The organism is Simplicispira sp. 125, assembly GCF_003096555.1.
GTDB lineage: Bacteria > Pseudomonadota > Gammaproteobacteria > Burkholderiales > Burkholderiaceae_C > Simplicispira.
This window is the reverse complement of the sequence record NZ_QEKM01000001.1, coordinates 3,865,283-3,921,950: the sequence shown is the minus strand read 5'-3', so window position 1 is coordinate 3,921,950 and position 56,668 is coordinate 3,865,283. Positions and strand designations below refer to the sequence as shown.

Annotated in this window: 50 protein-coding genes, 1 tRNA gene and 2 pseudogenes (2 of these 53 cut by a window edge); 28 read left to right on the top strand and 25 right to left on the bottom strand. The window is 64.3% G+C overall.

The features are described from left to right. The 5 genes from C8D04_RS18310 to miaB all read left to right on the top strand — a co-directional run. Positions 1-1,462, top strand: the 3' portion of a protein-coding gene (locus C8D04_RS18310) for a M61 family metallopeptidase (protein WP_116002987.1). The gene continues 356 nt to the left of window position 1, outside the view; 1,462 of the gene's 1,818 nt are visible here — the last part of the coding sequence; its start codon lies beyond the left edge, outside the window; the stop codon is at positions 1,460-1,462. Between the two features lie 62 nt (positions 1,463-1,524). Next, complete coding sequence (locus C8D04_RS18305) at positions 1,525-2,304, top strand: enoyl-CoA hydratase (RefSeq protein WP_116002986.1); 780 nt, start codon at positions 1,525-1,527, stop codon at positions 2,302-2,304. 59 nt (positions 2,305-2,363) lie between these two features. Next, a tRNA-Met gene (locus tag C8D04_RS18300) sits at positions 2,364-2,440 on the top strand. A gap of 97 nt (positions 2,441-2,537) precedes the next feature. Beyond that, positions 2,538-2,984, top strand: coding sequence for a hypothetical protein (locus tag C8D04_RS18295; RefSeq protein ID WP_116005911.1), 447 nt, complete (start codon positions 2,538-2,540; stop codon positions 2,982-2,984). 92 nt (positions 2,985-3,076) lie between these two features. Next, positions 3,077-4,414 (top strand): tRNA (N6-isopentenyl adenosine(37)-C2)-methylthiotransferase MiaB, encoded by a 1,338-nt coding sequence (miaB, locus tag C8D04_RS18290; protein ID WP_116002985.1) that lies wholly within the window; start codon positions 3,077-3,079, stop codon positions 4,412-4,414. Positions 4,415-4,621: 207 nt separating this feature from the next. Here the strand turns inward: miaB and ffh are convergent, their stop codons facing one another. Beyond that, entirely contained in the window at positions 4,622-6,004 is a 1,383-nt protein-coding gene (gene ffh / locus C8D04_RS18285; protein WP_116002984.1) for a signal recognition particle protein, read from the bottom strand. 91 nt (positions 6,005-6,095) lie between these two features. On the opposite strand from ffh, the gene ccsA reads away from it, so the two are divergent. The 8 genes from ccsA to C8D04_RS18245 all read left to right on the top strand — a co-directional run bounded on the left by ccsA (position 6,096) and on the right by C8D04_RS18245 (position 16,371). Further along, a complete protein-coding gene (gene ccsA / locus C8D04_RS18280; RefSeq protein ID WP_116002983.1) occupies positions 6,096-6,893 on the top strand; it encodes a cytochrome c biogenesis protein CcsA in 798 nt (265 codons plus the stop codon). Beyond that, positions 6,890-7,114, top strand: coding sequence for a PP0621 family protein (locus C8D04_RS18275; protein WP_116002982.1), 225 nt, complete (start codon positions 6,890-6,892; stop codon positions 7,112-7,114). Before ccsA ends, C8D04_RS18275 begins: the two co-directional genes overlap by 4 nt. Then, complete coding sequence (locus C8D04_RS18270; protein ID WP_116002981.1) at positions 7,104-8,831, top strand: PAS domain-containing sensor histidine kinase; 1,728 nt, start codon at positions 7,104-7,106, stop codon at positions 8,829-8,831. The genes C8D04_RS18275 and C8D04_RS18270 overlap by 11 nt, the downstream gene beginning before the upstream one ends. A 1-nt stretch (position 8,832) precedes the next feature. After that, positions 8,833-10,317, top strand: coding sequence for a sigma-54 dependent transcriptional regulator (locus C8D04_RS18265; protein ID WP_116002980.1), 1,485 nt, complete (start codon positions 8,833-8,835; stop codon positions 10,315-10,317). After that, the gene (gene ampD, locus C8D04_RS18260; RefSeq protein ID WP_116002979.1) at positions 10,286-10,909 is read left to right on the top strand and encodes a 1,6-anhydro-N-acetylmuramyl-L-alanine amidase AmpD; all 624 of its coding nucleotides are present in this window, start codon (positions 10,286-10,288) and stop codon (positions 10,907-10,909) included. The genes C8D04_RS18265 and ampD overlap by 32 nt, the downstream gene beginning before the upstream one ends. Positions 10,910-11,181: 272 nt before the next feature. Beyond that, a complete protein-coding gene (locus C8D04_RS18255; protein ID WP_116002978.1) occupies positions 11,182-14,082 on the top strand; it encodes a ribonucleoside-diphosphate reductase subunit alpha in 2,901 nt (966 codons plus the stop codon). A gap of 130 nt (positions 14,083-14,212) precedes the next feature. Further along, on the top strand, positions 14,213-15,412 hold the full coding sequence (locus C8D04_RS18250; RefSeq protein ID WP_116002977.1) for a ribonucleotide-diphosphate reductase subunit beta: 1,200 nt from the start codon (positions 14,213-14,215) through the stop codon (positions 15,410-15,412). Positions 15,413-15,747: 335 nt separating this feature from the next. Next, the gene (locus C8D04_RS18245; RefSeq protein WP_116005910.1) at positions 15,748-16,371 is read left to right on the top strand and encodes a histone; all 624 of its coding nucleotides are present in this window, start codon (positions 15,748-15,750) and stop codon (positions 16,369-16,371) included. Positions 16,372-16,421: 50 nt separating this feature from the next. Here the strand turns inward: C8D04_RS18245 and C8D04_RS18240 are convergent, their stop codons facing one another. From C8D04_RS18240 to C8D04_RS18210, 7 genes are all read right to left on the bottom strand, one after another. Continuing rightward, positions 16,422-17,339 carry a carbohydrate kinase family protein gene (locus C8D04_RS18240; protein ID WP_116005909.1) on the bottom strand — a complete coding sequence of 306 codons (918 nt, stop codon included), beginning with the start codon at positions 17,337-17,339 and terminating at the stop codon, positions 16,422-16,424. Between the two features lie 29 nt (positions 17,340-17,368). Continuing rightward, positions 17,369-18,370, bottom strand: coding sequence for a DUF3426 domain-containing protein (locus C8D04_RS18235; RefSeq protein WP_165829112.1), 1,002 nt, complete (start codon positions 18,368-18,370; stop codon positions 17,369-17,371). Between the two features lie 569 nt (positions 18,371-18,939). Further along, complete coding sequence (prmA, locus tag C8D04_RS18230) at positions 18,940-19,827, bottom strand: 50S ribosomal protein L11 methyltransferase (protein ID WP_116002976.1); 888 nt, start codon at positions 19,825-19,827, stop codon at positions 18,940-18,942. A 71-nt stretch (positions 19,828-19,898) separates the two neighbouring features. Further along, a complete protein-coding gene (gene accC / locus C8D04_RS18225) occupies positions 19,899-21,248 on the bottom strand; it encodes an acetyl-CoA carboxylase biotin carboxylase subunit (protein WP_116002975.1) in 1,350 nt (449 codons plus the stop codon). Positions 21,249-21,422: 174 nt separating this feature from the next. Next, the gene (gene accB / locus C8D04_RS18220; RefSeq protein WP_116002974.1) at positions 21,423-21,869 is read right to left on the bottom strand and encodes an acetyl-CoA carboxylase biotin carboxyl carrier protein; all 447 of its coding nucleotides are present in this window, start codon (positions 21,867-21,869) and stop codon (positions 21,423-21,425) included. A gap of 136 nt (positions 21,870-22,005) precedes the next feature. Further along, entirely contained in the window at positions 22,006-22,557 is a 552-nt protein-coding gene (locus C8D04_RS18215; protein WP_116002973.1) for a TlpA disulfide reductase family protein, read from the bottom strand. Between the two features lie 41 nt (positions 22,558-22,598). Beyond that, complete coding sequence (locus C8D04_RS18210; RefSeq protein ID WP_116002972.1) at positions 22,599-23,192, bottom strand: hypothetical protein; 594 nt, start codon at positions 23,190-23,192, stop codon at positions 22,599-22,601. Positions 23,193-23,390: 198 nt separating this feature from the next. Here C8D04_RS18210 and mpl point away from each other — a divergent pair, with 198 nt between their 5' ends. After that, positions 23,391-24,827 carry a UDP-N-acetylmuramate:L-alanyl-gamma-D-glutamyl-meso-diaminopimelate ligase gene (gene mpl / locus C8D04_RS18205; protein ID WP_116002971.1) on the top strand — a complete coding sequence of 479 codons (1,437 nt, stop codon included), beginning with the start codon at positions 23,391-23,393 and terminating at the stop codon, positions 24,825-24,827. A 94-nt stretch (positions 24,828-24,921) separates the two neighbouring features. On the opposite strand, the gene C8D04_RS18200 is transcribed toward mpl, so the two are convergent. The 6 genes from C8D04_RS18200 to C8D04_RS18175 form a co-directional block, all read right to left on the bottom strand. Then, the gene (locus C8D04_RS18200) at positions 24,922-25,233 is read right to left on the bottom strand and encodes a hypothetical protein (RefSeq protein ID WP_116002970.1); all 312 of its coding nucleotides are present in this window, start codon (positions 25,231-25,233) and stop codon (positions 24,922-24,924) included. 116 nt (positions 25,234-25,349) lie between these two features. Beyond that, positions 25,350-26,483 (bottom strand): 3-deoxy-7-phosphoheptulonate synthase, encoded by a 1,134-nt coding sequence (locus tag C8D04_RS18195; protein WP_116002969.1) that lies wholly within the window; start codon positions 26,481-26,483, stop codon positions 25,350-25,352. A gap of 199 nt (positions 26,484-26,682) precedes the next feature. Then, on the bottom strand, positions 26,683-27,219 hold the full coding sequence (locus C8D04_RS18190) for a hypothetical protein (RefSeq protein WP_116002968.1): 537 nt from the start codon (positions 27,217-27,219) through the stop codon (positions 26,683-26,685). Between the two features lie 91 nt (positions 27,220-27,310). Then, positions 27,311-28,795 carry a metalloprotease TldD gene (tldD, locus tag C8D04_RS18185; protein ID WP_116002967.1) on the bottom strand — a complete coding sequence of 495 codons (1,485 nt, stop codon included), beginning with the start codon at positions 28,793-28,795 and terminating at the stop codon, positions 27,311-27,313. 51 nt (positions 28,796-28,846) lie between these two features. Further along, on the bottom strand, positions 28,847-30,019 hold the full coding sequence (rodA, locus tag C8D04_RS18180) for a rod shape-determining protein RodA (protein WP_116002966.1): 1,173 nt from the start codon (positions 30,017-30,019) through the stop codon (positions 28,847-28,849). A gap of 57 nt (positions 30,020-30,076) precedes the next feature. After that, on the bottom strand, positions 30,077-32,521 hold the full coding sequence (locus C8D04_RS18175) for a serine/threonine protein kinase (RefSeq protein WP_116002965.1): 2,445 nt from the start codon (positions 32,519-32,521) through the stop codon (positions 30,077-30,079). Between the two features lie 117 nt (positions 32,522-32,638). Between C8D04_RS18175 and C8D04_RS18170 the strand changes: the two genes are divergently transcribed. Next, on the top strand, positions 32,639-33,238 hold the full coding sequence (locus C8D04_RS18170; RefSeq protein ID WP_116002964.1) for a YqiA/YcfP family alpha/beta fold hydrolase: 600 nt from the start codon (positions 32,639-32,641) through the stop codon (positions 33,236-33,238). 126 nt (positions 33,239-33,364) lie between these two features. Here the strand turns inward: C8D04_RS18170 and C8D04_RS18165 are convergent, their stop codons facing one another. The 3 genes from C8D04_RS18165 to C8D04_RS18155 form a co-directional block, all read right to left on the bottom strand. Next, the gene (locus C8D04_RS18165; RefSeq protein WP_116002963.1) at positions 33,365-33,775 is read right to left on the bottom strand and encodes a c-type cytochrome; all 411 of its coding nucleotides are present in this window, start codon (positions 33,773-33,775) and stop codon (positions 33,365-33,367) included. Continuing rightward, positions 33,772-34,365: a ferritin-like domain-containing protein gene (locus C8D04_RS18160; protein ID WP_116002962.1), complete on the bottom strand. Its 594-nt coding sequence runs from the start codon at positions 34,363-34,365 to the stop codon at positions 33,772-33,774. The genes C8D04_RS18165 and C8D04_RS18160 overlap by 4 nt, the downstream gene beginning before the upstream one ends. A 150-nt stretch (positions 34,366-34,515) precedes the next feature. After that, positions 34,516-35,235, bottom strand: coding sequence for an RNA polymerase sigma factor (locus C8D04_RS18155; protein WP_116002961.1), 720 nt, complete (start codon positions 35,233-35,235; stop codon positions 34,516-34,518). 153 nt (positions 35,236-35,388) lie between these two features. On the opposite strand from C8D04_RS18155, the gene C8D04_RS18150 reads away from it, so the two are divergent. From C8D04_RS18150 to mtgA, 5 genes are all read left to right on the top strand, one after another. After that, on the top strand, positions 35,389-36,150 hold the full coding sequence (locus tag C8D04_RS18150) for a metallophosphoesterase (RefSeq protein ID WP_116002960.1): 762 nt from the start codon (positions 35,389-35,391) through the stop codon (positions 36,148-36,150). A 38-nt stretch (positions 36,151-36,188) separates the two neighbouring features. Then, complete coding sequence (locus tag C8D04_RS18145; protein ID WP_116002959.1) at positions 36,189-38,276, top strand: RNB domain-containing ribonuclease; 2,088 nt, start codon at positions 36,189-36,191, stop codon at positions 38,274-38,276. Beyond that, complete coding sequence (locus C8D04_RS18140) at positions 38,273-39,133, top strand: TonB family protein (protein WP_116002958.1); 861 nt, start codon at positions 38,273-38,275, stop codon at positions 39,131-39,133. Before C8D04_RS18145 ends, C8D04_RS18140 begins: the two co-directional genes overlap by 4 nt. Positions 39,134-39,263: 130 nt before the next feature. Further along, the gene (gene aroE, locus C8D04_RS18135) at positions 39,264-40,133 is read left to right on the top strand and encodes a shikimate dehydrogenase (protein ID WP_116002957.1); all 870 of its coding nucleotides are present in this window, start codon (positions 39,264-39,266) and stop codon (positions 40,131-40,133) included. Between the two features lie 15 nt (positions 40,134-40,148). Further along, a complete protein-coding gene (gene mtgA / locus C8D04_RS18130; RefSeq protein WP_116002956.1) occupies positions 40,149-40,883 on the top strand; it encodes a monofunctional biosynthetic peptidoglycan transglycosylase in 735 nt (244 codons plus the stop codon). A gap of 33 nt (positions 40,884-40,916) precedes the next feature. On the opposite strand, the gene wrbA is transcribed toward mtgA, so the two are convergent. Further along, positions 40,917-41,516, bottom strand: a complete 600-nt coding sequence (gene wrbA, locus C8D04_RS18125; protein WP_116002955.1) for an NAD(P)H:quinone oxidoreductase — start codon at positions 41,514-41,516, stop codon at positions 40,917-40,919. A 399-nt stretch (positions 41,517-41,915) separates the two neighbouring features. Between wrbA and C8D04_RS19075 the strand changes: the two are divergent. Then, positions 41,916-42,143, top strand: a pseudogene (locus C8D04_RS19075) (pirin family protein); the annotation flags it as partial. A gap of 61 nt (positions 42,144-42,204) precedes the next feature. Then, positions 42,205-43,086, top strand: coding sequence for a pirin family protein (locus tag C8D04_RS18115; protein WP_116002953.1), 882 nt, complete (start codon positions 42,205-42,207; stop codon positions 43,084-43,086). A gap of 36 nt (positions 43,087-43,122) precedes the next feature. Here the strand turns inward: C8D04_RS18115 and C8D04_RS18110 are convergent, their stop codons facing one another. Continuing rightward, a complete protein-coding gene (locus C8D04_RS18110; RefSeq protein WP_116002952.1) occupies positions 43,123-43,344 on the bottom strand; it encodes a hypothetical protein in 222 nt (73 codons plus the stop codon). A gap of 475 nt (positions 43,345-43,819) precedes the next feature. Here C8D04_RS18110 and kdpF point away from each other — a divergent pair, with 475 nt between their 5' ends. From kdpF to C8D04_RS18080, 6 genes are read left to right on the top strand one after another with little or no spacing between them, the layout of a single operon-like run. Beyond that, positions 43,820-43,912: a K(+)-transporting ATPase subunit F gene (kdpF, locus tag C8D04_RS18105; protein WP_116002951.1), complete on the top strand. Its 93-nt coding sequence runs from the start codon at positions 43,820-43,822 to the stop codon at positions 43,910-43,912. Continuing rightward, entirely contained in the window at positions 43,909-45,621 is a 1,713-nt protein-coding gene (kdpA, locus tag C8D04_RS18100; protein ID WP_116002950.1) for a potassium-transporting ATPase subunit KdpA, read from the top strand. Before kdpF ends, kdpA begins: the two co-directional genes overlap by 4 nt. After that, positions 45,618-47,687, top strand: a complete 2,070-nt coding sequence (kdpB, locus tag C8D04_RS18095) for a potassium-transporting ATPase subunit KdpB (RefSeq protein ID WP_116002949.1) — start codon at positions 45,618-45,620, stop codon at positions 47,685-47,687. Before kdpA ends, kdpB begins: the two co-directional genes overlap by 4 nt. Positions 47,688-47,706: 19 nt before the next feature. Beyond that, positions 47,707-48,285 carry a potassium-transporting ATPase subunit KdpC gene (gene kdpC / locus C8D04_RS18090; RefSeq protein ID WP_116002948.1) on the top strand — a complete coding sequence of 193 codons (579 nt, stop codon included), beginning with the start codon at positions 47,707-47,709 and terminating at the stop codon, positions 48,283-48,285. Between the two features lie 58 nt (positions 48,286-48,343). After that, positions 48,344-51,046, top strand: coding sequence for a DUF4118 domain-containing protein (locus C8D04_RS18085; RefSeq protein WP_116002947.1), 2,703 nt, complete (start codon positions 48,344-48,346; stop codon positions 51,044-51,046). Continuing rightward, on the top strand, positions 51,043-51,747 hold the full coding sequence (locus C8D04_RS18080) for a response regulator (RefSeq protein WP_116002946.1): 705 nt from the start codon (positions 51,043-51,045) through the stop codon (positions 51,745-51,747). Before C8D04_RS18085 ends, C8D04_RS18080 begins: the two co-directional genes overlap by 4 nt. A gap of 63 nt (positions 51,748-51,810) precedes the next feature. On the opposite strand, the gene C8D04_RS18840 is transcribed toward C8D04_RS18080, so the two are convergent. From C8D04_RS18840 to C8D04_RS18055, 6 genes and pseudogenes are all read right to left on the bottom strand, one after another. Next, complete coding sequence (locus C8D04_RS18840) at positions 51,811-52,077, bottom strand: transposase (RefSeq protein ID WP_347708432.1); 267 nt, start codon at positions 52,075-52,077, stop codon at positions 51,811-51,813. A gap of 48 nt (positions 52,078-52,125) precedes the next feature. Beyond that, entirely contained in the window at positions 52,126-52,539 is a 414-nt protein-coding gene (locus C8D04_RS18835) for a transposase (RefSeq protein ID WP_199562951.1), read from the bottom strand. Between the two features lie 199 nt (positions 52,540-52,738). Further along, positions 52,739-52,864, bottom strand: a pseudogene (locus C8D04_RS18070) (phosphatidylglycerophosphatase A); the annotation flags it as partial. 27 nt (positions 52,865-52,891) lie between these two features. Beyond that, positions 52,892-54,103, bottom strand: a complete 1,212-nt coding sequence (locus C8D04_RS18065) for a hypothetical protein (RefSeq protein ID WP_133243656.1) — start codon at positions 54,101-54,103, stop codon at positions 52,892-52,894. 390 nt (positions 54,104-54,493) lie between these two features. After that, positions 54,494-56,350: an ATP-binding protein gene (locus C8D04_RS18060; RefSeq protein WP_116002944.1), complete on the bottom strand. Its 1,857-nt coding sequence runs from the start codon at positions 56,348-56,350 to the stop codon at positions 54,494-54,496. Continuing rightward, positions 56,350-56,668 carry the 3' portion of a response regulator transcription factor gene (locus tag C8D04_RS18055; RefSeq protein ID WP_116005907.1) on the bottom strand. The gene runs 365 nt beyond the window's last position, so only the last 319 of its 684 coding nucleotides appear in the window; the start codon falls outside the window, past its right edge — the gene reads right to left on this strand; its stop codon occupies positions 56,350-56,352. Before C8D04_RS18055 ends, C8D04_RS18060 begins: the two co-directional genes overlap by 1 nt.

Below are 56,668 nucleotides of genomic sequence, written 5' to 3'. Positions count from 1 at the left end.
CACCAGCCTGTGCCTGCGCGCCGAGGGACACACCGAACAGCCCTGCACCATTGACATTTTAACTCCTGAAAATATAGCTACCAGCGCACAGTGGTCGTGCGCTACAGCCCTTTTTCCTTTAAAAGTGGATGCCTGGGGGTTTGGCCGCTACCGTGCCGACGACTACGACACACTGGCCGACTGCCCGGTGGAAATGGGCGCCTTCTGGAGCGCGCGTTTCACTGCCGGTGGCGTGCCGCACCGCTTTGTGGTGGCAGGCGCCGCAGCGTCTTTTGACGGCAAGCGGCTGCTGGCCGACACGCGCAAAATCTGCGAGGCCGCCATCCGCCTCTGGCACGGCGAGGGCAAGCCGCCGTTCAAAAATTACCTGTTCATGCTCAACGTGGTCGATGACGGCTATGGCGGGCTGGAGCACCGCAACTCCACGGCCCTGATCTGCGCCCGGCGCGACCTGCCGCGCAGCACCGCGCCTGCGGTGGGCGAGGGCTACACCACCCTGCTCGGCCTCATCAGCCACGAGTACTTCCACGCCTGGAACGTCAAGCGCCTGCGCCCCGCAGAGTTCACCCGCTATGACTACGCGCAGGAGAACTACACACAGCTGCTCTGGTTTTTTGAAGGCTTCACCAGCTATTACGACGATCTGCTGCTGCGCCGGGCCGGGCTCATCGACCCTGCCAGCTACCTCAAGCTGCTGACCAAAACCATCCAGCAGGTGCTGCAAACGCCGGGCCGCACGCTGCAGACCGTGGCCCAGGCCAGCTTTGACGCCTGGGTCAAGTTCTACCGCCAGGACGAGAACACCCCCAACGCCACCGTCAGTTACTACACCAAGGGCGCACTCGTCGCCCTGTGCCTGGACCTTGCGCTGCGCGCCGAGGGCCATTGCACGCTGGACGATGTGATGCGCGCCTTGTGGCAGCGCTGCGCGGGCGGCCCCATGGACGAAGCCACCCTGCGCGCCGTGCTACACGAACTGGGCGGCCGCCCCTTTGACACGGAGATCGACGCCTGGGTGCACGGCACCGGCGAACTGCCGCTGGAGGCGCTGCTGGCGGCCCAGGGCATCACGCTCAAACCCGAAGCCGCCCAGCCCGCCCAGCGCCTGGGCCTGCGCGTGACAGAAAACGCGGCAGTGCAGATCAAAACCGTGCTGCGCGGCAGCCTAGCCGAGCGCGCCGGCATGGCCGCCGGCGATGAATGGATCGGCATCGAAGTGCAGGGCCAAGGCTGGCGCATTGCCAAGCTCGACGACATCGCGCTGTATGCCGGGGCAGAGACGGCCGTCACGGCCCTGGTCGCCCGCGACCGGCGCCTGCTGCGACTGCCCCTGACGCTGGCCCATCCGCCCGCCAAGAGCAGCAAAGGCCGCAAGAGCGCCGCACAGCCCGCCATGGCCGACACCGTGTCGCTCAGCATCACCGACGCAGCCCGCGCCACGCGCTGGCTCGATGGTCTTTGATCGGCCCCGCACTGCCGGGGCCTTGGTTATCGTTTTATTTTTAATTGCAACAGGAGAACGCCATGGCCTACGAAGTCATTGAAGTCCGCACCGAAGCTGAAAAGGTCGGCATCATCACCCTCAACCGTCCCAAGCAGCTCAATGCGCTGAACGACCAGCTCATGGACGAGCTGGGCCAGGCCCTCAAGGCCTTTGATGCGAACGACAAGATAGGCTGCATCATCATCACCGGCAGCGAACGCGCCTTTGCCGCCGGGGCCGACATCGGTGCCATGGCCAAATACAGCTTTGCCGATGCCTACAAAGGCGACTACATCACGCGCAACTGGGAAACCATCCGCAGCATCCGCAAACCCGTCATCGCCGCCGTGAGCGGTTTTGCGCTGGGCGGCGGCTGCGAGCTGGCCATGATGTGCGACTTCATCATCGCTGCCGACACAGCCAAGTTCGGCCAGCCCGAGATCAAGCTGGGCGTGATTCCGGGCGCCGGTGGCACCCAGCGCCTGCCGCGCGCCGTGGGCAAGGCCAAGGCCATGGACATGGCCCTGACTGGCCGCATGATGGACGCCCCGGAGGCCGAACGCGCAGGCCTGGTCAGCCGCGTCGTGCCTTTCGAGAAAATGATGGAAGAAGCCCTGGGCGCCGCCCTGGTCATTGCCGATTTTTCGCAGATCGCCGTGATGGCGGCCAAGGAGTCGGTGAACCGCGCGTTCGAAAGCGGCCTGTCCGACGGCGTGATGTTCGAGCGCCGCCTGTTCCACGCCCTGTTCGCCACCAGCGACCAGAAAGAAGGCATGGATGCTTTCGTGAACAAGCGCAAGGCGCAGTTCCAGCATCTTTAAAAATCCTGGCAGCCGAGCTTTGGTTGCCCGTTTTTTTTGTTCTATAATTCCATTTTTTCGGTGGTATAGCTCAGTTGGTTAGAGCGCAGCATTCATAATGCTGATGTCCCAGGTTCAAGTCCCGGTACCACCACCATATTGAACCCACAGTGGCAACACTGTGGGTTTTTCTTTGGGTGCACGCAACGCAGGCGCCCGTAAAATCGCGCTTTCACAGCCCCTGGATGAACACCATGAACCGCTGCCCGACCGCACTTTCCCCTTCTCGCCCCCGTCTGGGGGCCCTCCTGCTGGCCGTGCTCTGCGCCGCAGCCCCTCTGGCCAGCGCGCCTGCTGCCGCACAAGGTACGGTGCAGGGCTCGATGAGTGGCATGCGCAACTTCCCCGATGCGGCGCTGCGCGGTTCGCTGGTGATTACCGGGGCCTCCGATGCCGAGATCAATGGCAACGCCATCCGCATGGCACCCGGCATGCGCCTGTTCAGCCCGCAGAACACCCTGGTGATGATGCACACGGTCAAGGGCCAGCAGTTCACCGTGAACTACCTCATCGAGAACAGCACGGGCATGCTGATTTCTGCCTGGATCCTGAGCAACAGCGAAGCCGCACAGCCGCGCAAGGGCAGCGACGCCGTGCAGCACAACTACCGCTTCGAATCCGACGCCACCCCCGTGCGCTGACCCCGCGCACCCGGCGGCTGCCGCGCGCCTGCCTCCCGCCCTGCGGCGGGCGCAGCGCATGCAGCCTACCCCCTGTTTTCTGAGAGCTTGCCATGGCCAAAAAAGTCTTTATCAAAACCTTCGGCTGCCAGATGAACGAGTACGACTCGGACAAAATGGTGGACGTCATGCGTGCCGCCGAGGGCTACGAACCCACGCAAAACGTCGATGAGGCGGACCTCATCCTGTTCAACACCTGTTCGGTGCGCGAGAAAGCGCAAGAGAAGGTATTTTCCGACCTGGGCCGCGTCAAGCACCTCAAGGAGCGCGGCGTGAAGATCGGCGTGGGCGGATGCGTGGCCAGCCAGGAAGGAGCCGAAATCATCAAGCGCGCGCCCTATGTGGACATCGTCTTCGGCCCCCAGACCCTGCACCGCCTGCCCGATCTGCTGCAGGCACGGGTGCAGCAAGACCGTCCGCAGGTGGACATCAGCTTTCCAGAGATCGAAAAGTTTGACCACCTGCCGCCTGCGCGGGTCGAAGGCGCCAGCGCCTTCGTCTCCATCATGGAAGGCTGCAGCAAGTACTGCAGCTACTGCGTGGTGCCCTACACGCGCGGCGAAGAGATCAACCGCCCTTTCGACGATGTACTGGTCGAGGTGGCGGGCCTGGCCGACCAGGGCGTGAAAGAAATCACCCTGCTGGGCCAGAACGTGAACGCATACCGCGGCGCCATGGGCAACACCAGCGAGGTGGCCGACTTTGCGCTCCTGCTGGAATACGTGGCTGAAATCCCTGGTATTGAACGCCTGCGCTTTACCACCAGCCACCCCAACGAATTCACGCCGCGGCTGATCGAGGCCTATGCGCGCATTCCAAAACTGGCCAACCACCTGCACCTGCCGGTGCAGCACGGCTCGGACCGCATCCTCATGGCCATGAAGCGCGGCTACACCGCCATGGAATACAAGAGCACGGTGAAAAAGCTGCGCGCCATCCGCCCGGATCTGGCCATGAGCAGCGACTTCATCGTGGGCTTTCCGGGCGAGACCGAGGAAGACTTCGCCAAGATGATGAAGCTGATCGACGACATCCACTTCGACAACTCGTTCAGCTTCATCTTCAGCCCGCGCCCGGGCACGCCCGCCGCCAACCTGCACGACGACACGCCGCACGAGGTCAAGCTGCGCCGCCTGCACGAGCTGCAGGCCGTCATCAACGGCAACATCAAGCACATCAGCGAGGGCCTGGTGGGCAAGGTGCAGCGCATCCTGGTCGAGGGCAGTTCCAAGCGCGACGGCAACGAACTCATGGGCCGCACCGAGTGCAACCGCGTGGTCAACTTCGCGGGAGACCCTCGCCTGGTGGGCCAGATGGCCGACGTCACCATCACCGAAGCCAAGACCTACACCCTGCGCGGCGAGGTGCTGGTGCGTGAAACCACGGGATAATCCATCAAAAATGAGAGCTGCTTGCGCTTGATACACAAGGTTTTAAAGTACTTTTCTATTGAAAAATATTGACCATCAAGCGCTAGCAGCTCCTGATTCAGGAGCATTCATCCTATAAAAAAACCGGCACTCTGCCGGTTTTTTGCTTTGTTTTTGATAGCTTTTAGCGCTTATTGCATAAGCGCTACAGCCAAAAAATACCAAAACTCAGAAAGGCATGCCAGGCATACCGCCGCCACCCCCCATGCCTTTCATTCCGCCCATCTTTTTCATCATTTTCATCAGGCCGCCACCCTTCATCTTTTTCATCATGCCCTGCATCTGCTCAAACTCCTTGAGCAGGCGGTTGACTTCCTGCACCTGCACACCCGCTCCGCCAGCGATGCGTTTCTTGCGGGTGGCCTTGATGAGTTCGGGCCGACGGCGCTCCAGCGGCGTCATGCTTTGGATGATGCCTTCCTTGCGCTTGATGTCTTTCTCGGCCTTGTCCATGTCCACCTGACCGGCCTTGGCGGTGAGCTGAGAGGGCAGCTTGTCCATGAGGCTGGCGAGCCCGCCCATCTGCTTCATTTGCTGCAACTGGCCCAGAAAATCGCTCAGATCAAAGCCGTCGCCACTCTTGACCTTGGCAGCGAGCTTTTGCGCGGCTTCCATGTCCACACCGGCCGCCACTTGCTCCACCAGCGCAACGATGTCGCCCATGCCCAGAATGCGGCCCGCGTGGCGCTCGGCGTCGAACACCTCCAGGCCGTCGAGCTTCTCGGACACGCCGGCAAACTTGATCGGTGCGCCGGTGATCTGGCGCACAGACAGCGCAGCGCCGCCGCGTGAATCACCGTCGAGCTTGGTCAAAACGATGCCGGTCAGCGGCAGTGCTTCCTTGAAGGCACGTGCGGTGTTGATGGCATCCTGGCCCTGCATGGCGTCCACCACGAACAGGGTTTCGATCGGATTGAGCACCGCGTGCAGGTCCTTGATTTCCTGCATCAGCACTTCGTCGATGGCCAGGCGACCGGCAGTGTCGACCAGCAGCACATCAAAGTAGTGTTTCTTGGCGTAGTCCAGCGCGGCCAGGGCAATGTCGCGCGGCTTCTGGTCGGGCGTGCTCGGGAACCACTCTGCACCGGCCTGGGCCGTGACGGTCTTGAGCTGCTCGATGGCGGCGGGACGGTACACGTCGCCGGAGACGGTCAGCACCTTTTTCTTGCGCTTGGTGATCAGGTGCTTGGCCAGCTTGGCCGTGGTCGTGGTCTTGCCCGCGCCCTGCAAACCCGCCATCAGGATCACGGCCGGGGGCTGGGCCGCCAGATTGATGTCGGACACGCCCTCGCCCATGGTGGCGGCCAGTTCGCGGTTGACGATGCTGACCAGCATCTGCCCAGGTTTGAGGGAGCCCAGCACCTCTTCGCCCAGCGCCTTTTCCTTGACGCGGGCGATGAAGTCGCGCACCACGGGCAGGGCCACGTCGGCTTCGAGCAGGGCCATGCGCACCTCGCGCAGCATGTCCTGTACGTTGGATTCGGTGATGCGGGCCTGGCCACGCATCTCCTTGACGAGGCGCGAGAGTTTGTCGGTAAGGGCGGAGGCCATGTCAGGTATTCCGGGGTAGACCCGCGAACGGGGCTGCGGGAGGGGGGTTGCGCCCAAGGGCGGGCCGTGGGCGAAAGGTAAACTGTGCAGCATGATTTTAGCTAGTAGCTCCCCCGTCAGTCTGGTGCTCGGGCTCGCCACTGCTCTGGCCTATGCCGTTCCGGCTGTGGCAGCAGCCCGCCTGCAGGCCCGGGGTGCCCGCGCAGCCCTGTGGGTCGCCTGGGTATTGCACGCCGCCACCCTGGCCTGGAGCATGGTGGAGACGACGCCGCGCTTCGGTTTTGCCCCGGCCCTGTCGGTCACTGCGTGGCTGGTTCTCACGGTCTATGCCATCGAACACCAGTTGTTCCCACAGCTGCGGGCCCGCTGGGCGCTGGCTGCTCTGGGCAGCCTGGCTGTGTTGCTGGCAATGGCGTTCCCGGGCCAGGCCCTGCATGGCACGGCCTCGGCCTGGCTGCCGCTGCACCTGGCGCTGGGCATCTCGGCCTATGGCCTGCTGGCCGCCGCCGTGGTGCATGCCGCCTTGATGACGCGCGCCGAACGGCGCATCCGCCTGGCGGTCGATCCCCACAGCGGCATGCCCTTGCTGACGCTCGAGCGCCTGACCTTCCGATTCGTGACCGCGGGCTTCGTGCTGCTGACCGCCACACTGGCGGCCGGCATGCTGTTCAGCGAATCGCTCTATGGCCGTGCCTGGCGCTGGGACCACAAGGCCGTGTTCTCGGTGCTGTCGTGGCTGACCTTTGCCGCACTGCTGCTCGGACGCAAGCGCTTTGGCTGGCGTGGCCGCAGCGCCGTGCGCATGCTCTACACGGGCGCTGCGCTGCTGCTGCTGGCTTATGTGGGTTCGCGTTTTGCACTGGAAGTGGTGCTGGGACGCAGCGCATGAAATACTTGCTGGTCCTTGCCGTCATCGCCATAGGCTACGCTTTTTGGCGCAGCCAGCGCACGGACGCCCCGCCATCGCAGGGCAAACGCCCGCCGCTGCCCGCACCGCAGGACATGGTGGCCTGCGACCGCTGCGGCGTGCATCTGCCGCGCTCCGAAGCGTTGACACACGGCGCCCGCACATACTGCTGCGCCGAGCACCAGCAGCAAGATGCACGCTGACACCATACCTCCCGGCAACAGCACGGCCGCGCGGCCCCTGGCGGTGGATGAGACCCCTTTTCTGCGCCTGTGGCACGGTTTCCTGACGGGCCGCACCATGATCGCGCTGGCCCTGCTGCTGCTGCAAGGGGTGGGCCAGGTCATCAACCAGAACGCCCATCCGTTGGTGCTCATGGTGTGCGTGGCGTACCTGGCCGCAACGCTGGCCCTGCGCGTGCTGGCGCGGCGGGCGCCGCCTTCTCCGCAGGCCGGTCTGCAATGGCTGCCGTCCATTGGCGTGGACCTGGTGGCGGTAAGTGCGCTGCAACTGCTGCACATCGGCTCCATGAACTTCACGCCCCTGCTGGGCCTGCCCATCCTCATGGCCTCGGTGCTGGGAACGCTCACCCTGGCGCTGGGCACCACGGCAGCCGCCACTTTGCTGCTGCTGGCCTGGGCATGGTGGCAGGGTTACCACGGGCCCGACACGGATACTGCGCAACTCTATCTGCAGGCAGCGCTGACCGGGACCGGCTATTTCATCGCCTCCTTCCTGATACACCAGCTCTCGACCCGGCTGGTGCGCGAGCAGCAAACAGCGCAGCGCAGCAAGGTAGCGGCCCTGGTGCAAAGCCAGGTCAGCACGCTGATCATCCAGAACCTGACGGACGGCGTGCTGGTGGTTGACGAAGAAGTCACCGTGCGCATGGCCAACCCGGCGGGGCTTTCGCTGCTGGGCTGCCCGTCCGGCTCGGACCCTCCATTCACATTGCACCAGGCTGCAGCATGGCAGGCACTGGTGGCTCTGGCGCGCCGCTCCTTTCGCCTGGACCAGCCCCAGACCGCCGACCTGAACCTGCTGAATGAAGGACGAAGCCCCGTCGGCCTGCATGTGCGCACCTGGCTGACCTCGCCAAAACAAAGCGCTGCCGGTGTGCCGGGCGCCCGTTTGTGTGTGATGTTCCTGCACGATCTGCGTGAGATGGAAGCGCGTCTGCGCACCGAAAAACTGGCGGCCATGGGCCGCATGTCGGCCGCCGTGGCGCACGAGATCCGCAATCCACTGGCGGCCATCATGCAGGCCAATGCCCTGTTGGAAGAAGACCTGGAGCAACCCGCACAAAAACGCTTGAGCCAGATGGTGCAGCAAAACGCCGACCGTCTGGCCCGCATTGCCGAGGAAATCCTTGACATCGCGCGCGTGCAGCACCAGATCAGCCACGCCCCGGCATCCACCTTGACGCTCGATTCCACCGTGGCACAGATCTGGCAGGACTGGAGCGGCCACGATCCGGCCAAGCGCCAGGGCCGTGTGACGCTCATGGCTGGCGAGGTGCACGTGGAGTTCGATACCGAACACCTGCGCCGTGTGCTGGTCAACCTGCTCGACAATGCCTTGCGCTACAAGAGTAGCGAGCCCGATGCGTTACAGCTGAGTACCCGCATCAGCGCCCCTGGCCAGGCCTGCGTACAGGTCTGGAGCGATGGAGCGCCCATGGACCAATCGGTGGAGCGCCATCTGTTCGAGCCCTTCTTTTCATCCGAAAGCCGATCCAGCGGCCTGGGCCTGTACATTTGCCGCGAACTGTGTGAGCGGCATGGCGCCGCCATCAGCTACCAGCGCACCAGCCGCCCCACCTCCCGGGGCGACATCGAGGGCAATGCCTTCACAGTGAGCTTCCGCCAGGTCGGGCGGCTGCAAGAGTCGGCCTCCCTGTTTGACACCATTGTGGTTTGATATGTCCCTAAATGCCCCTGCGGCCTCCATCCTGGTGGTCGACGACGAACCCGACCTGCGCACCCTGTACGAGTTGACCCTGTTGCGCGAGGGCTACCGCGTCGACACCGCCGCGACTTTGCTCGAGGCGCGCCAGCAACTGCAGGCCAAACGCTTTGACGTGGTCATCAGCGATATGCGCCTGCCCGACGGTTTTGGCATGGAACTGCTGCAAGATCTGCGCGACCAGCAGCGGCGCGAGCGCTGCGTGGTGATGACGGCCTACGGCTCTGCAGAAAATGCCGTGGAAGCCCTGCGTTCAGGCGCCTTCGACTACCTCACCAAACCGGTCGATCTCAAGCAGTTCCGCTCTGTCGTGGCCTCTGCGGTGCAAGGGGGCGATGCGGTTCCCCCGCCGCGCAGCACCCGCAGCAGCCCCGCCCGCGACGGCGCCACCGACTCCGGAGTCCCTTGCAGCCTGTCGATGGCCCGCCTGGTGGGAGAGTCCGAGGCCATGCGCAACGTCAAACAGCGTGTGGCCAAGGTGGCGCGTGGCATGGCGCCCGTGCTCATCCGGGGCGAGTCGGGTACGGGCAAGGAGCTGATCGCCCGCGCCCTGCATGCCAGCAGCCAGCGCGCCAGCGGCCCCCTGGTGGCCGTCAACTGCGGCGCCATCCCTGAAAATTTGCTGGAAGCCGAATTTTTCGGCGCCCGCAAGGGCTCCTATACAGGCGCGACGCAAGACCGCCAGGGGTACTTTCAGGCCGCGCAGGGCGGCACTCTGTTTCTGGACGAAATCGGGGACCTGCCACTGGCCATGCAGTCCAAGCTGTTGCGCGCCATCCAGGAGCGCAGCGTGCGCCCGCTGGGCTCCACCCAGGAAGAAACCGTGGATGTACGCATCGTCAGCGCCACGCACCACGACCTGGCCTCGGCCGTGCAGACGGGACGATTCCGGCAGGATTTGTACTATCGGCTCAACGTCATCGAAATTTTCATCCCCCCGCTGCGCGAGCGACGCGAAGACCTACCCGCTCTGTGCGAGGCTTTGCTGGCGCGCATTGCGCTGGAGTCGGGAGGCCCCGTGCCCCAGCTCACCCCGCAAGCGCTGGCCGCCATCACCACCCACGCCCTGCCCGGCAATGTGCGCGAGCTGGAGAACCTGCTGCACCGCGCCGTGGCGCTGAGCGAAGGCGATGTGCTCACGGTGGAAGCCGCAGGCCCGTCGGCTGCCGACCGCGCCTTCGATGCAACCCCTGCAGCACCCCCCATCACCCCCGGCAACCCGGCCCCCACGTCCACCACCGCCGAGCTTCCCCATGACCTGCAGGCCTGGCTCGACCAGCAGGAGCGTGACATTCTGGTGCGCGCACTGCAAGCAGCCCATTTCAACCGCACCGCCACAGCGGCCCGACTGGGCATCAGCCTGCGCCAGATCCGCTACCGCATCGCGCGCCTGAACATTACCGCGCCCAATGACGACAACAACGCCGACGCAGAATCCTGAAACCCCGACACCTTCCGTCTGGGTGCAGGGCTGGCACGGCAGCGCCCGGCACTTGGCTTCGCCCAACTACGGCCCCCGACCTGCACAGGCGCAGATTGATCTGATCGTGGTGCATTCCATCAGCCTGCCGCCCGGCCAGTACGGCGGGCAGGCCGTGCAAGACCTTTTCCTGAACCGCCTGGACTGGGACGCCCACCCTTACTACCAGAGCATCCGGGGCCTGCAGGTTTCAGCCCATTTCTTTATCGAGCGCGATGGCACGCTCTGGCAGTTTGTCGATTGCGACCAGCGCGCCTGGCATGCAGGGGCATCCCAATACCGCGGACGCAGCCAATGCAACGACGATTCGATCGGCATCGAGCTCGAAGGGCTGGAGGGTGCAACGTTCGAACCTGCCCAGTACAACGCCCTGGCACGGCTGTGTACCGACCTGGCACAGCGCTATCCCATTGCCCACATCGCAGGCCACGAGCACATCGCACCCGGCCGCAAGGCCGACCCAGGGCCAGGGTTTCAGTGGCCGCAACTGCAGCGCCTGCTGGCGTGGGATGCACGCCGCTTCCCAGCCCACACCCTGCAGCCACTGCGCTGATACGCCCCGGCCTACAAAAAAATAGCAGCAGGACGCCTGAATCAAGGCGTCCGCGCCGTCCCCGCACCTCGCAGGGGCGGTTTTCCTGCGCCCCTGCGGCAACCCAGCCAGTACGATCTCCAGCCCAAAAATACACTACATATAGTGTATTAATTTGAATTTCACATCACCTATAGCGTGAAATTGATTATCATCAATCAATTCACCGCCCGTCTTTCGGCGGCCTGTTCGGGCGCCAGAGACCTCTATCACCCCTTCGACGAGAGGACGCCATGCAAGCTGCCACCCCCATCTCCACCACGCCCATTGCGCCCCTTGTTGCAGGGGCGCACACACCAGCCCGCCTGTCTGCGGCGGCCTCCGACTTATCGCACTACCAGATCCTCCGGCGCAACGGCGCCGTGGTGCCGTTTGTCCCGCAGAAGATTGCCGTCGCCATGATGAAAGCCTTTCTGGCGGTGCACGGCACCCAAGGTGCAGCCTCGGCCAGCGTGCGCGAGGTGGTGGATCAGCTCACGCAGGCCGTGGTACGCGCGCTCATGCGTTCGCGTCCGGGCGGCGGCACCTTCCACATTGAAGATGTGCAAGACCAGGTGGAGCTGTGCCTGATGCGCGGCGAACACCACGAGGTCGCTCGCGCCTACGTGCTGTACCGCGAACGCCGCACCCAGGAGCGCGCACGCCAGGCCGAAACCCAGGCGCCCAGCACCCCGGCGCTGCATGTCATCGATGGCGACCAACGTGTCGCACTCGACATGAACCGTTTGCGCGGCCTGATCGAGTCCGCGTGCGCGGGGCTGGGCACTGATGTCCAGGCTGAACCCATCGTGCAGGAAACCCTGCGCAATCTCTACGATGGTGTGCCGCTGGAAGAAGTACACAAAGCCGCCATCCTGGCCGCACGCACGCTGATCGAGAAAGACCCCGACTACAGCTTTGCCACGGCCCGATTGCTGCTGCACACCATTTCCCGCGAAGTGCTGGGCCGCGAAGTGGCACAAGGGGATATGGCGCAGGCCTATGCAGACTACTTTCCACAATGCATCCGCAAAGGCGTCGAGAACCAGCTGCTTGACGAACGCCTGCTGCAGTTCGACCTGACCCGCCTCGGTGCGGCCCTTGAGGCCGGGCGCGACCTGCAGTTCGATTACCTGGGCCTGCAAACGCTCTATGACCGCTACTTCCTCCACGTGCGCAAGACGCGCATTGAACTGCCCCAGGTCTTTTTCATGCGTGTGGCCATGGGGCTGGCGCTGGGCGAGATTGACCGCGAAGCCCGCGCCATCGAATTTTATGAAGTGCTCTCGCGCTTCGACTTCATGTCGAGCACGCCCACCTTGTTCAACAGTGGCACGCTGCGCTCCCAGTTGTCGAGCTGCTACCTGACAACGGTGCCTGACGATCTTGATGGCATCTACGAATCCATCAAGGAAAACGCCTTGCTGTCCAAGTACGCCGGCGGTCTGGGCAACGACTGGACGCGCGTGCGCGCCTTGGGCAGCCACATCAAGGGTACGAACGGCGAATCGCAAGGCGTGGTGCCTTTCCTCAAGGTGGTGAATGACACGGCCGTCGCGGTGAACCAGGGCGGCAAGCGCAAAGGCGCTGTGTGCGCCTACCTGGAGACCTGGCACCTGGACATCGAGGAGTTTCTGGAGCTGCGCAAGAACACCGGCGACGACCGCAGGCGCACGCACGACATGAACACGGCCAACTGGATTCCCGACCTGTTCATGCGCCGTGTGCTGGAAAAAGGCCAGTGGACGCTGTTCTCCCCCTCCGATGTCCCCGACCTGCACGATCTGTTCGGCAGCGCATTCGAAACAGCCTACGTGGCCTATGAAGCGAAGGCCGCCCGTGGCGAGATCAAGCCCAGCAAAACCATCCAGGCGACCGACCTGTGGCGCAAGATGCTGACCATGCTGTTCGAGACTGGGCACCCCTGGATCACCTTCAAGGATGCCTGCAATGTGCGCTCGCCACAGCAGCATGTGGGCGTGGTGCATTCGAGCAACCTGTGCACCGAGATCACGCTCAACACCAGCGACAGCGAAACGGCCGTCTGCAACCTCGGTTCGGTCAACCTGCTCAACCATCTGATCCGCAACGCGGATGGCCAACTGGCGCTCGATCACGCCAAGCTGCGCCGCACCGTGGGCATTGCCATGCGCATGCTCGACAACGTCATCGACATCAACTACTACGCGGTGAAAAAGGCGCGTGATGCCAATCTGCGCCACCGTCCGGTAGGCCTGGGCCTCATGGCGTTCCAGGACGCGCTGTACGAGCTACGCATTCCCTACGCCAGTGAGGAAGCCGTGGAGTTTGCCGACCGCTCCATGGAAGCCATCTGCTACTACGCCTACTGGGCCTCGACCGATCTCGCAGCCGAGCGGGGTTGCTATTCCAGCTACCGCGGCTCACTGTGGGAACGGGGCATTCTGCCGCTCGACTCGCTGGATCTGCTGGCCCAGGCACGCGGAGGGCATGTGGAAGTCGATCGCTCGGTCACCCTCGACTGGGACGCGCTACGCCACAAGATTACAAAGGACGGCATGCGCAATTCCAACTGCGTAGCCATCGCACCGACGGCCACGATCTCCAACATCGTGGGTGTGGACGCTTCCATCGAGCCCTGCTTTGGCAACCTCTCCGTGAAGTCCAACCTCTCAGGCGAATTTACGGTGATCAACCACAAGCTGGTGAGCGATCTCAAACGCCTGGGAATATGGGATGACGTGATGGTCATGGACCTCAAGCATTTCAAAGGCTCACTGCACGCCATCGACCGTGTGCCACAAGAGATCAAATCCCTGTACTCCACCGCTTTCGAGGTGGAACCACGCTGGCTTGTCGAGGCCGCATCGCGTCGCCAGAAATGGATCGACCAGGCGCAGAGCCTGAACATCTACATGGCGGGCGCGTCTGGCAAGAAGCTCGACGAGACCTACAAGCTCGCATGGCTGCGTGGCCTCAAAACCACCTACTACCTGCGCACACAAAGCGCGACCCATGTCGAGATGAGCACGGTCAACACGCGCCAGCTCAACGCGGTTGCATCGGGCCGCGACGATAGCGCCATGGCATCACCGGGCACGCCACAAGAGACGTTGCCCGCCAGCGATGTGCGCTTCTGCGCCATCGACGATCCCTCGTGCGAAGCCTGTCAGTAGCACTGCGTACACAGGTCGCTATACAACGGCGACCTCACATGTGTTTTCAAGCAACAAAACAGCGCAGCGCAGCACATAGGCGCTTTTCATTTTGCAGCGCTGCTTCCATAATCCGAACACTGGAAAAACCATGCTGAACTGGGACGAAAAAGTCACATCCTCATCGCAAAGATTTTTCGACGGCGGTCTGCAAGAACACCGCTTGGCGGCATCGGCGCCGCTCTCTGCATCGCTCGCCGATTCATCTATCAGCGCTCACGCAGCAGCTGCGCCTGCAGCCTCCACCGCTTCTGAATCAGGAGCAGTGCGTGCGCAGCGCGTGAACGCAGCCGACAAACGCATCATCAACGGCAAGACCGACGTCAATCAACTGGTGCCGTTCAAATACAAGTGGGCCTGGGAGAAATACCTTGCCACCTGCGCCAACCACTGGATGCCGCAGGAAGTCAACATGACGCGCGACATCGCGCTCTGGAAAGACCCGAATGGTCTGACCGAAGATGAACGCCGCATCATCAAGCGCAATTTGGGTTTCTTCGTCACCGCAGACTCGCTGGCCGCCAACAACATCGTGCTCGGCACCTACCGCCACATCACGGCGCCCGAATGCCGTCAGTTCCTGCTGCGTCAGGCTTTTGAAGAAGCGATCCACACGCACGCGTACCAGTACATTGTCGAATCGCTGGGTCTGGACGAAGGCGAGATCTTCAACGCCTACAACGAGGTGCAGTCGATCCGTGACAAGGACGAATTCCTGATCCCGTTCATCGAGGCCATCAGCGACCCGCACTTCCACACCGGCACACACGAAAACGACCAGACACTGCTCAAATCGTTGATCGTTTTCGCCTGCCTGATGGAAGGTCTTTTCTTCTACGTTGGCTTCACGCAAATCCTGGCGCTGGGTCGGCAAAACAAGATGACCGGCGCCGCCGAGCAGTACCAGTACATCCTGCGCGACGAGTCCATGCACTGCAACTTCGGCATCGACCTGATCAACCAGCTCAAGCTGGAGAATCCCAGTCTCTGGACTTCCGCATTCAAGGAAGAAATCAAGACCTTGTTCATCAAGGCCGTAGAACTTGAATACAGATACGCCGAAGACACCATGCCACGTGGCGTGTTGGGTATGAACGCTTCCATGTTCAAGGGCTACCTGCGCTACATCGCCAACCGCCGCGCCACCCAGATCGGACTGGAAACCCTCTTCCCCAACGAAGAAAACCCCTTCCCCTGGATGAGTGAAATGATTGACCTGAAGAAGGAACGCAACTTCTTCGAAACCCGCGTGATCGAGTACCAGTCGGGCGGCGCGCTCTCTTGGGACTAGCGCCCGGCCTTCCCATACTTCCATATGAAGCTCGCCATCGACTCCACAGACAGCCCAGCCATTTCACGTGGTATCCACGGGCACGGCTGCGACGGCCGTCGCGCACGAAAAGCCCATGCGCTGACGGGATGGCACGCTATTGCCTCCTGGCCACAGTAGCAGCACACCCGCGCAATGCAACACCACACCACGCTCCGCCCACTTGGCACCTGTCCGTGCCTTGGGGCACAGCGTCCCCGTATTCATGGAAATGGGCACAAGCCCATCTCCATGGATCGCTCCTTGCCCAATGTAGGCGTGGAGTGCTCTTTGCTCACTGACCCAAGGAGAAAATGATGGCAACTGCGAAGAAACCCGCCGCCAAGAAGGCGGCTCCCGTGAAGAAGGCTGCACCCGCCAAGAAGGCAGCAGCACCGGCAAAGAAAGTGGCTCCAGCCAAAGCCGCTGCGCCCGCCAAGAAAGCGGTAGTGGCAAAGAAGGCTGCGCCCGCTAAAAAGGCCGCAGCACCGGCAGCGAAGGCCACCGCTCCCAAGGCCGCTCCCGCCAAGAAGGCCGCGGCACCTGCCAAAAAAGCCGTAGCGGCAAAGAAGGCAGCTCCAGCGAAAAAGGCGGCGCCCGCCAAGAAAGCAGCTCCAGCCAAGAAGGTCGTAGCGGCAAAGAAAGCGGCACCTGCAAAGAAGGCGGCTCCTGCCAAGAAAGCCGTAGTGGCCAAGAAGGCCGCGCCCGCGAAAAAGGCTGCGCCCACCAAAAAGGCAGCAGTTCCTGCAAAGAAGGTAGCACCCGCCAAAACCGCGGCACCTGCAAAAAAAGCAGCAGAACCTGTAGCCAAAAAGGCGGCATCGGCTCCCAAGAAAGCGGCACCGGCCAAGAAGCCTGCAGCAGCCAAAGCAGCTCCTGCGGCACAGACGACGCTCAACCCCCAGGCTGCGTGGCCTTTCCCTACGGGCTCAAAGCCCTGATACGCAGCCCCGGCTGCGCATCACAACCCGGTGCCCTGCACCGGGTTTTTTTATGCCTGGGCCATCAGCGATGCGGGATCGAAATCCAGCGTGTAGTTCTGTGGTCCACGCGCCGCAATTTTGAGAGCCCCCAGGCGGTTACCCAGCGCAGCACAGCGCGCCAGGGGCCAGCCCCGCTCCAGGCCGAAGAGCAGAGCGCCACGCCATGCGTCACCGCAGCCTGTGGGGTCGACAATCTGGGTGGGCACAACCGGTGCCACTTCGGTCCGAACTCCCTCGATCCAGACCTCGCAACCCTGCGCCCCGAGGGTCACCACCAAGCCTTCCACCTTGCGCGAAAGCGCGGCCAGATCGAGGCCTGTGCGATCGCACAGCATCTTGCCCTCGTAATCATTGACCGTGACCCAAGACGCCTGCTCCACAAAGCGGGTGAGCTCCTCGCCCGAGAACATGGGCAGACCTTGCCCCGGATCGAAAACAAAGGGAATGCCCGCCGCCTGGAACTGCGCAGCGTGTTCGATCATGGCGTCGCGCCCATCAGGAGCGATGATGCCAATGCGCACTTCTGGCATGCTGGCGTCGATACGGTTCGCATGGGCTTGCATCATCGCGCCAGGATGAAACGCCGTGATCTGGTTGTTATCGCGGTCGGTCATGATCATGGCCTGGGCGGTGTAGGTGTCATTGACCTGGCCTACGCAACGGGTACTGATACCCAGATGGGACAGGCGCTGCAGATATTCGGCCCCATCACTGCCCAGCATGGCCATGGGTACAGGTTGCCCCCCCAACAACTGGAGACTGTAAGCAATGTTGCCGGCACAGCCGCCAAAGTCCCGGCGCAGCGCGGGCACCAGAAACGAGACATTCAGAATATGCAACTGATCGGGCAGGATCTGCTCCGAAAATCGCCCTTCGAAGGTCATGATGGTGTCAAACGCCAGGGAACCGCAAATCAGTGCTGCCATATCAATCAATCGTTTGGGCGCAAGGCCGTTCAGGGATAAAAAGCCAGCACCCGGTAACCCGTGATGCGGACACCGCCCGATGCCAGAAGAATCGCCGTGGTCGCACTCCACTCTCCTTGCGCCGCCAGTTCAGCGGGCGCGGAAAGCTCTGAGGGCGGCAAGACACGACGCACAATCGGCTGATTCTGCGTATCAGTCAGCGTCAGTTCGATGGCTGGCGTTTCTACCGGCATACGTGCGCGGCTCTTCAAGGTCAGGGAAAACTGGTATTCATCGCCGCGCACTTTGTGGAAGGACGATCCATCCACGTCCACCGCTGCAATCTGGCGGTAATGCCCCACAGAGCATTGCAGCGGGCGGCACAAGGCATCCAGCGAAGCCTTGGCCTGCGGCCAGGATGCCGCGATGAAATGGCGCTCGTGCACGGCGACCTGGAGCAGCAGCGCGCAAAGCAGACACACACTCAGCAAGGCCAACCCCATACGCACCAGCGGTTTACGCCAGAACGCCTTGCGCCGGGCCGCCCGCATAAAAGAAAGCTCTCCAGCAGATGCGTTGTCTCCCGGCTCCGCTATATCCTGCATGTCCGCAGGCATGGCCTGGCGCAGTGGATCCTCCTCCACCGGCAGATCAAGGTGGTCTGCTTCTTCGACTGCCGCACCCCCCTCCTCTGATGCCAGACTCCTCGGGATATCAGGCAGCAAGGGTGCCGGCTCCTTGGAAATCGAGGTCACCGCCGCAGCAGGCGACACCGGCCCATCCACCGATGCCTTTGCCGCCTGCAGTGCCTCGCGCTGCAGGAGCACATCATGAAGAGCATCGCGCAATGCCCGCTCAATCGGTGGTGGCTCTGGCTCTGGTGTCTGCGCCAACGACGCCACTGCAGGCTCGGGAGGCAACGCTTTCGGCCAATCCGCATCGGGCTCCATCCCAAATTCGGTCTCTTGCCACTCAGGCGTGGGCAGTTCATAGCCCGGTGGTTCTTCCTCAGACGACGCCGCAGGCTCAAAATCAATGGCGGGCCAATCCATCGCAGCAGACTTGGTTTCAGCCAATGCCGGGGACGCCGATGGCGATGGTGCAACACGTTCTGGCGGCAGAGTGAACGGCTCAGGTACAACGGTTGTGCGCGCCCGGCCAAAAATATCGGTCCCAGCCTGCCCTGGCAAAGGCTCCAAGGCAAGAAACGGCGGCACACCGGGCTCCGGCACCTTTAAAACAGCAGACGTATCAACCTGCGCCTGCGTCCGTTCGGACGCCAGAGGCGCAGAAAACTGGGCAGGTAAGGCCTGCGCCCGGCTGCTTCTTTCAGGCGGCGCCGCAGTGGGGCCCCATGTTTTTGCAGCGCTCTCGGCGCGTCGCACCGGTTGTGGCGGTGCGCGCAGCTTGTCCAGCGCGAGATCCGGCATAAGTGCCGCGGGGGGCTGTGCTTGCAGATACGCAGCGGCGTCAAAAACCTGCTTGCAATGCCCGCAACGCACCCACCCGTCAGAGATGCGCAACTGATCGGCAACGACCTTGAACATCGTCGCGCAAGACGGGCAGCGGGTGATCTGGCTCATGCGCTGTGGATTGTAGAGTGGACCACGCCGCGCTCGCGCTAGCGCGACGCGGTCATAAGAATCCAGCCATCTTCACAGTCTGCCACCGCGAGGGACAGCCAGGGCGCATAGGCCTCCTGCAGCTCTTGCGCCTGGCGCTCCAGAATTCCAGCCAGCACCAAATGCCCTCCTTGCGCCACATGGCTGCACAAGAGAGGAGCCAGCACACGCAGGGGTGTCGCCAGAATGTTGGCCAGCACGGTCTGGTAGTGACCCTGCGCTTTGTCTGGAAGTCCGGCGCGCATCTGCACACCATTGGCCTGGGCATTGAGTGCGGCAGATTCCACTGCGGCCGGATCAATATCCACCGCATCAATGTCGGTGGCGCCAAACTTGGCCGCCCCGATGGCCAGGATGCCCGAGCCACAGCCATAGTCCAGCACGCGCCCCAGCGCACCTGCGGCTCCGTGGTGGGCGATCCAGCGCAGGCACATGCGCGTGGTGGGATGCGTGCCCGTGCCAAAAGCCAACCCAGGATCGAGGCGGATGATGCGACGTGCCTGCTCTGGCGGCTCATGCCAAGTCGGCACGATCCAGAAATCTGCAGTGATCTCGACGGGCGTGAATTGCGATTGGGTCAACCGCACCCAATCCTGGTCGGCCAAAGCCGTCACCTGGCAGGCTTCGCAACCAGCAAAAAAATCCTGCGCCTCCAGCAAACGCTGCGCGTCCTGCGCACCGGCTTCGGTCGCAAACAGCGCGACCACACGGCTGCGCTGCCAGCCTTCGCTCGGTGGAGGCATGCCAGGCTCGCCGAACAAGGCCTGCTCGGCATCGGTCTGCGCATCGGCATCTTCGACCGAAACACTGAGCGCATCCAGCGCATCCAGCGCTTCGCTCAGGACTTCGACCCGGTCTTGCGGACACATCAGGCTGAGTTCAAACATGGCTTCGCGCCTCCCATACGGACAAAGGGCGCGGTATGCGCGCCCTTCAGGTTGTTCAGAAACTGACGGCCTCAGCGCTGGCGCTGGGACAGCCACTCTTCAAGATAGTGAATATTGGTGCCGCCGTCCATGAACTTGGCGTCCACCATGAGTTCACGGTGCAACGGCACATTGGTATTGATGCCTTCGATCACTGTTTCGGACAAAGCCGTGCGCATGCGCGCCAAGGCCTGCTCGCGCGTGTCGCCATGGACAATGATCTTGCCAATCATCGAATCGTAGTTGGGCGGCACAAAGTAATTCGTGTAAATGTGCGAGTCCACCCGCACCCCAGGCCCACCGGGCGCGTGCCATTTCGTAATGCGCCCTGGCGAAGGAATGAACTTGTAGGGGTCTTCGGCATTGATGCGGCACTCAATGGCGTGACCGCGGATCTGGATCTGGCGCTGCGTGAAAGGCAGTTTCTCGCCCGCCGCCACCATGATCTGCGTGCGCACGATATCCACACCCGTAATCCATTCGGTAACCGGGTGCTCCACTTGTACGCGCGTGTTCATTTCAATGAAATAGAACTCGCCGTTTTCGTACAAAAACTCGAACGTACCCGCGCCCCGATAGCCGATTTTTTTGCAAGCTGCCACGCAGCGGTCACCGATACGGTCAATGAGCCGACGCGGAATACCCGGCGCCGGCGCTTCCTCAATCACCTTCTGGTGACGGCGCTGCATGGAGCAGTCGCGCTCGCCCAGATACACCGCGTTGCGGTGTTTGTCGGCCAGGATCTGAATCTCGATGTGGCGCGGGTTTTGCAGGAATTTTTCCATGTACACCGCAGGATTGCCAAACGCGGCACCCGCTTCGGCTTTGGTCATCTGCACCGCATTGACCAGCGCGGCCTCGGTATGCACCACGCGCATGCCGCGCCCACCACCACCGCCCGCGGCCTTGATGATGACCGGGTAGCCCACTGCTTTGGCAATACGGCGGATCTGCACCGGATCGTCCGGCAGTTCACCGTCAGAACCGGGCACGCAGGGCACGCCCGCCTTGATCATGGCCTGCTTGGCAGACACCTTGTCGCCCATGGTGCGGATGTTTTCGGGCGTAGGGCCAATAAACTGGAAACCACTCTTTTCCACGCGCTCGGCAAAATCGGCGTTTTCACTGAGAAAACCGTAGCCCGGGTGGATCGCCTCGGCATCCGTCACCTCGGCCGCCGAGATGATGGCCGGCATGTTCAGATAACTCAGCGGGGACGGCGCAGGGCCGATGCACACAGCCTCTTCGGCCAGCTTGACGTATTTGGCGTCGCGGTCGGCCTCGGAATACACCATCACGGCCTTGATGCCAAGTTCATGGCAGGCGCGCTGGATTCGAAGGGCGATTTCGCCGCGATTGGCGACCAGGATCTTTTTAAACATGTTGTTTGCCCACAATGAGACACGATGCGTGCAGCGCTTGAAACTGACGCGGCCAGCGCCAGCATCCGCCGCGCAAGGGCCGCCCCGCCGCGCTGGCGGTGTCCACCTTCCCGCAGTGCGCAGCCCTGCGAGGGAAGGGGGAAGCGGCGAAGCCGCTCAAGGGGTTGTTCTCTCTCACTCGATCACGAACAAGGGCTGGCCGTATTCCACGGCCTGGCCGTTTTCACCCAGGATGCGTGTGACGGTGCCGGACTTGTCGGCCTCAATCTCGTTGAGAATCTTCATGGCCTCGATAATGCAGATGGTCTCGCCTTCCTTGACTTGGCTGCCCACATCGACAAAGGCCTTGGCGCCAGGACTGGAGGCGCGGTAGAAAGTCCCCACCATGGGCGACTTCACCACATGGCCCGCGGGCTCAACGGGCGCCGGCAGCTCGGCAACCGGGGCTACGCCCGCAGGCTGGGCCGGCGCGGGAGCCATGGGCGCTGGTGCATACTGCTGCACCACGGTTCCGCCGCTCTTGACAATGCGGACCTTGCCCTCGGCTTCGGTGATTTCGAGTTCAGACACATTCGACTCGGACACCAGGTCGATGAGGGTCTTGAGTTTTCGCAAATCCATGAGAGCTCCAACAGCTAAAAACTGAACAGGGCGCGAATTTACTCCAATTTCACCCTTTTTTATCCTTTCCCCAGCAATTTCCATCAATTGACCGCAACGGTCCGGGTCAAAAATCTATGGTTCCGACTGAAACGCCTCATATCAGCCGGGACCACTGGCGCAAATTCTCCGGTGTTACCTGTCCGATCTTACGGTGAAGAATACGCCCATCGGCCGCGAACAACACAGTGAAAGGCAAGCCGCCCCCCAGATTTCCCAGCGACCGCGACAAATCGGTTCCGCCCAGGCCCGCCATGGCAATCGGAAAATCCAGTGGCGTGCGCTCCAGAAAACCCCGCACCGCCGATGGTTGATCGACGGCAACACCCATCACTTGCCAGCCTTTGGCCGCATTTTCGCGGTAAAACCCGTTCAACAGAGGCAACTCGGCGATACAAGGAGGACACCAGGTGGCCCAAAAATTGAGCAGCAAAGGCTTACCCTTGAATGCCGCCGCAGCCAGAGGTTGACCCGCCGGCGTCTCAAAAGACAAGTCCCAGAAAGCCTGACTGGCATCCGAAGCTTCTGCAAAGGACTGGTTTCGCCACCACGACCACCCCCCGCCTGCGGCCGCCGCTGCGGCAGCGACCCCGGCATACAGCCACAGATGGCGGCGCCTGGAAACAGCGCCCGCAGGGGCTTTCGACATTTCAGGCGCATCAGCGCCCGGCGGCACGGGAAGAGGATTCGTCACTGATCAAGCTCCAAAAGCAGGCGCACGGCAGCCGTATCCCCACGGGGCGAGCGCCCCCGGGCATCGGGCCGCAAGGCACCGCGCAAATCATCCAGGTCGTAGATCAAAAGGTGTACACCCACCACAATCTCCAGCTCGCGGGACAAACTTCCCACACTCAGGGCTTCAACAGGTTTGCCATGCAGGCCCGGCACGGTGCTGGGTTCATAGTTCACACCATGGTCAATCAACGCTATTTCTGCTGATTTTGAATCATCGCAAAACAATTGCAGGTAAATATCGGACATTTGCGTCGCCGTACCATGCCACACAGCCCCCCCCAGATGCGGGCGAAAAGCCGCCATACGCTCCATCCATAACAATGCCAGGCGCCGCAGAGCGCGCAATTCGGCTGGCTGCGACTCCGCACAAAACAGCGCGATATGCTCCCGCACAGCGTCTTCGACCTGCTCGTTAGTGGGCAGCGGTGTGCGCGAAGGCAGCGCGAGCTGCTTGACGGCGCTGCGCTTGGCGGGGCCGTATTCCAGTCCTTCTTCCACCACCAGGCGGGCAGCAGCTTGGGAAATTTCAATGGAAAGGGTTGATAACATGGAGCGGATCTCTGATCGCATTGTGACCGGAACCCACCCCGCGCCCTTCGCAAACACCCAGCACCCCTGTGCATTGCAGGCCCTTGGCCTTGCCCCATCAGGCTACTACCCAACGGAAAGCTCTGCTTTTAATAGCTGGCTACGCTTGCTGAATAAGCCCTACAGCCCGTTTTTGCCATCGCTTTAGAATCGGCACCCATGCATATACACATTCTGGGCATCTGCGGCACCTTCATGGGCGGCTTGGCCGCGCTTGCACGCGCGGCAGGCCACAAGGTGACCGGCTGCGACGCCGGCGTCTATCCCCCCATGAGCGACCAGTTGCGTGCGCTCGGCATCGAACTGATCGAGGGCTATGGCGCCGACCAGATGGCACTGCAGCCTGATATGTTCGTCGTGGGCAACGTGGTCAGCCGCGTCCGCCTGACCGATGGCAGTCCCAAGTTTCCCCTGATGGAAGCCATCCTGGACACGGGCAGCCCCTACACCAGCGGGCCACAGTGGCTGGCCGAACATGTCTTGCAGGGGCGCCATGTGTTGGCCGTGGCAGGCACGCATGGCAAGACCACTACCACCTCAATGCTGGCCTGGATTCTGGAATGCGCTGGGCTGGAGCCTGGTTTTCTGGTGGGCGGCGTACCGCTGGATTTTGGTGTTTCCGCGCGCCTGGGTGCCGCCACACGCCCCGTGCCTGGCACCGGCCCGATGGGCTCCGCGCCGCTGTTCGTCATCGAGGCCGATGAATACGATACGGCCTTTTTCGACAAGCGCAGCAAGTTCGTGCATTACCGTCCACGCACGGCCGTACTGAACAACCTGGAGTTTGATCACGCCGACATCTTTGATGATCTGGCTGCCATCGAGCGCCAATTCCACCATTTGGTCCGCACCGTGCCGCCGTCGGGCTGCGTTGTCGTCAATGGCCTGGAGGAAAGCCTGGTGCGCGTGCTGCACCAGGGCTGCTGGAGCGACGTGCGCAGCTTTGGCGCTGCCGTGAGCGATTTTGCCGCCCAGGGCGAACCTGGTGCTTTTGATGTCATGCACCATGGGACATGCGTCGCCCGTGTGGAATGGAACCTCACGGGAACCCACAACCAGCTCAACGCCTTGGCGGCCATCGCAGCGGCGCACCACGTAGGCGTTGCGCCCGCCGTGGCCGCGGCGGCCCTGGCCCGGTTCCAGAATGTGCGGCGGCGCATGGAACTGCGCGGCACGGTGCGCGGCATTGCGGTGTACGACGACTTTGCCCACCACCCTACCGCCCTGCGCACCACGCTCGATGGCCTGCGCCGCAGCGTGGGCACGAACGCACGCATCCTGGCGGTCTTCGAGCCGCGCAGTAACACCATGAAGCTGGGCACCATGAAGTCCCAGCTGCCCTGGGCACTAGAAAGCGCCAACCTGGCGTTTTGCCACACCGCTGGGCTGGACTGGGACGCCGCCGCCGCACTGGCGCCCATGGGCACCGGACCGCAAGGACGGGCACGCACCGCGGCCACGCTGGACGAACTGGTGCAGCAGATCGCGCAGGCGGCACGGCCTGGCGATCACATCGTCTGCATGAGCAACGGCGCCTTTGGCGGCGTGCACGAGCGCCTGCTGAAGGCGCTGGCCGCTGGGTCACCAGGGGAATAGGGTGAACGCAACAGTAAAACTGCCTGCACGGCAATTTTACTATTTATTTTATAGCTGCTAGCGCTTTACCAGCAAGCGCTACAGCCTGTTTTCATCAATAATTGATAGTCATGGACTGAACATCCACGCGCACCACGGGCCGTGCCAAGGCAGCGCTGGTGGCACGGGCAAAGTCGGCCATCCACGCCCGATCGCCCAACATGGACGCTCCGGCAGCGGCGGCCACGGTCAGCACCTTGTCGGCCATCAGCACCTTGCCGCTGGCGCGCAAGGGCTCGCATTCCATGCGAATGAATTCGTCGTCCAACCAACGCCGCGCATCCTCGTGCGCCATAGGCTCAACGCCATCAAGCTCGAAGCGGAATTCCTGGCTGGGATCGAGGGAGACCGTCACTACGCTGTGCATCAGGTTGCCTTTCTTTGTCGGGAGAGAGTGCCGCGCACACTGCACGGCCTAAGTTGCAAGCTTATTCCATTTTCAGACCCGCCACGGACACTGCACCGACAGGCACTGAAGTGAAATTACGCCTTCGCCAGATCCCTGCGTACCTGCACAGCCGCCGACAACTCGCCCAGGCAGCGCAGGGAATCATCCCAGCCCAGGCAAGCATCGGTGATGCTTTTGCCGTATTCCAGCGCACCGGGCAACTCCTTTCCGGGCGAGAATTTCTGCGCTCCGGCGACCAGGTGGCTCTCGATCATCAGGCCGAACACACTGCGCGATCCACCCTTGATCTGGTCGGCGATGTCGCGCGCCACGTCCCGCTGCTTCTCATGCTGCTTGCTGCTGTTGGCATGGCTGCAGTCCACCATCAGGGTGGCGGGCAGCTTGGCGGCCTCCAGGTCCTTGCAGGCGGCTGCGACGCTGGCGGCGTCGTAGTTGGGCGCCTTGCCGCCACGCAAAATCACGTGGCAGTCTTTGTTGCCTTTGGTGTTGACGATGGCGACCTGGCCATTCTTGTGCACCGACAGGAAGTGGTGACCCCGGCTGGCCGACTGGATGGCGTCGGTGGCGATGCGGATATTGCCATCGGTGCCGTTCTTGAAGCCGATGGGCGCCGACAAGCCCGAGGCCAGTTCGCGGTGCACCTGGCTCTCCGTGGTGCGTGCGCCGATAGCGCCCCAAGAAATCAGATCCCCGATGTACTGGGGCGAGATCACGTCCAAAAATTCGCTGCCTGCGGGCACGCCCAAGCGATTGATTTCGATGAGCAGCTGGCGCGCAATGCGCAAGCCCTCGTCAATACGGTAGCTCTCGTCCAGGTAGGGGTCGTTGATGAGGCCCTTCCAGCCGACTGTGGTGCGCGGCTTCTCGAAGTAAACGCGCATCACGATCTCCAGCGTGTCCTTGTACTGCTCGCGTGCAACCTGCAGACGGCGGGCATAGTCCAGCGCGGCGGCAGGGTCGTGTATCGAGCACGGCCCGATGACGACGAGCAGGCGGTCGTCTTTGCCCGCGATGATGTTGTGGATGGCCTTGCGGGTCTGGGTGATCAGCGTTTCCACCGGCGTACCGCTGATGGGAAAAAAGCGGATCAGGTGCTCGGGAGGAGGCAACACAGTGATGTCCTTGATACGTTCGTCGTCGGTCTGGCTGGTTTTCTCGACGCTGCGGTACCAGGCATCAGTGCTGGCAGGAAGGGACATGGCTGTCATGGGGTGCTTTCTCTCGGAAGGTTTGAAAAAAAGGGCTGAAAACAAAAAACCGCCGGGCTTTGCAGCATCGGCGGTTGGGTGGGAAGTATTCAGGTGCTTGCGCGCTTGCCTCTCATCCGCCAGGGACCGAGAACCAGAACCAAAAATAAAAAGCGCAGGGCATGTGCATTCGCACAATGTAGCACATTTGTTCCAGACCTCAGCGGCGCGCGCGACGCCACCAGTCCAGTGCCCGTGTCCACGGGTTGCGGGGCCGACGTTCCGACGGAGGCGGTTCGCTGTGGGCCTGCCCGCCCTGCTCGTACATGTCGATGAGCAGCAGGCCTTCGCCCAGCGTCCGCCAGGCCAGCAGTTCCATCCGATCAAACCCAGCGCCTTCGTCCGGGCGGCGCTGCTCCAGCGTCTTATGCCACGCTTCAACGGCGCGGCGCAGTTCACGCAAGGCGCTCTGGTAGGCGCCAAACTCATACAACGAATGCCAGGCGGAGCCCAGCCCAGTGAGAAATAGCTGGTGCGCCCGCACGCCCTGCACCAGTGCGGCCGCATGGCGAGTGATGCTGGCAGCATCGTCTCGCGCACGGCGCGTGCGCACCGCTACGTCGACCGCTTGCGCCAGCACGACCATGCTGTCCCGCATCTGGCGCGATTCCTCATCCGCCACGCCTTCGCGCAGGAAGCGGCTGATGTCGCCAAACGACTGGATCGTCAGTTGAGAGAGGGGGCGCGTCAAGGCCATACGCACCATTGTGCGACGCCTACCCCGATTGTGCTCATGCCGCTACGGAGTCGCTTGCAGCACCGTGTCCGGCGCGCAACGCGGCAGCCAGTCAGGCCGTGCCGCCCACTGTCAGGCCATCAATGCGCAAGGTGGGCTGGCCCACGCCCACGGGCACGCTCTGACCCTCCTTGCCACAGGTCCCCACACCGCTGTCCAGCCGCATGTCGTTGCCGATCATGCCCACCCGCTTGAGACATTCAGGGCCGCTACCAACGATGGTGGCCCCTTTGACGGGATAGAGAATTTTTCCGTTTTCCACCCAGTAGGCTTCACTGGCCGAGAACACGAACTTGCCGGAGGTGATGTCCACCTGCCCGCCGCCGAAATTGGTGGCGTACAGGCCCTTCTTGATGCTGGCCACGATCTCCTGCGGATCCTTGTCGCCACCCAGCATGTAGGTGTTGGTCATGCGTGGCATGGGGATATGCGCATAGCTTTCGCGGCGGCCGTTGCCGGTGGGCGCCACGCCCATCAGGCGGGCGTTGAGCGCGTCCTGGATGTAGCCCTTGAGAATGCCATCCTCGATCAGCACATTGCGCTGGCTGGTGTTGCCTTCGTCGTCCACGTTGAGCGAACCTCGGCGGTCGGTCAGCGTGCCGTCATCGAGCACCGTCACACCCTTGGCCGCCACGCGCTGACCGATACGGCCGCTAAAGGCACTCGACCCCTTGCGGTTGAAGTCGCCCTCCAAACCGTGGCCAATGGCCTCGTGCAGCAGGATGCCAGGCCATCCGGGGCCAAGCACCACGGTCATCTCGCCAGCGGGTGCGGGGCGCGATTCGAGGTTGACAAGCGCCGCGTGCACGGCTTCGTTCACGTACTGGGCGATCTGCTGGTCATCAAAGTAATCGAGCCCGAAGCGCCCGCCACCGCCAGCCGATCCCACCTCGCGGCGGCCACCCTGCTCTGCGATCACCGTGATCGACAAGCGCACCAGGGGCCGTACATCGGCGGCCAGGGTGCCATCGGCACGGGCGACCAGCACCACATCGTATTCACTGGCCAGCCCGGCCATGACCTGCGCCACGCGCGGGTCCTTGGCACGGGCCAGTTGCTCCGCTTTTTCCAGCAAGGCGACCTTGGCCGTGCTGTCCAGCGAGGCGATGGGATCCAAGCCGGCGTAGAGTTTGCGGCTTTTTGCTATTTTTGTGGTAGCTACTCGCGCTTTACCACTTTGCCTTGCGGCCGAAATAGACCGCACAGTGCGGGCCGCATCGAGCAAGGAGGCCTCAGAGATATCGTCGGAATAGGCAAAGGCGGTCTTCTCACCACTGACGGCGCGCACCCCCACGCCCTGGTCGATGGAGAACGAGCCAGTTTTGACAATGCCTTCCTCCAGGCTCCAGCCTTCGCTGCGCGTGTACTGGAAATACAGGTCGGCGTCGTCCACCTGGTGGGCGCGAATCTCGCCCAGCGCGCGCGCCAGGTGGCTTTCATCCAGGCCGAAGGGCGCCAGCAACAGCTGGCGTGCAATGTCGATACGCTGGGCAGTGGGCGCGCGCTGCGGCGCGCCGGTAGGGGAGCGAAGGGTCATGCCGGGATTCTAGAACCTGTTGAAGAAACCGGTACCTGCACCGGTGCAGGGTCAGCCCACAGACCGGGCTTGCTGCACTGGCGAGCGCTGCGCGCGCACGATGGACATCAGGATGCCCAGAGCCAGTCCCAGCGTAACCATGGCCGTTCCGCCATAGCTGACAAAGGGCAACGGCACCCCCACCACCGGCAAGATGCCGCTGACCATGCCCATGTTCACAAAGGCATAGGTGAAGAAAATCATGGACACCGCGCCCGCCATCAGGCGACCAAAAAGCGTGCCCGCTCCCATGGCAATGGCCAGGCCCCGCCACACCAGGAACAGAAAACACACGATCAGGAACAGATTTCCCAGCAGGCCAAATTCTTCGGAAAAAGCGGCAAAGATGAAGTCGGTAGTGCGCTCGGGAATAAATTCAAGGTGCGTCTGGGTGCCCGCCATGAAGCCCTTGCCAAACACCCCGCCTGAGCCGATGGCGATCATGCCCTGGATGATGTGAAAGCCTTTGCCCAGCGGGTCGCGCGTGGGGTCCAGCAGCGTGCAGATGCGCTGCTGCTGGTAGTCGTGCAGCACCGACCAACGCACTCCGTCCGCACACAGTTGCGGCTCAAAACCGACGATCAGCGCAATGCCCACGGCACCCAACAACACTGGCGGCAACACCAGCTTCCAGGACAGCCCGGCAAAAAAGATGACCGACAACCCGGCCGCCAACACCAGCAGCGAGGTTCCCAGGTCAGGCTGCTTCATGATCAGGCCCACCGGTACGGCCAGCAGCAAAGCCGCCACCCCGAAGTCAAGCGGGCGCAACTGGCCCTCGCGCTTCTGGAACCACCAGGCCAGCATCAGCGGCATGCCGATCTTGAGCAACTCGCTGGGCTGGATGACAACCCCCAGGTTGATCCAGCGCTGCGCCCCTTTCTTGGTAATGCCAAACAGCGCCACGGCCACCAGCAGGGCCACGCCCAGCGTATACACGGGCACGGCCATGACCATCAACTTCTGGGGCGGCACCTGCGCCACCAGGAACAAAATGGTCACCGCAATTAGCATATTGCGGCCATGGTCGGCAAACCGTGTGCCATGGTCATAGCCCGACGAATACATCGCCAGCAGGCCCGCACTGGCCAGCAGCAGAACCACAGCCACCAGCCAGCCATCAAAACCCTGGAAAAGGGGCAAGATGCGCTGCGCGAGGGTGGGTTTGTCAAAAGTGGTCGCCATGGCGCGATTATCGGGTGTGCGCTACCCCCGTTGAGCCTGTCGGTCCAGAGGCGTTGGTCAGCCCGCCTGACGGAACGCCATCACCGCCTGGTTGCGCAGGGTGCGCAGCAACCCCAAAGCCTTGTCGTCCACCACGATGGCGCCCGGATGGGCGTGGTCGGCATAAATCAGCGCAAAAGGCCGCCCCTTCATCTGCAGGGGCAGCAGCAGAAACGTGGGGGCATCCAGGCTACTGCGATACCAGGCGGGCAGCCGGGCCTGCATGCGTGGCTCGGTGGCATCCGCGATCAGGGTATCGGCGCCGCGCAGGCACACGGCGGCAAACAGGTCACCCGGAGTCTTGAGCGGTACGGCCATGGCACGCACCGCCACATCATTACCTTCGCCCAGCCCGAATCGCCCGGTCAGCACGTCGGTCTTGGCATCGCGCAGACAAAACACCATGCGCCGCGCCCCCAGGGCGCGGAACATGGTTTCCAGAATCATGCGCAGCACATCGTTCAGCTTGAACCCCTCGTCCACCATGGCGTTCGTGATGTCCTGGATGCCTGCGGAGAGCACTTCGGCCACCTGCGCCATGGCGGCCGCCCCCCCCGTCGCCTGCAGCACAGCCACCGACAGCGGTTGTGTGGGTTGTGCGTGCAGTTCGTGTGCAGCCAGAGCGTCATCGGGCGCGCCATCGCCCGCCGGGGCAGATGCGGGCAACTGGAGCAAACGGGCCGCAGGCGCGCCGGGCGCCACCCGCAACTCCAGCGCCTCGGCCATGGCGACCAGTTGATGGCGAGCGCGCAAGGTGGCTTCGGCAATGGCCTGCGCAGAAAACCCGAGCGTGCGCGCGTACCGGGCGGCCAGCATCTGCAAGCGCTCCTCGACCTGCCGCACATCGCTCTGCAGCAAGGTGGTGGCCACTTCGTTGGCCGCGCGGGCCACCCAGCGCAGCCGCTCCACACCTTTTTCTGGCGGGCGCATGGGGGGCGACCCCAGGGGCTTGCGAATGCAGCGCTGCAGGGCCTCGGGCAGGCCCCAGACACGTGCCACACCCGCGCCCAGGTCTTCCAGCCCCACACCCAGCACCTGCTGCGCCGCAGACTCCTCGCCGCTCTCGGTGCGACCCGCCGCCACGATGGCGCGGATCTGGCCCGCCTCTTCAGGAAAGTAAAACTCGCACAGCATGCGCCCCAGGTTCTGGAACATGGCGCCAATGAAGGCTTCCTCGGCCTCGGCGGCGGCACCACACAGCTCGGCCGCCACGGACCCGGCCATCATGGCGCGCAAAAATTCCTCACGCATCTGGCTGGCGTGCTGCTGGTCCTGCATGTGGTCCAGCATCACCAGGCTCAGCGCCATGTTGCGTACCGCGTTGAACCCCACCAGGCTGACCGCACGCGAGACGGTGCTCACCGTACCCCGGCTGGCATGGGCAAAGTGCACACTGTTGACCAGCCGCAAGAGCTTGTGCGTGAGCGCCACATCCTTGAGGATTTCGTGCGTCAGATCGCTGATGCTGTCGTCCTCCGAACTGGCCACGCGCTGGATGCGCGCCACCGAGTCGGACAACGCCGGAAAGTCGCTTTTGTGCCGCATGCGCCGCAGCAGAAAATCCAGTGTCGCGTTGCTTGCCGCCGTTGGCGCACTCACCGGCGCCGCCCAGGCGCGCAGCGCGTCGCGGAAGTCCGCCGCCGAGGCATAGCGCGCCAAAGGCTCGCGCGCCAAAGCGCGCCGCAAGATAGCGCGCAGGTTGTCGTCCACGCCCGGCCCCAGGTCGGCGGGCAGTTCCAACGTCTCGTTGGCGATGCGGTAGAGCGCCTGCCAAGTGTCACTCTGGTGGATCAGCGGATGGCCGGTGAGCAACTCCACCAGCACCAGCGCGGCCGAATAAATATCCATGGAAGGCGCGGGCGCAGCCCCGGCCGTGGCCTCGGGCGCCATATAGGCCGGCGTGCCGCTGGCCAGTTGCGCATCGGACGGACTGGCCACGGCCACCGCCAGCCCGAAATCCATCACACGCGCATGGCGATGCGCATCCACCATCACGTTCGACGGCTTGAGGTCGCGGTGCACGATGCCCGCCGCATGGGCCGCCTGCAGGCCGTCGAGCACATCGACCATCAGCGCCACGGCGTCGTGCGGCGCGCAGCGTCCCTGCTGCGCCAGGTGCTCGGCCAGGGTGCAGCCGGGCACGTACTCGAACACGATATAGGGCTGTAGGCCCTGCACATCGGCCTCGAACACCGGCACGATACAGGGGTGCGCCAGCCGCCCCACATGGCGCGCCTCGCGCAGCCAGGTTTCCAGCACCGAGGCGTCCTGGCCCTGCATGGGTGGCATGAGCTTGATAGCCACCAGGCGCTGCAGGCGCGGGTCCTGCGCCAGCCACACCGTGGCCTGCGCGCCCTGGCCCAGCACGCGCTGTAATTCAAACCGTCCCAAAAACGCGGGCTTTTGCCTCCCTCCCCCCGTCACAAGGCGTCGGGCAGTGGAAAGCGGGGAAAAATCAGGCATGGTTTGGGCAGGCAGGATGGGTAGCGCACGCTGCGCTGCCCCGTGCCGCGTATCTTATGCTTACAACCGCCCGTCCGCATGCCGCGATGGCTCCGTTTTTTCCCCGTACATCCCGCCATGAGCACCACCACCCACCTCCTGTACCTGCACGGTTTCCGCTCGTCGCCCCAGTCCGCCAAGGCCCGGATGATGGCCGACCATGTGGCACGCCACCACCCCGAAGTGCGCTTCTGGAGCCCCCAGCTTCCGCCCTCGCCGCGCGCCGCCATGGCGCTGGTCGCCCGGGGCATTGCCGACTGGCCACGCACCTCCATGGCCGTGGTGGGCTCGTCACTGGGCGGCTTCTACGCCAGCTGGGTGGCCCGGCATGCAGGCTGCCCTAGCGTACTGCTGAACCCCGCCGTGGACCCCGCGCGCGACCTGGCGCGCCATATCGGAGAGCAGACCGCCTGGCACAACCCGCAGGAGCGCTTCTTCTTCCTGCCGGAGTACGTGGACGAACTCCAGGCGCTGGACCAGCGCGGCCTGGACCCGGGCGGGCCGGAGCTGGCCATCATCGCCAAGGGCGATGAAGTGCTCGATTGGCGCGAAATGGTGGCGCGCTACCCGCAGGCCGAAGTGCACCTGCTCGAAGGCGGCGACCACGCGCTGAGCGATTTCCCCGCGCACCTGGAGACCATTGCACGATTCCTGCAGCTCGCGTCAGGCACCGATTGAACCTTGCAGGCACTGCGCACGCTCAACCACCTGCATGTTTCATGTCTCTACTCCTTATCGTCCATGGATTCCGGCATCCCAGCGGCGCGGCTGCATGCCGGATCGACCCTTGCGCTTGCGGCAGCACTAAGGAACGGGCTTGCACGCCGCGCCGGGCTGCGTGGCCTCCTTCAGCCAGGCGATCAGGTCCGACCGCTCGACGGCGTCCTTCACCCCGGCATAGCCCATGGTGGTTCCAGGCAACGCCTTCATGGGGGCTTTCAAGAAAACGTTGAGCGACTTCTCGTCCCACACCCACGGGCTCTCCCGCATGGCTTTGGAATACGCGTTGTAGCCGGGCGCGGTGCCAGCATGGCGCCCAAACAGCCCGCAGTGCTGGGGGCCCGTCCGGTTGCCCTCGATGGCGTGGCAGGCGGCGCAGCGCGCGTACACCTGCTCACCGCGTGCCAGCGCTGCGGCATCCGGCGCCGCGCTGGCACCGGTGGCGAGCAGGCCGCCCGCCAGCCCCAACGCCACGACAAGCCGGCGCGGCTTCATGACATGAAGGCCGAAGGCACGGGAGCCTCACCCAGGACCTGGCGCAGCACGGCCCAGTGCATGGCCTCGTCGCCCAGGATGCTCGCAGCGACCTGCGCCAGCGCGCGGTCCGCAAACAGGGGCACAGCGCCCAGGTAGGCCGAGATGGCGCCGCGCTCCAGACCCGCTGCAAAGCGCAGCACGTCGGCCTCCACCTTGAGCTTTTCCACGGGGAACTGGTATTTCTCCTTGGCCACCACGGGCTTGCCGCCGAGCTTTTGCACCGTGCTGGCAATGGCCGCCGCATGCTCCTTGTGGTGCCCCTGGAACGCGACGGCCACCGGCAGCACCGCCTTGCTGAGCAGGCCGCTTTCCGCGCCCACCTGGTAGGCCGCCACCGCCTCCAGTTCCGCGCCAAGGGCGGTATTGAGGATGCGCACATCGGCCTCCAGCTCCTGGGCGCTCACCTTGGCACCGGCGGCCAGCGCGTCGCGCCCGCCCAGCAAGGCCACGGCGCTGGCCGACAGCACGGCGGCACCGGATGCCGACATAGCCCGGCGGCGCGAGAGAAACAAGGCCTGCGAGGGGACGTAAATAGAAGGGTTCTTCATGGTTTTCTCCGTGGGTTGATGAACCGTTGCGCCGGCATCTGGAACGGCCGGCAAATTGAATGGGGTGGCTCTGGCCAGGCGCGGCGCTGCAGGCCATACGCGCGGTACGGCCAGACGGGTCGGCGTCGCCAGGGGGTGTTTTGGCTGCGCTCAGTGCCGCGCAATGAGATGGCGCTGCTGCAGCTCGGCCACCACATGGCGCACGACCTGGTCGCAGCGCTCGCCGGCAAAGGCAAAGACGCTTTCGGCATGCGCCTCGATCTGTGCGCCCAGCGCATCGCGCAGCAGGGAGCGGGCGCGCAGGTAGCGGGTCTTGACGACCGCGTCACTCACCTGCAGGCAGTACGCCGCTTCGTCCACGCTCATTTCCTGCACGGCGCGCAGGATGAATACGCTGCGGTAGATGGGCGGCAGCCCCTCGATGGCAGACTGCAGCAGGGCGCGCAGCTCGGTGCGTGCCAGCACGGATTCGGGCGATACGCCCGCAGGAGCGCTAAAGGACATCATGTGCTCCGGAGAAGGCTCGTGGTCCAGATCCTGGGAGTCGAGCGGCACCGACCGGCTGCGCTTGCGCAGCACGTCCAGCGCGATGTTGATGGCAATGCGCGCCATCCAGGTCGCCAGCGATGCGCCCCCCTGAAAATCCCGCAGCCGGGTGAAGGCGCGCAGGTAGGTTTCCTGCACCACGTCCTGCGCCTCCGCATCGTCGGAAACCACCCCGCGCGCTGCGCGGAACAGCACCCGGTTGTGGCGCCGCATGATGGCTTCGAAGGCACTCTGCTCTCCTTGCAGAGCGCTCGCCACCAGCTGCTCGTCGGAACGAGGGGTGGGAACGGTCGGCTGAGCGTTGGCTAGGGAGAAGGACTGCATGGTGGGCTCGCTTTTTTGGGGCTTGTGACCATTGGACGCTGAGGACAGCAAAAAGGTGACAGCCCCCCCGGATATCCGCAATGGCCGCATGCCCCGGCTGGCTTCGGACTCCGGGCCAGAATGGCCTCTGTATCGTTGCCACGGAACCCGCCCATGAAAATCGCCCTGCTCTCCGACCTGCACCTGTCCGTGCAGCCCCTGGAACTGCCGCACACCGACGCCGATGTCGTCGTTCTGGCCGGTGATCTGCAACGCCCTGCGCAAGGCATGGCCTGGGCGCGGCAGTTCAGCCGGCCCACGCTCTACGTCGCTGGCAACCACGAGTTCTATGGCTCCGACCTGGTGAGCACCATGGCTGCCCTGCGCACCGAGGCGCAGGGCAGCCAGGTGCGCGTGCTGGAACGCGAGGAGTGGCGCCATGGCGGCGTGCGCTTTCTGGCCTGCACGCTGTGGTCGGACTACCGGCTGTTCGACTCGCCCGCGCAGCGCGAGGAAGGCTTGCAGAAGGCGCAGGCGTTCGTGCGCGACTTCAGCCGCATCGGTCTGACCCCGGATTTCCCGGACCGCTTTACGCCCGCCGTCTCGCAAATGCTGTTTGACCAGTCCGTCGCCTGGCTCGAAGCACGCTTTGCCGAGCCCTTCGATGGCCCCACGGTCGTGGTCACGCACTTTGCACCCTCCCCCGGCAGCATTGCGCCACAGTTTGTCGGCTCACCGCTGAACGCCTGCTTTGTCTCCAACCTGGAGGCACAAATTTTGCGCTGGCAGCCCCGCCTGTGGCTGCATGGCCATGTACACCACAGCTGCGACTATCGGCTGGGCGCCACGCGCGTAGTAGCCAACCCGCGGGGTTACGCACCCAAGGGCGTGGTGGAAAACGCCCGCTTTGCGCCCGAGATGCTGATCGAGGTGTAGCGCCGACGAGGCCCTTCGAGCATGGGACAATTGCCCCCATGCACGCATTGTTTGAAGAATCCGGAAAGTTTCTGGCCGGCCGCATCCTCTCCGAAGCCGAGTCTTCGGCCCAGATCGAGCTGGACTCGGGTAAACGGGTCAAAGTCAAAGCAGCCAACCTGCTGCTCAAATTTGACAAGCCCGCGCCCGCCGAGCTGCTGGCCCAGGCACAGGCGCAAGCGGAAACGATTGACCTCGACCTGGCTTGGGAATTCGCTCCCGAAGGCGAATTTGGCTTTGCCGACCTGGCGCGCGACTATTTTTCGGCCAACGCCACGCTGGCCGAGCAGGCCGGTGCGCTGCTGCGCCTGTACGAAGCGCCGCACTACTTCCGCCGCGCAGGCAAGGGGCGCTTCAAGAAGGCACCGGCCGACATCCTGCAGCAGGCGCTGGCCGCCATCGAGAAGAAAAAAGCCGTGCTGGCCCAGATTGCACAGTGGGCCGAAGCCCTTGCCCAAGGTGTTTGTCCGGCGCCGATCCGCGAGCAGCTCTACAAGATTCTGTTCCGTCCCGACAAGAACGCGCCTGAATACAAGGCCGTGGTCGAGGCCAGCCGCGCCACACACACCGCGCCGCTGGATCTGCTGCAAAAGGCCGGTGCCATCGATTCGAGCTACCAGTTCCACTGGAAACGCTTTCTGTTTGACAATTTCCCCAAGGGCACGGGCTTTCCTGCGCTGGATGCCCCGCAGCCCCCGGCCGACCTGCCGCTGGCCGATGTGCAGGCGTTTTCCATCGACGACTCGCAGACCACCGAAATCGACGACGCGCTTTCGGTCACCGGGTTGGGCTCTGGCACCGTCACGCTGGGCATCCACATTGCGGCGCCAGGCCTGGCCATTACCCCCGGCAGCGCACTCGACCAGCTTGGCCGCCAGCGCCTGTCCACGGTCTACATGCCGGGCTACAAGATCACCATGCTGCCCGACAGCGTGGTGCAGATCTACACACTGGACGAAGGCCGCGCCAACCCGGCCGTATCGCTCTACTGCACGATCGACGAAGCCACGCTGGAGATCACCGCCACCGAGACGCGCCTGGACCGCGTGCCCGTGATCGCCAACCTGCGCCACGACCAACTCGATCACATCGTCACCGAGGCCTGGCTGGCCGATCCGAGCATTGAGGTCAAAAATACCCCAGAGCGCTTATCCAGCCTGCGCGTGCAGCTCTCATTTTTGAACCGCCTGGCACAAAAACTCAAGGCCGGGCGCGAAGTGGTGCGCGGCAAGCCAGAGAACTTCAACCGGCCGGACTACAACTTCCGCCTCATGGGCGGAGAGGGCGGCGAGCCCGATGGCAGCGAAACCGTGCAAATCACCACGCGCCAGCGCGGCGCGCCGCTCGACCTCATCGTGGCCGAAGCCGCCATCGTCGCCAACAGCACCTGGGGCCAATGGCTCGCCAGCCTGGGCGTGCCCGGCATCTACCGCAGCCAGGCCAGCATGGCCCCGGGCGTGAAGGTACGCATGGGCACCAAGGCCCTGCCCCACGCCGGTATGGGTGTCAAAAGCTACACCTGGGCCACCAGTCCGCTGCGCCGGTATGTGGACCTGGTGAACCAGTGGCAGATCATTGCCTGTGCGCGCAACGGCGCTACGGCCGCCTTGGCCGCACCCTTCAAACCGAAGGACGCCGAACTGTTCTCCATCATCAGCAGCTTTGACGCGGCCTACAGCGCTTACAACGGTTACCAGGGCGGCATGGAGCGGTTCTGGACGCTGAAGTACCTCGAACAGAACAACATCACCGAGCTGGAGGCCACCGTCTTCAAGGAAGGCCCGGGCGGCAGTTTTCTGGTGCGCGCCGACACGCTGCCTCTTGTCTTTCCCGTGCTGGGGGCGCAAAACCTGCCGCGCGGCGCGCGTCTGCGCGTCAAGCTGGGCGCAGTGGACGAAATCACCCTCGACCTGCATGGCACCGTGATCGAGCGCATCGACGACCCGCTGGACCCCAGCGACGACGGCCCGGTGGATGACGACGACAGCGGTGAGGACGATGACAGCGCCGTGGCCGGACCCATTGCCATCGCCGTGGATGTGAACGAACCCGAGGCGGGCGCTACCGCTGATCACTCAGCCCCGTGAAACTATCTGCCCACCTCCTCCGTTTCAGTACGCTGCAATTAACGCTGGCGGTGTCGCTGGCGCTGCACCTTGCCGTGCTGTCCGTGCGCTTTATCGACCCCGAGGGTTTCAACCGCGTGTTCCAGGACACGCCGCTCGAAGTCATCCTGGTCAATGCCCGCTCGAACGAAGCGCCCACCAAGGCCCAGGCCATTGCCCAATTTTCGCTCGCTGGCGGGGGCGATGCTGAAAAAGGCCGCGCCACCAGCCCACTGCCCTATTCGGCCATGACCAGCGTGGGCGACGACTTTGAAGAAGTGCAGCGCAAGACCGATGCCATGCAGGAGGAGCAAACCCAGCTGCTCGCCCAGCTGCGCAAACAGATCGCCACCCTGCCCGCACCCGACCCCCGCAAACCCAGCCAGAATGCCGAGCAGACCGCTCAGGACGAGCGCCGCCGCCAGCTTGTCAAGATGCTGGCCGAGATCGAAAAGCGCATCAACGAAGAAAACGCACGCCCCAAGAAACGCTACATCAGCCCCGCCACACGCGAAGAGGTGTACGCGGTGTACTACGACCAGCTCCGCCGCAAGGTGGAGGACAAGGGTACGGTCAACTTCCCCGAATCCGGCGGTCAGAAGCTCTATGGCGAACTGGTGATGATCGTCACCGTCAACCACGATGGCCGGGTGCTGGGCACCGAAATCGTGCAGGGCTCAGGCAACCTCCGGTTGGATCGCCAGGCCGAAGCCATTGCCATGGCCTCAGGCCCCTTTGGACCCTTTGGTACAGAAATGCGCAAGAAGGCCGACCAGATCGCCGTGGTTTCGCGCTTCAAGTTCACCCGCGACCAGACCCTGGAAACCACCGTGAGGTAACCTTCCCCCTTGAGTCTCCTTCTGCGCCCTCCCCCAGGGGACGGCGCCAGTGGCCGGGCAAAGCCTGTTCCACGGCGCCCGTTGGCCTGGAACACGCCCGCCGGAACGCTCTCCCCAGGAAGAACCATCCATGACCCTCTCCGCCACATCGATCGACCAGTATTGCGTGATGGGTAACCCGGTAGAGCACAGCCGCTCGCCCTGGATCCATGCCCGCTTTGCCGAGCTGACCGGCCAGGCACTGCACTACGAGCGCCGCCTGGTACCGCTGGACGGCTTTGTCCAGGCGCTGCATGGCTTCGCCGCCGCCGGGGGCCGGGGCTGCAACATCACCGTACCCTTCAAACTCGAAGCCGCGCAGGCCGCCACGCACCGCAGCGAGCGCGTGCAACTGGCAGGCGCCGCCAACACGCTCACCTTCATCGACGGCACCATCCACGCCGACAACACCGACGGTCTGGGCCTGGTGGCCGACATTGAGCGCAACGCAGGCATGCGCCTTGCCGGGCGCGATGTGCTGCTCATCGGCGCAGGCGGCGCCGCCGCCGGTGCCCTGGGCCCGCTGCTGGCCGCCGGGCCGCGCAGCATCACGGTGGCCAACCGCACCGTGGCCCGCGCACAGGCGCTGGTACAAACCCACGCACCGCTTGCATTGCTACAAAAAATAGAGCTACTAGCGCAATCCACACAAGCGTTAGAGGCCAATTTCGACATTATTATTAACGCCACAGCCAGCAGCCTGGCTGGCGCCGAAGTACCCGTACCCGCAGGCGTTCTGCGGCCCGCCAGCCTGGCCTACGACATGATGTACGGCCCCGCCGCGCAGGGCTTTCTGGACTGGGCCACGCAGCACGGCGCGCACGCGCGCGATGGCCTGGGCATGCTGGTGGAGCAGGCGGCCGAGGCCTTCCTGGTCTGGCGTGGCGTGCGCCCACCGGGCAGCCAGGTGCTGACCGAACTGCGCGCACTGATGGCCTCGCCCACAGCCCCATCGCACTAGCGCGCACCCACACGCATGAAATCCTTGCTGCGCTGGATGGGCCTCGTCGCGTTTGCGGCGCTTGCCCTGGAACTGTTCTTTGTGCTGCGCATCGCCACCATGGCGGTGCTGAATCCCGAATCAACCACCTTCCAGCGCTCCGAAGCCTGGGCCCAGATCACTGGTGATGGCACCCTGCGCTGGCGCCAGCAGTGGGTGCCCTACGCACAGATCAGCAGCCACCTCAAACGCGCCGTGATCGCGTCAGAGGACGACGGCTTCGTCAACCACGAAGGCGTGGACTGGAACGCCATCGAAAAAGCCTGGGAGCGCAACGCCAAGGCCGAAGCGCAAACGGCCAAAGCCCAGACCCGCGCCCCTGCCAAGGTGGTGCGCGCGCCCAAGATTCGGGGTGGCTCCACCATCACCCAGCAACTGGCCAAGAACCTCCTGCTCTCGGGCGAGCGCACCCTGGTGCGCAAGGGCCAGGAGTTTGTGCTCACGCTGGCGCTGGAACAGTTTCTCTCCAAAGAGCGCATCCTGGAGATTTACCTCAACAATGTGGAGTGGGGCAATGGCATCTTCGGCGCCGAGGCTGCCGCCCGGCACTACTTCCGCAAAAGCGCCGCCCAGCTCGCCCCCCATGAAGCAGCCCGCCTGGCCGTGATGCTGCCCGCCCCCAAGCGCTTCGAAAAAATGCCCAACTCGGCCTACCTGTCCGGGCGCACGCGCACCATTCTGGGGCGCATGGGGAGTGCGGAGCTGCCTTGACGGCGCCTGCTGGCCGCTAACGCGCGGGACCTGTCAGCCGAACAACTTGTTGGCTGTTTCCGCGACCAGCTTGCCTTGGTGCCGGGCGCCTTCCAGCTCGATCGCGCTGGGTTGGCGTTGGCCTTGGCCGCCGGCAATGGTCGTCGCGCCATAGGGGCTGCCGCCCACCACTTCATCCAGCGTCATCTGGCCCTGGTGGCTGTACGGCAGGCCGACGATGACCATGCCAAAGTGCAGCAAATTGGTGATGATCGAGAAGAGTGTCACTTCCTGGCCCCCGTGCTGGGTGGCCGTGGAGGTGAACGCGGCGCCCACCTTGCCATGCAGTGCGCCGCTGGCCCACAAACCACCGGCCTGGTCCAGAAACGCCGCCATCTGGGCCGGCATGCGCCCGAACCGGGTCGGGGCACCAATGATGATGGCGTCGTAGTTGACCAACTCCGCGACGGTGGCGACTGGTGCGGCCTGGTCGAGCTTGAAGTGGGCCGACTTGGCCACCTCAAGTGGCACGGTCTCGGGAACGCGCTTCACATCGACGGATGCGCCACCGGCGCGCGCGCCTTCGGCGATGGCCTGGGCCATGGTTTCCAGATGGCCGTAGGACGAGTAGTACAGGACAAGGACTTTGGACATGGTGTGCTCCGATCAGTGTGGTTGTGAACAAGGAAATCTCAGGCCCGGGCGCTGCGCGCATCCAAGCTCCATTCGCCGGGGCCCCACCACCAGCAACAACCGCCCGGCGATCGCGGCGGCGTTCTGGGCGGGTGATTCTGTTTCCAAATCATTCGTGTCTAGGCGCGAAGCCGCAGACAGTGCTGTAGCACGGCAAGGCGAAGCAACAACGACACGGATGATTTAGAAATGGAATGAGATGAAAGTCGTGGACATGGGGTGTGCCAGGTGGCTGAGGCTTTCAGTATCGACTGCCGCTGCGCGTCCCGTGTCCGATAATTCTGGATTCTTTGTTCGATTTTTTCGAACCCCGCTCTATCCTTCCTACCGACAGGATCACCGATGCGAAAGCTGACCCTCGACGGCATGGGCAACGTGAAGGGCACCCCTCCCGGTGACGAACAGCGCATGTCCGCGGGTACCGGCGTCGTGCATAGCGAATTCAACCATACCCCAGACAAAACGGCGCACTTCCTGCAAATCTGGATTACGCTCCATCAGACAGGCATCGCACCCAGCGATGAGCAGAAGACCATTCCCCTAGAGTCCAAGCGTGGACGCCTGGCTTTGGTCGCCTCGCCTGATGGTGGCAACCATGCCGTGCAGAACCGTCCACCAGCACCCCGCTCAGTTGAAGAAGGAGCCCCCCATGAACGAAACCCTTCGCCTTCACGGCCGCATGACCGACCTCGCACCGGGACTTCGCGTGCGCCGCACGCTGCCTGCGCAGGAGCGCAGATCCGTCGGACCTTTTGTATTTTTTGACGAGTTCGGCCCCGCGACGCTCGCGCCGGAGGTCGACAGCGATGTCGGCGGCCACCCGCACATCGGCCTGGCCACTGTCACCTATCTCTTCGAGGGCCGACAGATGCACCGCGACAGCATCGGCAGCGTGCAGCTCATCGAGCCTGGCGCGGTGAACTGGATGACGGCGGGGCGCGGCATCGTGCACAGTGAACGCACCCACGAAGCAGACCGCGGACGATCGCGCCTCACGCACGGCCTGCAGCTTTGGGTGGCACTGCCCCCGGCACTGGAAGACTGCGAGCCGGCCTTCCAGCATGTGGCTGCGGCCGACATTCCTGTCGTTGACGCAGCGCCCGGCGTTCAGGTCCGCGTCCTGGTGGGCAGCGCCTTCGACCGCACGAGCCCGGTGCGTACTGCGTCCGAGACCGTGTACCTCGACATCACGATGGCAGCGAACACCCATTTCACCTTGCCCCCGTTGGTGCCGGAGCTGGCAGTCTATGGCGTCGGCCAAGACTACGCACTGGACGGCCAGGCAGTCGCCGCAGCGGAGATGGTGGTGCTGGCCCCTGGCCAGGGAGCCCAGCTCAGCGCCGGGAACAAGGAAGTGCGGCTGGTCGTCATCGGTGGCGCGCCGCTGGAGCAACCCGTGCGCATGTGGTGGAACTTCGTATCCACGCAGCGCGAGCGCATGGCCCGTGCCGCAGATGACTGGTTGCAGCACCGGTTCGCCCCGATTCCGGGCGAGACCGACCGTATCGAGGCGCCGCCCTGGCGTGACTGATACGGTCCTGGGCAGACGACACCCCTCACGCTTGGTCTATTCGGTGCGGCTGAACAACCAGGGAGCGGTGTTGCCTGCCAGCACTGCGGCGTCGGTGTCGCTGCGCCGGGTCTGGGTGTTGTTGGCACCTGTGATTTCAAAGCTGCGCCGTGCGTGCAGGCCGTCCCATTGGGTGCGTTCGTAGGCCAGGGGGCTTGTGCTGGGGGCTGGGGGCAGCGCTTGCGCTGGCTTGGCTGGCGTTGCCCAGGCCCAGGTCACTGAGTTGCTTTTCTGCGCGCAGGTTGTCTGCGCTGTAGCGGTAGCTGGCCAGCAGTTCTGGCGGGTTGGGGCCTCCGGGCAGGCGGGCACTGAGGCTGGCGCTGCGGTTGGCTGCGCTCAGCGATTCGGTGATGGTGCGGCTGGTGCGGTGGCCGTTGGCGTCGTATTGGTAGGTACTCGCGCGGATGGTGGAACCTGCCCCTGGTGCGGTCTGGGTGCTGCTGGCTTCACTGGCTGTGCGCCCGGCCTTGTGTGCGTTGCCTTGCTGCGGCGGTCTTGATGCTTTCTTGATAACCGACCTTCGGTTCTTGGTACCAACTTGATGCAGCGGTTTCTAGCATCTCACCATTGCCAATGAAGTTGTGAGGATTACGGATATGGACATGGTTTATCTGGCCCTGGCGGGCCTTTTCTGGCTGCTGCCTGTGGCGCTCGTCAAGGGCTGCGAACGGCTGCAGCGTCCGCAGGCACGACCATGAGTGCCTGGTACTGGCTGGCTGGCGCGCTTGCGGGCGGGCTCTTTGTGTACCTCGTCGCCGTGCTGCTGCGGCCTGAGGATTTTTCATGACTACCGGCGCCATCGTGCAACTGGGGGCGTTCCTGCTGGTGCTTTTTGCACTGGCCTGGCCGCTGTCCCGCGCCATCGACGCGGTCATGGACGGGCGATTCGCGCTGGGTCGCAAGCTCGAGTCGCCGCTGTGGCGGCTCGCGGGTGTCGATGCCGCGCAAGAGACGGGCTGGGTGCGCTATGCCCTGGGCTTGCTGCTGTTCAATACCCTCGGACTGTTTTTTGTGTACGCCTTGCAGCGTCTGCAAATGCCGCTGCCGCTCAACCCGCAGGGCTTTGCTGCGGTGTCTGCCGATTCGGCCTTCAACACGGCAGTGAGCTTTGTCACCAACACCAATTGGCAGGGCTATGGCGGCGAGACCACCATGGGCTACCTGACGCAAATGCTGGGACTGGCGGTGCAGAACTTCCTGTCGGCCGCCACCGGCATCGTGGTGGTGGTGGCGCTGGTGCGCGGCTTTGCGCGCCACAGCGCGGCCACCATCGGCAACGTCTGGGTGGACCTCACCCGCGCCACGCTGTGGGTGCTGCTGCCGCTGTCGTTTCTGCTGGCGCTGGCGTTTGCCGGGCTGGGCGTGGTCCAGACCCTTTCCGCGTATGTGAGCACCACCGGCGTCGAGGGTGGCAGCACGCAGCTGGCCCTGGGCCCGGTCGCTTCGCAACTGGCCATCAAGATGCTGGGCACCAATGGTGGCGGCTTCTTCAACGCCAATTCTGCGCACCCGTTCGAGAACCCCAGCGCGATCACCAACGCACTGCAGATGCTGGCGATTTTCATCATCCCCGCCGCGCTGTGCCTGGTGTTCGGGCGCATGGTCGGAGACAGGCGCCAAGGCTTCGCCGTACTGGCCGCCATGACCGTGCTGTTCGTGGTTTTTGCCGTCACCGTCAACTGGGCCGAGCAAGCAGGCAACCCGGCGCTCACCGCACTGGGCGTAGACCAAGCGGCCAGCTCCAGCCAGCCCGGCGGCAACATGGAAGGCAAAGAGGCGCGCTTTGGCATCAACGCCAGCACGCTGTTTGCCGCGGTCACCACGGCGGCGAGCTGCGGCGCGGTCAACAGCATGCACGACAGCTTCACGCCGCTGGGCGGCGCCGTGCCCATGGTGCTGATGCAGTTGGGCGAGGTGGTGTTCGGCGGGGTCGGCACGGGCCTCTACGGCATGCTGGTGTTCGCCATGCTGGCAGTGTTCATTGCCGGGCTGATGATTGGCCGAACCCCAGAATACCTGGGCAAGAAAATCGAAGCGAACGAGATGAAGATGGTCTCGCTCGCCATTCTCATCACGCCCTTGCTGGTGCTGCTCGGCACCGCCCTGGCCGTAGGCACCGAGGCGGGGCGGGCGGGCATTTTGAACCCGGGGCCGCACGGCTTCAGTGAAATCCTGTATGCCTTGACCTCGGCTGCCAACAACAACGGCAGTGCGTTCGCCGGCCTCTCGGCCAATACACCTTTCTACAACGTGCTGCTCGCCGCAGCCATGTGGTTCGGGCGCTTTGGCGTCATCGTGGCGGTGCTGGCCATGGCGGGCTCGCTGGCGGGCAAGAAGCGTGCAACCGCCACCGCCGGGACGCTGCCCACGCACGGGCCGCTCTTTGTCGGACTGTTGATTGGCACCGTGCTGCTGGTGGGTCTTTTGAACTACGTTCCCGCCCTGGCCCTGGGCCCGGTGGTGGAGCACCTGACGCTGGTGGAGCCCCTGAAATGACACGCCACACCACCCCGACCCTGTTCGACCCCGCGCTTTTGCGCCCGGCGCTTCTGGAGGCACTCAAGAAACTGGACCCGCGCGTGCAGTGGCGCAATCCGGTGATGTTTGTGGTGTACGTGGGCAGCGCCTTCACGACCGCGCTCGCGCTCTCCGAACCCAGCCTGTTCACCGCCTTGGTCGCGCTGTGGCTGTGGTTCACCGTGCTGTTTGCCAACATGGCGGAAGCGCTGGCCGAGGGGCGCAGCAAGGCGCAGGCGGCGTCGCTGCGCGGGCTCAAGAAAGAGACCTGGGCCAAGCAATTACCCAAGGGCGCCCCGGTGCCTGCCACGCGCGCGGCCATGGCGTGGCTACCCATGGAAGCCGACCAGCTCAAGCGCGAAGACCTGGTGCTGGTGGAAGCGGGTGACACGGTGCCCGCCGATGGCGAAGTCATCCTGGGCGTGGCCTCGGTGGACGAGAGCGCCATTACGGGCGAGTCGGCCCCGGTGATCCGCGAGTCGGGCGGTGACTTCAGCTCCGTTACCGGGGGCACGCGGGTGCTGTCCGACTGGATCGTGGTGCGCGTCTCGGTGAATCCGGGCGAGACCTTTATCGACCGCATGATTGGCATGGTGGAGAACGCCAAGCGGCAGAAGACGCCCAACGAGATTGCGCTCACCATCTTGCTGGTGGCGCTGACCATCGTGTTCCTGAGCGTGGTGGTCACCTTGCTGCCGTTTTCGCAGTTTGGCGTTGCCGCCGGTGGCGCCGGTGAACCCGTGAGCCTGGTGGTGCTGGTTGCGCTGCTGGTGTGCCTGATTCCCACCACCATTGCAGGCCTCCTTTCTGCCATTGGCGTGGCGGGCATGAGCCGCATGATGCAGGCCAACGTGATCGCCACCTCCGGCCGCGCGGTGGAAGCGGCGGGCGACGTGGATGTGCTGCTGCTCGACAAGACCGGCACCATCACCCTGGGTAACCGCCAGGCCAGCGCCTTTGCCCCGGCGCCGGGCGTGAACGAGGCCGCGCTGGCCGAAGCGGCACAGCTCGCGTCGGTGGCCGATGAAACACCCGAAGGCCGAAGCATCGTGGTGCTGGCACGCCAGAAATTCCAACTGGCTGAACGAAGCGCTGCAGCGCTGGACGCGCAGTGTGTGCCCTTCACCGCGCAAACGCGCATGAGCGGTGTCGACTTGCCTGGCGGCCGCAGCCTGCGCAAGGGCGCGGCCGATGCGATCCGGCGGCATGTTCAGGCGCTGGGCGGTGATTTCCCGGCCGCGCTGCAGGCTGTGGTGGACAGCATCGCCCGCCGCGGCAGCACGCCGCTGGTGGTGAGCGAGGGTGCCCGCGTGCTGGGTGCCATCGAGCTCAAGGACATCGTCAAGCCCGGCATCAAGGAGCGCTTTGCCGAGCTGCGCCGCATGGGCATCAAGACGGTGATGGTCACTGGCGACAACCGCCTCACGGCGGCGGCCATCGCGGCCGAAGCGGGGGTGGACGACTTTCTTGCCGAAGCCACGCCTGAAGCCAAGCTCGAACGCATCCGGGAGTACCAGGCAGCCGGCCAACTGGTGGCCATGACGGGCGACGGCACCAACGATGCGCCGGCGCTGGCCCAGGCCGATGTGGCCGTGGCCATGAACACCGGCACGCAGGCCGCCAAGGAGGCCGGCAACATGGTGGACCTCGACAGCGACCCGACCAAGCTGATCGAAATCGTCGAGACCGGCAAGCAGATGCTGATGACGCGTGGCTCGCTCACCACCTTCAGCATTGCCAACGATCTGGCTAAATACTTTGCCATCGTGCCGGCCGCGTTCGTGGGCACCTACCCGCAGCTCTCGGCCTTGAACGTGATGCAGCTGGCCAGTCCTAACTCGGCGATTCTTTCGGCGGTGGTTTTCAACGCGCTGGTCATCGTCTTCCTGATTCCGCTGGCGCTCAAAGGGGTGCGCTACCGCCCGGTGGGCGCCGCAGCGCTGTTGCGCCGCAATCTCGCCCTCTACGGCCTGGGCGGTGTGGTGGTGCCGTTCGTGGGTATCAAGCTCATCGACCTGGCGCTGGCAGCGCTGGGCGTGGTCTGATTTTTGTTCCGGAGGTGCTATGACATTCTCGTTTCGTCCTACCCTGGTGCTTTTTGTCGTGCTTTCCCTCGTTACAGGCCTGGCGTATCCGCTGGCTGTCACGGGTCTGGCACAGGTGCTGTTCCCCGACCAGGCCAACGGCAGTCTGGTGAAGGCGAAGGGCGTGGTGGTCGGCTCCGCGCTGATCGGCCAGCCGTTTTCGCAGCCTGGCCATTTCTGGAGCCGGCCATCGGCCACTGCGCCCGATCCCTACAACGCCGCAGCGTCCTCGGGCTCCAACCTGGGGCCCAGCAATCCGGCCTTGGCCGAGGCCGTTTCGGCGCGCATCGCAGCGCTGCGTGCGGCGGACCCGGGCAACACGGCCCCGGTGCCGGTGGACCTGGTGACCACCTCCGCCAGCGGGCTTGACCCGCACATCAGCCGCGCTGCCGCCGACTACCAGGTCAACCGGGTGGCCCGTGCTTTGGGCCTGCCGCCGCAGCGGGTGCAGGCGCTGGTGGCAGAGCACACCGAAGGCACGCTGCTGGGCTTTCTGGGCGAGCCGCGCGTGAACGTGCTGCGGCTCAACCTGGCGCTCGATGCCTTGCCCCGTGCCTGAAGCGGCGCTGGCCACCGCTTGCGTGCGTGTGGCGCCACCTGCTCTACAGTAGCTACCGATGAGCGACGCCCGCCCCAATCCCGACCAACTGCTCGAGCAAGTACAGCGCGACGAGGTGCGGGCGCGGCGTGGGCGGCTCAAGATCTTCTTTGGGGCCAATGCCGGTGTGGGCAAAACCTACGCCATGCTGTCTGCGGCCCAGGCCGCAAAGGCGCAAGGAACGCCCTTGCTGGTCGGCGTGGTCGAAACCCATGGCCGCGGCGAGACCGAAGCCATGGCCGCGGGGCTGGCGCGGCTTGCGCCCAGCCAGGTTGCGAACCATGGGCGTACGCTGCCTGAATTCGATCTGGAAGGGGCCTTGCAGTTTGGCGCTGCGCACGGCGGCGATCCCCGCGCCCTGGTTCTGCTGGACGAGCTGGCCCACAGCAACGCCGCCGGTTCGCGCCACCCCAAGCGCTGGCAGGACGCGGAAGAATTGCTCGCTGCGGGCATTGATGTCTGGACGACGATGAACGTCCAGCACCTCGAGAGCCTGAACGACGTGGTCAGCGGCATCACCGGCATCCGCGTGTGGGAAACCGTGCCAGACCGGGTGTTCGACGACGCCGACGAGGTGGTGGTGGTCGACCTGCCGCCCGACGAACTGCTGGCGCGTCTCAAAGCCGGCAAGGTGTATGTGCCGCAGCAGGCCGAACGCGCCGCCGCCAACTTCTTTCGCAAGGGCAACCTGTTGGCCCTGCGCGAGCTGGCCCTGCGCCGCACGGCCGACCGGGTCGATGGAGAGGTGCGTGCCTACCGGCGTTCGGTGTCCGTGCAGCCGGTGTGGGCCAACCGGGAGGCGCTGCTGGCGTGCGTGGGCCCGGGCGCTGCCGGTGAGAAAGTGGTGCGCAGCTGTGCCCGCATGGCCACGCAGCTCGATGTGCCCTGGCACGCGGTGCATGTGGAGACCGGCGCCCTCGACAACGCGCAGGCGCTGAAAGTGCTCAAGCTGGCCAGCGAGCTCGGGGCAACCACAGCGACGCTCTCGGCGCCGGAGCCTGCAGCCGCGCTGGTGCGCTATGCGCGCGAGCACAACCTTGTGCGCCTGGTGCTGGGGCGGGGTACGCGCGGGCGCTGGCGGCGGGCGCTGGCAGACCAGCTGGTGCGCAGCGCGGACGACCTCGACGTCTTGCAGGTGGCCCTGCCAACCAGGCCCGGCGCACCGGCGCCCGACCTCGCACGCGCACCGCGCACTCCGGATGAAGCGGCGGGCAGCGCGTGGCGCGGGTACGCCGCAGCGGCCACGGCCTGCACGCTACTGGCGCTGCTGGCAACGCCCATGACGGGTGTGCTCGAGCTGAGCAACATCGTCATGCTGTTCCTGCTGGTGGTGGTCGGCGTAGGGCTGCGCTTTGGGCGCGGCCCGGCGGTGTTGGCGGCCTTTCTGGGCGTGGCCTTGTTCGACTTGTTTTTCGTGCCGCCGCGCTTTTCGCTGGCGGTCAGCGACGTGCAGTACCTGGTCACTTTTGCCGTGATGCTCGTGGTAGCGCTGGTGGTGGGGCAGCTTACCGCTGGGCTCAAGGTGCAGGCGGCGGCGGCCATGCAGCGCGAGCGCCGGGTGCGCAGCCTCTACGATATGTCGCGCGACCTGTCGGCCGCGCTGCTGCCCGAGCAGGTGGGCGAGATTGCCGCCCGCTTCCTGCGCGCCGAGTTCCGCGCCCGCTCCAGCCTGCTGGTGGCCGACGACGCCAACCACCTTGAGCCGCTCGCGGGGGCCGAGGCGCCGGTGGACCTGGGCGTTGCGCAGTGGTCATTCGACCATGCCGAGTCCGCCGGGCGCGGCACCGGCACGCTGCCGGCCAGCCCGTGCCTCGTCGTGCCGCTCAAAGCGCCCATGCGCGTGCGCGGCGTGCTGGTGCTGGAGCTCTTGGGCAGCGCGCCGCTCGGCCCTGAGCCGATGCGCCTGCTCGATACCTGCGCCTCGCTGCTGGCGATTTCGCTCGAACGCATCCACTACATCGAAGTGGCGCGCACCAGCACCGTGCAGATCGAGTCCGAGCGGCTGCGCAACGCGCTGCTGTCGGCCATCTCGCACGACTTGCGCACGCCGCTGGCCTCGCTGGTGGGCCTGTCCGACGCCCTCGACCTGACCGATCCGCCCTTGAGCGCCGCCCAGCGCGAAGTCTCCGATGCCATCCGCGACTCGGCGCTGCGCATGAGTGCGCAGGTCAACAACCTGCTCGACATGGCCCGGCTGGAGGCAGGCGCTGCACCCCTGCACCGCGACTGGCAACCGCTCGAAGAGGTAGTGGGCAGCGCGCTGGTGGCAAGTAGCAAGGCACTGGCCGGCCGCGCCCTGCACGTAAACCTGCCGGCCGACCTGCCGCTGCTGCACCTCGACGCCGTGCTGTTCGAGCGCGTGCTCGTCAACCTGTTGGAGAACGCCGCCAAGTACACGCCCAGCGGAAGCGCCATCACCCTGGGCGCCGAGGCCGCCGCGCGGGAGGTGCTGCTGTGGGTGGACGACGAAGGCCCGGGTTTGCCCGAGGGCGCGGAAGAGCGCATTTTCGAGAAGTTCGAGCGCGGCAACCGCGAAAGCCCGCTGCCGGGCGTGGGCCTGGGCCTGGCCATCTGCCGCGCCATCGTGCAGGCGCACGGCGGGCGCATCCAGGGCAGCAACCGGCGCGCGCAGGGCCGCATTGCAGGCGCCCGCTTCACCATCGCCCTGCCGCGCGGAGAGCCTCCGCAGGACGACGGCACCGGACAGGGCGCGACACCATGAGCACACCTGAAAAGCCTGCGGGCCACAGCATTCTGGTCGTCGAGGACGAAGCCGCCATTCGCCGCTTCGTCCGCCTGGCGCTGGGCGCCGAGGGGCACACCGTGCACGAGGCCGACAGCGTAGCCCGCGGCCTGATTGAAGCTGGCACGCGCCGCCCCGACCTCGTTGTGCTCGACCTGGGCCTGCCCGACGGCGATGGCATTGAAGTGATCCGCGGCCTGCGCAGTTGGTCCACGGTGCCGGTGATCGTGCTCTCGGCGCGCAGCCAGGAGGCGGACAAAATCGCCGCGCTCGATGCCGGTGCCGACGACTACTTGGTCAAACCCTTTGGCGCCGGCGAACTCATGGCCCGCGTGCGCGCGCAACTGCGGCGCCACTACCAGCAGACGCCCGGCGGCGACCCACTGATTGCCTTTGGCGATGTCCGCATCGACCTCGCTCGCCGCACCGCCGAGCGCGCCGGCCAGCCGCTGCACCTCACGCCCATCGAATACAAGCTGCTCACCCACCTGGCGTCGCAGCCCGACCGCGTCATCACCCACCAGCAACTGCTCAAGGCCGTGTGGGGCCCCGGCCATGCGGACGACACGCACTACGTGCGCGTGCACATGGCCAACCTGCGCAAGAAGGTGGAGGACAACCCCGCCATGCCCCGACATCTGCGCACCGAGGCAGGGATCGGCTATCGGTTTGTTGCATAAACCTACGCTTCAATGTGCACAAATGACCGCATGTCTAATGAGTCGTCCCTGATTTATCCGTTTTCAAGCCAAGCCCAGGTGAGATGCTGACCTGGTGAGCGCGAAGTCGAGCCGTTTGCGCAGCGCCAGCGACCACGTTGGCGATAGACCCGCGATCTGGCGCAGCAGCCAGCGGATGTTGTAGCCCGCCGCGCACAGCAGTGCATGCAGCCGATCACCCTGCTGACCCTTGAGAGGGCCACGATCCATGCGGTGATCACTCTTGAGGTGGCCAATGATCGGCTCAATGGCCTGGCGCCGCTTGAGCAGCTTTCTCTGTTGCCCGCTGATCCGCCTGGACTTGCCCCGATAGCCCAGATCGACGAATACCGTCGCTAGCTAGGCCCCGCTGTCCTGCATCAGGATCGCTGCCTGCTCCAGTTGCTCGTTCAGTTGGAGGTCCACTGCCACGTTGATGGTCTGCGACAGCAGTTCTTCCCCGCCTTCCTCGCCCAGCAACTGACGGAACTTGACCACGGTGGTGGCGTCGCAGGGCTGGCGGTCTTCGTAATAGGCGCAGCCCGAGAAGAACTGCCAGCGGGGGGAGTCAGCGCGACCACGCCTTCGTCGGATCCGTTGAAGGCGTGCTTGAGGTACAGCAGCGCGCTGCACCTGTTCACCAAAGAGATCCAGATCGGGCATGGCAACGCCAGCGCGAGCCTTGCGCAAGAACAGATGGGCCACCGAGGCCTCGATTTGCCGCCAGGACATGCGCGAGGCCAGCACGGCCAGCAGATGGCGCAGGTCGATCATGTGGTCGATGCGCTAACGGAAGAAATTCTCGGTGGCGGGGCAGGCAAACAGCACGGCAGAACTCCCAGAAAACAGCCACTATTGGAAATCAAACTGGGCGTTCAGAGCATCAGCAATCACCCGAAAATCAGTGTTTATGCGGGCTGCAGGGGTTGTTCAGGGGCGCCTCATTGGGGTTCAGGGGTGGGTGCTGCGGGGCTCATGCGAAGAACCTCCACAGCGCAATCACCAGCAGCGTGTAAAAGGCGGCCATGAAGTCGTCGAACAAAATACCCCAGCCGCCGCGCCAGCCAAAGCCTTTGAACAGGCCGTCGGCCCAGCCCATCAGAGCCGGGCCGCGCAGGGTATCGGGTTACTTCTTCTGTCCGATGTAGCGAAAGCCGTCCTTGCCATTGGCGCGGAACTCGTATTTTTTGGTATCGTTCTGGAACACGCCGGACGTGTTGATCTCCATGAATACCGGAATTTCGGGAATGGGGGCGGCTAACGTTCCCACATTCACGGGCAGGGTCACACTCGCCTTGGCGTTGACCTTCCAGGAAATGATGGCGTATACCTCCTTCACGTCCATGTTCACCAGGGGCAACCAGTGGCCGCCAATGCTGGAGTGTTTGGCGTCGTAGTAGCCCGTGAGAGCGAATTTGACCTCGGTTTGGGTCACCGGAATAACCCCTTTGGTCTTGAGCGTCACCACCTGCGAGGTGCCGGACCTGGTCTGGGCATAGTTGTCCCACTGGGGATCGCTCGAGGCCAGTGCGCGTGTGAAGGCCCCCGTGGCGACGGTCTCGGGGCGGTTGTCCTTGATGACATCCCAGCCGAATTTTGCTACCGCGATGGCGGTAGCGGCGTTCTTGAGCGCCTTGGTCTGCGGTTGCAGATAGCCCTGTACAAAGGTCGAAATGTCCGTGGCGGCCTTGCCATACTGGTCATACAGGCTGCTGAAATCGTCCTGGCGCGAGGCCATCAGGGCCAGAAACTGCTGCCAGTTGCTGCCATGCGCATGCAGCACATCGAGAAGCTGCCTGGGGGTGATCTGGGCATTGCTCAGAAACTGGCTCAGTTCGGCCTCGACCTTGCCGGTCTTGTCGAGCGTCGGATGGGCATCCAGCGTTTCGTAGAAATCGACGAACTCCGGCAGGCTCAGACCAGAGTTGCGGTAATCCGTATAAATGGTTGCCAGCGAAATATCCAGGTCGTGCACCTCTTGCGCCAGCTTGCTGGCGTCCAGCGTACCGTGGCGTTTGCCCAGCTCGGCCCACAGTTGAGGCACGAAGGCTTGGATGGCTGCCACTTCGGGCAAGGCATCGGCGGCCTGCGTCTTGGCGTCAATGCGGCTGACTTCGATGGGGATGAGCCCGTCGCTGGCGAGGTCGTCGGCGGTGGTGACCAGCTGGCCGCTATTGCTGAGGCCGTAGACGCGATAGGTCGAGATTTCAGTCAGTGTGTCGTCCAGGCTCAGCTCGACGCTGAATTCGTCGCCGGGAATCAGTTTGCTGTCATCGCTGCCGCCACAGGCGCTGAGGAAGGCAGCCGCCAGGGCTGCACACAAAATGGATTTCTTCATGAACGGGTTCATCCTTGATTGGTACGGCAACGATGATCGAATGAACCCTGGCACTTGTCATTCCCTGATTTCAGGTATTTTGAAGGCTATGAGGGCCTTGAGTGATCGAACGACGCACGCCGGTGTGCTCCACTGCCTGCCCTGCCAAAATCATGCGCCTGTGGCTCCAAGCTGCTGCGCAGCGAACCGACTTGGACGAGGCTTGCCGCGCATGGGGTCATAACCAGGAACCCGAGCCTTTTGTGTAGCACAAAGGCGCCGACACCCTGCTGGTATCTGTCGCGCGGGTCGCACGTTAATGGTTTGATGCGTATTTCCGAGATGACGTACTGGCATTCACAAGAAGATCCTGAAATCATCCGCCAGCGCTTTCCAGTCAATCGTTTGCAGCTATTTTTTCAATAGCAACGTGAGACTCACCACCGTCCCCGTTGCGCCCGATACCATCTCCAGCGTGCCACCCATGCGCTCGGCCCGAGCGGCCATGCTGCGCATGCCCACGCTCAGCCCGGCTTGTTGCACGGCCTGCACGTCAAATCCCACGCCGTCATCCTCAATGCGCAGGCATAACACACCGGGCTGCGGCTGCGTGCATCGCACGCGCACCTGCCGCGCCCGGCTGTGCTTGATGGTGTTCGACAGCGCCTCCTCTACCAGCCGCGTCAGGCCCAGGCACTGCAGCGCGCTGGGACGGCCCTGCCATTGCAACGGCATGTCCCAGTGCGACGTCACATCCATTTCATCAAAGATACCGGTAAACCGGTGGCGCAGCGGCGCGGCCCATTGCACCGGCGTATCGGGCACCTGTGCGCCGGCGCTGGAGCCCTGGTCGATCACCTGGCGCAGGTCGTCACGCAGCACCTTCAGCAGCGACAGCACGCGCTCGTTGGACAACGGCTTGGGCGCCTGCTCCACCAGCGCCATGCTGCGCATCAGGCTGCCGCCCAGACCGTCGTGCAGGTCGTGCGCAATCTGCATGCGCTCCTGCAGTTTGGTGTGGTCCAGTGCCTGGGCGTGCTCGCGCTCCAGTGCCTGGGCCAGATCGGCGCGGGCACGGGCCACTCCCTGCTCCAGCGCGCGGTTGAAGCGCTCCACGCTGCGCACCCGCTGCATGAGCTGCGCGCCCAGCAGCAGCATCACCAACGAGATCACCAGCAATCCGCTCAACGCGGCCCAGTTGCGCGCCACGTTCCAGCGGTCCACCCCCGGAACGAGCGTGATCACCGTGAGCACCATGACCGCCAGCCAGCACAGCGCCAGCAGCATGTGCAGGGGCTTGCGCCCCCCAGGCCGGGAGCGCCACGCGTGCCACTGGAACTGCAGGCAGTTGACCATGAAAACCCCCATGGCCCCCTGCCACACCCTGCCGAACCACGGCCCCGCCACATCGTCCGGTACCAGCACCGCCGTGCCAGCGCCCAGTGCCGCCAGCACCCACAGCACACGTTCCGCGAGCGGCAGCTTCTGCCCGCCAAAGCGCAAGGTGAACACGCAGGCGGACAGCACGTAGCCCACCAGCGCCACCATGCTGAAACGGCTGCGTGTGATCGCATCGGGCCAGGGCCACTGCGTGTACGCCAGATAGGTGGTCAGATAAGCCAGCCACGCCAACGCCATCAGTCCGAACCAGCCGTAGGCTGCCCCAGCCGGTGTATTGCGGCGCAGCGCCCACACCACCAAAAACAGTGTGCCCGCCATGCCGCACAGCACCGCGTTGATCAGGTACAGCGTGCGTTGGCGCCACTGGGTGCGATGGTGCTGCGCGGCTACCGTGGACGGGTCGCCCAGCCGCACAGCGCGCAAGCCCGGCCCCAGCGCCACCGGCCCCACGGCGCGCACCCACACCGTGTTCACGCCCGGCTGCAGGCCGGATTCGGGCAGCACCCACCACCGCGGCACGTTCCAGCTGCGCGACAACGGCTCCACCAGCGAGGCGTCGCGCCACAGCAGATCGCCGTTGTTGTACACCTCGCCCGCCACGCTGATGCCGTCAATGCCCAGGGCCACGGGCTCGCCGTTCGCACAGCCGCGCTCCCAATCGATGCGGTACCAGCCCGAGTCGCCGTGCGCGGGCCAGCGGGCTGACCACGTATCGGGCAAGGTCACATCCACCCATCCGGTGAGGGGCCGGGCGCCGTCCAGCGCTGGCGCCGCCTGCACCGACACAATGCGCGGCGCGCAGGCATCGGCCAGCACCCCACCCGGCAGCCAGAGCGCCAGCGCGGCCAGCCACATCAGCAGCCGCATCAGCCCAGCCACCCGCGCGAACGTGCCTCACGCACCGCGCCCGTGCGCGATGACACCGCCAATTTGCGATAGACGCGCTTGACGTGGCTTTCCACGGTGTAGCGCGACAGGAACAGCTGCTCTGCGATCTCGCGGTTGGACAGGCCATCGGCCACCAGCCGCAAAATTTCGTTTTCGCGCTCGCTCAGGCAGTTCTCCGGTGGTGGCGGAGCGCCCGGCGCCGCCGCTGCCGGCGCGGGCAGCAACTCCAGGATGCGCCGGGCAATGAACGGGTCGATCGGCGCGCCACCGCGCAGTACGCTGCGGATCGACAGCATC

Excerpts from the sequence above, each read along its gene's own strand:
- C8D04_RS18305 (WP_116002986.1), top strand. The coding sequence starts at position 1,525 with ATGGCCTACGAAGTCATTGAAGTCCGCACCGAAGCTGAAAAGGTCGGC.
- C8D04_RS18295 (WP_116005911.1), top strand. The coding sequence starts at position 2,538 with ATGAACCGCTGCCCGACCGCACTTTCCCCTTCTCGCCCCCGTCTGGGG.
- miaB (WP_116002985.1), top strand. The coding sequence starts at position 3,077 with ATGGCCAAAAAAGTCTTTATCAAAACCTTCGGCTGCCAGATGAACGAG.
- ffh (WP_116002984.1), bottom strand. The coding sequence starts at position 6,004 with ATGGCCTCCGCCCTTACCGACAAACTCTCGCGCCTCGTCAAGGAGATG.
- ccsA (WP_116002983.1), top strand. The coding sequence starts at position 6,096 with ATGATTTTAGCTAGTAGCTCCCCCGTCAGTCTGGTGCTCGGGCTCGCC.
- C8D04_RS18275 (WP_116002982.1), top strand. The coding sequence starts at position 6,890 with ATGAAATACTTGCTGGTCCTTGCCGTCATCGCCATAGGCTACGCTTTT.
- C8D04_RS18270 (WP_116002981.1), top strand. The coding sequence starts at position 7,104 with ATGCACGCTGACACCATACCTCCCGGCAACAGCACGGCCGCGCGGCCC.
- C8D04_RS18265 (WP_116002980.1), top strand. The coding sequence starts at position 8,833 with ATGTCCCTAAATGCCCCTGCGGCCTCCATCCTGGTGGTCGACGACGAA.
- ampD (WP_116002979.1), top strand. The coding sequence starts at position 10,286 with ATGACGACAACAACGCCGACGCAGAATCCTGAAACCCCGACACCTTCC.
- C8D04_RS18255 (WP_116002978.1), top strand. The coding sequence starts at position 11,182 with ATGCAAGCTGCCACCCCCATCTCCACCACGCCCATTGCGCCCCTTGTT.
- C8D04_RS18250 (WP_116002977.1), top strand. The coding sequence starts at position 14,213 with ATGCTGAACTGGGACGAAAAAGTCACATCCTCATCGCAAAGATTTTTC.
- C8D04_RS18245 (WP_116005910.1), top strand. The coding sequence starts at position 15,748 with ATGGCAACTGCGAAGAAACCCGCCGCCAAGAAGGCGGCTCCCGTGAAG.
- C8D04_RS18240 (WP_116005909.1), bottom strand. The coding sequence starts at position 17,339 with ATGGCAGCACTGATTTGCGGTTCCCTGGCGTTTGACACCATCATGACC.
- C8D04_RS18235 (WP_165829112.1), bottom strand. The coding sequence starts at position 18,370 with ATGGATTGGCCCGCCATTGATTTTGAGCCTGCGGCGTCGTCTGAGGAA.
- prmA (WP_116002976.1), bottom strand. The coding sequence starts at position 19,827 with ATGTTTGAACTCAGCCTGATGTGTCCGCAAGACCGGGTCGAAGTCCTG.
- accC (WP_116002975.1), bottom strand. The coding sequence starts at position 21,248 with ATGTTTAAAAAGATCCTGGTCGCCAATCGCGGCGAAATCGCCCTTCGA.
- accB (WP_116002974.1), bottom strand. The coding sequence starts at position 21,869 with ATGGATTTGCGAAAACTCAAGACCCTCATCGACCTGGTGTCCGAGTCG.
- C8D04_RS18215 (WP_116002973.1), bottom strand. The coding sequence starts at position 22,557 with ATGTCGAAAGCCCCTGCGGGCGCTGTTTCCAGGCGCCGCCATCTGTGG.
- C8D04_RS18210 (WP_116002972.1), bottom strand. The coding sequence starts at position 23,192 with ATGTTATCAACCCTTTCCATTGAAATTTCCCAAGCTGCTGCCCGCCTG.
- mpl (WP_116002971.1), top strand. The coding sequence starts at position 23,391 with ATGCATATACACATTCTGGGCATCTGCGGCACCTTCATGGGCGGCTTG.
- C8D04_RS18200 (WP_116002970.1), bottom strand. The coding sequence starts at position 25,233 with ATGCACAGCGTAGTGACGGTCTCCCTCGATCCCAGCCAGGAATTCCGC.
- C8D04_RS18195 (WP_116002969.1), bottom strand. The coding sequence starts at position 26,483 with ATGACAGCCATGTCCCTTCCTGCCAGCACTGATGCCTGGTACCGCAGC.
- C8D04_RS18190 (WP_116002968.1), bottom strand. The coding sequence starts at position 27,219 with ATGGCCTTGACGCGCCCCCTCTCTCAACTGACGATCCAGTCGTTTGGC.
- tldD (WP_116002967.1), bottom strand. The coding sequence starts at position 28,795 with ATGACCCTTCGCTCCCCTACCGGCGCGCCGCAGCGCGCGCCCACTGCC.
- rodA (WP_116002966.1), bottom strand. The coding sequence starts at position 30,019 with ATGGCGACCACTTTTGACAAACCCACCCTCGCGCAGCGCATCTTGCCC.
- C8D04_RS18175 (WP_116002965.1), bottom strand. The coding sequence starts at position 32,521 with ATGCCTGATTTTTCCCCGCTTTCCACTGCCCGACGCCTTGTGACGGGG.
- C8D04_RS18170 (WP_116002964.1), top strand. The coding sequence starts at position 32,639 with ATGAGCACCACCACCCACCTCCTGTACCTGCACGGTTTCCGCTCGTCG.
- C8D04_RS18165 (WP_116002963.1), bottom strand. The coding sequence starts at position 33,775 with ATGAAGCCGCGCCGGCTTGTCGTGGCGTTGGGGCTGGCGGGCGGCCTG.
- C8D04_RS18160 (WP_116002962.1), bottom strand. The coding sequence starts at position 34,365 with ATGAAGAACCCTTCTATTTACGTCCCCTCGCAGGCCTTGTTTCTCTCG.
- C8D04_RS18155 (WP_116002961.1), bottom strand. The coding sequence starts at position 35,235 with ATGCAGTCCTTCTCCCTAGCCAACGCTCAGCCGACCGTTCCCACCCCT.
- C8D04_RS18150 (WP_116002960.1), top strand. The coding sequence starts at position 35,389 with ATGAAAATCGCCCTGCTCTCCGACCTGCACCTGTCCGTGCAGCCCCTG.
- C8D04_RS18145 (WP_116002959.1), top strand. The coding sequence starts at position 36,189 with ATGCACGCATTGTTTGAAGAATCCGGAAAGTTTCTGGCCGGCCGCATC.
- aroE (WP_116002957.1), top strand. The coding sequence starts at position 39,264 with ATGACCCTCTCCGCCACATCGATCGACCAGTATTGCGTGATGGGTAAC.
- mtgA (WP_116002956.1), top strand. The coding sequence starts at position 40,149 with ATGAAATCCTTGCTGCGCTGGATGGGCCTCGTCGCGTTTGCGGCGCTT.
- wrbA (WP_116002955.1), bottom strand. The coding sequence starts at position 41,516 with ATGTCCAAAGTCCTTGTCCTGTACTACTCGTCCTACGGCCATCTGGAA.
- C8D04_RS18115 (WP_116002953.1), top strand. The coding sequence starts at position 42,205 with ATGAACGAAACCCTTCGCCTTCACGGCCGCATGACCGACCTCGCACCG.
- kdpF (WP_116002951.1), top strand. The coding sequence starts at position 43,820 with ATGAGTGCCTGGTACTGGCTGGCTGGCGCGCTTGCGGGCGGGCTCTTT.
- kdpA (WP_116002950.1), top strand. The coding sequence starts at position 43,909 with ATGACTACCGGCGCCATCGTGCAACTGGGGGCGTTCCTGCTGGTGCTT.
- kdpB (WP_116002949.1), top strand. The coding sequence starts at position 45,618 with ATGACACGCCACACCACCCCGACCCTGTTCGACCCCGCGCTTTTGCGC.
- kdpC (WP_116002948.1), top strand. The coding sequence starts at position 47,707 with ATGACATTCTCGTTTCGTCCTACCCTGGTGCTTTTTGTCGTGCTTTCC.
- C8D04_RS18085 (WP_116002947.1), top strand. The coding sequence starts at position 48,344 with ATGAGCGACGCCCGCCCCAATCCCGACCAACTGCTCGAGCAAGTACAG.
- C8D04_RS18080 (WP_116002946.1), top strand. The coding sequence starts at position 51,043 with ATGAGCACACCTGAAAAGCCTGCGGGCCACAGCATTCTGGTCGTCGAG.
- C8D04_RS18835 (WP_199562951.1), bottom strand. The coding sequence starts at position 52,539 with ATGATCGACCTGCGCCATCTGCTGGCCGTGCTGGCCTCGCGCATGTCC.
- C8D04_RS18065 (WP_133243656.1), bottom strand. The coding sequence starts at position 54,103 with ATGAAGAAATCCATTTTGTGTGCAGCCCTGGCGGCTGCCTTCCTCAGC.
- C8D04_RS18060 (WP_116002944.1), bottom strand. The coding sequence starts at position 56,350 with ATGCGGCTGCTGATGTGGCTGGCCGCGCTGGCGCTCTGGCTGCCGGGT.